Raw genomic sequence first — 57,671 nt, forward strand, 5'->3', positions numbered from 1 at the left:
GACGAAGACGAGTTGAGTCTGGATATGTGGGAATGGCTATCACTGCTCCCGGATGAGGTGCGAGTCATGGGAAGCGGTCCTCGTCCCGGCGCTCTTCACGTCTCGAACCTGGCGAGTGGCGGTCACTCGGCAAGAAAATACCTTTTTCTCGTGGGTTTGGACGACAGCAGATTTCCGGGCCACGGATATCGCGACCCGGTGGTCCTGGACAGCGAGCGTGAGAGGATCTCCAGCAAATTGGAGACCGCTTCTCGTAGACAGAAGAGAAAACTTGCGGGGTTCGCCTGTTTGCTCGCTCGCCACCGCGGCTCGATTCTGCTTTCCTATTCGTGCAGGGATCTTTTGGACGATCGCGAGAAATTCCCCGGCACAGTGATTGTGTCTGCATTCAGAATCATATCCGGTCAACGGGAGGCAGATCAGAGAGATCTCCTCACCTGGTTGTCTCCGCCGGCTTCCTTTGCCCCTGATGTTCCGGACAAGAGCCTTAATGCATCCGACTGGTGGTTGTCCCGTATCTGCAGTGCACGTGAGATTGCCAACCCGGAGGAGTTGATCTCCCATTATTTTCCTCATTTATGGAGAGGCATAGAAGCCCGGAAGAACCGACTTTCGCCGGATTTCACAGTATTCGACGGCAAACTGGCGAGGCCCTTTGCTACTCTTGACCCTTCTCAAGCGGACGGGCCTGTTGTATCGGGAAGCATGCTCGAGACTGCGGGCAGATGTCCTCTCGCCTACTTTTTTCGGTATGTGCTCAGAGTGGAACCTCCGGAGGAGTTTGCGTTGGAGCCGGAAAAATGGCTCGACCCGCTTCGTTTCGGCAGTCTCCTGCATGAAGTTTTCTACACTTTTGTAACTGAGACGGCTTCGATTCAATGGCCGCCGGTCTTCGAGCGCGACTTGCCGAGAATGAAAGAGATATTGAATGCTCTTGCCTCCGATTATCGCAACATGTATCCCCCACCTTCCGAAGATGCCTTTCTGGAACAGCGAAGAGAATTGGAGCAGGCCGCCCAGATCTTTCTTCGAGAAGAGGAACGGCTTTCAGGCCGCGTTCCGCTCTACCTGGAGGTATCCATAGGCATGAAGCCGTACGGCAAAGGTTCAACATTGGACGTTGTTCGACCTGTTCGGATTAACCTGCCCAATGGAAAAACCATACGCGTCCGGGGCCGTATAGATCGAATTGATGAAGCTGAAGACGGTTTCTGCATTGTGGATTACAAATCCGGTAACCCGCAAAAATATGAAGATCCCGACCCGTTCCGAGATGGTCGAATACTTCAGCATGCCCTGTACATAGATATCTGCAGAGCTGTTTTACAGGAAAAGCACGGTCCCGCCTCTCGCGTGCTGAAATTCGAATATCTATTCCCCGGCAGAGCCGGCCAGGGATTGAGACTCTCTTATACGCCGGATGAGCTTTCAGAGTTCAAGACGCTCATGCAACACATGACGGGATGGATGGCCGCAGGCAGCTTCCTACCGACAGACCGACGTGACGACTGCAAATTCTGCGATTACGTTTCGGTATGTGGTGACACGGATTCCTCGACCGGAGCAAGTGCTCGGAAACTCGCAAACGAATCGAACGTGGATCTCAGATATTTTAGAGGATTAAGAAAAAGTGACTAGTCTGAAACCCCAGCCTCCGGACCAGAAGCAACGGGATCTCATAGTCTCAAGGCTGGACAAGTCAATGCTTGTAGAAGCAGCGGCTGGGACCGGGAAAACCACGAGCATGGTCCAACGTATGTCAGCGCTGCTTGATAGAGGTGAATGCCTGGCATCCAGACTGGCTGCTGTTACGTTCACACGGAAGAGCGCAGCGGAGTTGCGTTCGAGGTTTCAAATCGAACTGGAAACCCGAGTTCGGGACGAACGAAAAGGCTCGCGCGAAACAAATCTGCAGAGAGCGCTCGGTCAGATCGACCAGTGCTTCATCGGGACAATTCATTCCTTTTGTGCGCGACTTCTTCGAGAAAGGCCGGTTGAAGCAGGAGTTGACATCTCCTTCGAGGAAATCGACGAAGACATCGATTTTGCGCTCCGAAAACAGGCATGGGACGAATACCTGGCTCGGCTCCACGCGACAGGAGACCCTATCCTCAAGAACCTGGATGCCTTGGGCATTCGGATTACGGATCTTGCTTCTGCTTTTCACAACCATGCGGATTTTTCCGACGTGGAAATATGGCCTGCACAGGAGATGCCTCCGCCGGACTTGGCTCCTGCACGTGAGATTCTCCTTGAGATAGTCGAACATGTGGAACGCCTCAAAGAGTACTTTCCTCCCAATCATGCCGACTGCGACGAACTCATGAAGAAGTATGCCAAAGTCGTCCGTATGATCAGGCACCGGGATCTGAGCAATCCTGCGGATTTAGTTGCTGTGATGGAAGCGTTCACTTCCGTACGAATCACCCGTGATAGATGGATCGGATGCGCCAAAGATCTTCCGAAAGAAGAAGAAAAACGCTGGTCGCAGTACAAGAAGGATTTTGAACCTTTCTTAACAAGCTGGAAGAAATATTGCTACCCCATCTGTCTGGAAGCAGTGAGGCCGGCCCTGGAGATCTATGACAGGCTTCGGACACAATCAGGAAAACTTAACTATCAGGATCTTCTCACGAAAGCTGCTGAACTGCTCCGTGATAAACCACATATCAGAAAATACTTCAGGAATCGCATTACGCACTTACTCGTTGATGAGTTTCAAGACACAGACCCGCTCCAAGCGCAAGTAATGATGTTCCTTACTGCTGACGATCCTGATGAAACCGATTGGCAAAAGTGCCGCCCGTTCCCGGGCTCACTTTTCGTTGTTGGTGACCCGAAACAGTCTATTTATCGATTCCGGCGAGCAGATATCGTCACGTATAACAAGGTACGCGATATTATAATTGAGAGCGGAGGACTGCTGATAACGCTCCAGGCCAATTTCCGCACAACCGCACCCCTGATAGCGTGGATAAACGATTCTTTTACGAACCATTTTCCGACGTTGGCCAGCCCGCAATCGCCCGTTTACGTCCCGCTTCTCCCTGGAACACCCGGAATTTCGGGAAACGGCGAACACCTGAGCTGTCTGAAACTCAGCGGTTCTCCTGATTCTCGCGAGCACGAGATCGAATGTATCGTTCGGACTATCTACCGAACGGTGACGGAAGGTAGAGTCATTGTTAAATCGTCGGGAGAAGAGCGTCCAGCAAGATACGGCGATTTTCTCATTGTCACTCGTTACAAGAAGAACCTGGGACTCTTCTCTGCCAAACTGCAGGAATACGGAATTCCCCATCAGGTGGTGGGCGGGAATTCCATGAACCAGTCGAGAGAACTGGCGCTGCTCCACACGTTGCTATACGCAGTGGTCAGGCCGTACGATCCGGTTGCTCTCGTGGCTGCGCTCAGGAGCGAACTTTTTGGTGTGAGCGATTCTGCATTGTACGATTTCAAACAGCAGAATGGAGAATTCTCGTACTATGCGGAAATTCCTGAAGGACTTGAGACTGAAGACACACGCGCTTTATCGGAGGCATTCTCGTGGTTGCGTACATGCTCGAGTTTGCTGAGAAGACTTCCCATTCCTGCAGCAGTGGAGAAGATTGCAGCAGACATCGGTCTCAACGTTAAAGCAGCTCTCGGGCAAGGCGGAAACGTGCAGGCGGGCAGTTTGGCCAAGGCAATTGAATTGCTCAGAAATCTTCGTTCGGAAATGTGGAGCGCTTCACAAACTGTGGAATACATCGGACAACTGGTTCGATCGCAGGAAGAGCATGACGGTATACCCGCCCTGCCCCATCCTGACGAAGCCGTGCGCGTCATGAATCTTCATAAGGTGAAAGGCCTGGAGGCTCCTGTTGTATTTCTGGCAGATCCTTCAGGAGAGGGTCGACCAAACAAGATCGATCTGAACATCGATCGATCCGGCGAACAGGTGAAGGGTTACATGGCCATCAGAGGCCCCAGGATCAATTTTTATCAACGAACTATTGCTCTGCCGTCTGACTGGGAATCGAGAGAAAACGCCGAACGTGAGTTCGAAGAAGCCGAAACAAAGAGACTTCTCTATGTTGCAGCCACTCGAGCCGGTTCGCATCTGATTATTACGCAGAAAGACAAATACAATAATCAAAATCCCTGGCGCTTCTTCGAACCTTACCTAAAAAAATCAAAACCTATAGAGCTCTTGCCTGAAGTCGTTACTGCGAAAGAATCGCCACAATCAATCTCCATTGCCGAATCTTCCGAATCACTGGCGCAAATCCCCGGTTCCTGGTCCCGAATACTCTCGCCGACGTATCAGGTGACCAGTGCAAAAGTGATTTCCCACGATATGCAGCGACCCGCCCAAAGAATGGGCGAGCACGGCACCGAATGGGGTTCGGTAATTCATCGCATGCTCCAGGTGGCGCTGTTGGACGACAAGATCGATCTCACTACGCTTGCCGATTCGGCTCTTGCGGAGTACGGCATGGATTCAGATCTCAAGGGAGACGCAGTACAGACGGTTCTCTCGGTGCGGTCTTCAGCAATCTGGAAACGTGCCATGGATTCTCGCAGGAAATACGTGGAAATACCCTTTCAGAGACTGGTTCGGGACGAATCGCATAATTCGGTCGACATGATTCTTCGAGGAGTAATCGATCTGGTTTTCCTGGAAAACTCCGGGTGGGTAATAGTAGACTACAAAACCGACCGGTACGGAGCTTCTCCGGATCGGCTTGTGGAGCTTTACCGGTCTCAGATCGATAATTACGTGAATTCCTGGAAAGAAATGACGGGAGAAACGGTTACGGAAGCCGGGCTTTACTTTGTTTCTCAAGGAGAATATGTCCGGTGCTTCTCACCCCATACAGAACCTCATGAAACGCAACTCTCATTACGATTTTGACACCCCAGCACAGAGAATAGGAACCTCAAGCGACAAGTGGGCGATGTACGAACAACGCGGCATCCTCCCATTCTGGCTCGCGGATATGGATTTCAAATCGGCTCCGGAAATTGTGACGGCTCTACACGAGAGAATCGAACACGGCATATTCGGCTACACATCGGCTTCATCAGAGCTGGTACGCGTCATTCTGGAAATGCTGGACCGTTCCTATGGATGGAAAGTCGAGCCTGATTGGCTGGTGTGGCTTCCGGGTCTGGTGTCCGGTATTAATGTAGCTTGCCGCGCCGTAGGAGAAGACGGAGATGACGTGATCACCTTGATTCCCGTTTATCCGCCATTTCTCTCTGCTCCGCAAAGATCGCGACGAAATCTGATAAAGGTCCTATTAGTACACGAGGACAATAGATGGCAGATCGACTTCGATCTCCTGGAGCAGACTGTCTCGACCCGATCCAGACTGTTTCTGCTGTGCAATCCCCATAATCCGGTAGGTCGCTGCTATACCCGTGACGAGCTTCTGACTCTGGCTGAATTCTGTATGCGGCATGGAATGATCATTTGTTCCGACGAGATTCACTGCGGTCTCGTTCTGGATAAGGACAAACACCACATACCAACGGCAACACTGAGTCCGGAAATAGCAGACCGAACGATAACGCTCATGGCCGCAAGCAAGACTTTCAATATTCCTGGCCTGGGTTGCGGTTTCGCAATCATCCCCAATGACAAGCTTCGGCGGGCATTCCGTGCTGCTATGGCAGGCATTGTGCCTCCGGTCAATCTCCTGGGATACACGGCAACTCTGGCTGCGTACCGGGATGCAGCGGACTGGCATGCGGCACTGCTCGACTATTTAAGGAGCAACCGAGAATTGGTCGAACGCAGGATACAGGAGATTCACGGATTATCGATGTCCCATGTAGAAGCCACATACCTGGCCTGGGTCGACACGCGCGGCACAGGGATCAAGAACGCTGTGAAATTCTTCGAAAAAGCCAATGTGGGGCTTGGCAATGGAGCAGGATTCGGATACCCGGGTTTTCTGAGAATGACCTTCGGGTGTCCGCGTGCAATGCTCGAAGAGGGACTCACCCGTATGCAAAAAGCGTTGGAAGAAGCGGAGAAACCCTTCTGGTAAGAGATCTGTCCCCACATCTTACGGTTTTGAACCCTCATCAGCATTAGTCGCTTCCGGGTTCCACCTGATATCCCTCTTCATTTAAGAGCCGAACGATTCCGGGAATGTGGGGAATGCCGACGAAAGCGGCAGTCTTGCCTTTTTCCAGGTACGGTTGCATGCGCTCGAAGAGTATGTGATCCCTGCGATCGATCACATACGGGCTTCTGGTGGGAAATCCGTAACGATTTGAATATATCTGCTTCAAATTTCCTTCCAGGTACCATCTGGTGAAATCGCGAGTGTAATTGTCCCACTGCTCGATTCGCGAGAGGAAGTCCACAATATTATCGATGGATAACGATTCAAGAACCTCTATTTGCTCGGGCATGGTTTCGAGAAACGCTATTGGTTTATTCAACTCCTGCGCCAAAGTGTATGCTTCCATATCCACAGAAAACTTCCAGCCTTTTCTCCTCAAGAACGACGTATAGATGGTGAAAAAGGCCATCCAGGGCTTCATTTTGCGCAGCATGTCGAATATCGCCGTGTCAGGACTGGTCTGCACGAAATTCATGAAAGAAGCGTGTCTCGTACCGGAAGGAAGGAACACATTGAGAATCTCTTTGAGAGCACTATCCCCTAATGCACCGAACAAATCCATGTCTGAGGTTTCCACAACTCCGGAATCCGCAGCTTGCTCCATGTGCATCTGATCCAATGGCCCTTCGAACAACGCATAATCGGCGTCTGCAAGGATCTCCTTCAATGAAGACCTGAAACTGTAAGGGAAAAAATGAGCAGTTCCGACAAGACAAGACGTGTGCTTGGTGTTCGAAACGCTCCAGGCAGTCTTCAGTTTTCTTTCTTTGAGTCTTCTGAAAAACATAGGGTCCTCGGAATGAGAGCAACATGCAAAACCGGTCGACCAGGGCGAATCAAGAATGCATATCGCTCTATTGAGGGATAATTCGATTCAAGTAAGACATGAGCGATTCTGCAATACGCGGCTGCCTCACAGCAAGCTCGCACAGCTCGTATTTTCGTGAGGGGACGCCTCCCCATTTTCGTTTGAACCTGCGAATTCCTTCATTTACTCCCAGTCCCAGGTGGATGTACGTTTTACCTTTCGCTCGACTGAGCTTTATCATTTCCAGAAAGAGGAGATCTGACACATAAGGAACATATGGTTCTTTCGAATAACAGCCGATCACATAGGTGGCGAATTCGGCCGGCCAAAGGTCAAGAACGTAAAACGCAGCGAGTTCTCCTTCGGCGGTCCATGCATTCAATAGGAAAGCATCGTTTGCAGACGCAAGATAGTGTTCCATACGGTCCATGAGAGCACGAATACGTGGAGGCGGGGAAACCCGTTCAATGAATTCCATGCCCAGTTCTTTGTGATACTGCGTAAACGCTTTGCCGACTTCGACGGAGACCTGACGACCGGCTTTCTCTGCCACCGTTTTGAGACGGCCGGGAATTTCTTGTTCAAGCTGCAAAGTCAAATACTCATCGCTTTCATGTTCGGAACAGGCAAACCACCCGGATGGTAGTTCCGGCGCGATGAAGGCAATATGTATGGGATCGTATTTGCTTTTCACCATCTCGATGGTATTCCTGAAATCGTCAGCATCGAAATCTCTACCGATTGGATAGCCTATCAGGATAATTCTATTTGCGACACGACAGAAAAAATACCCATTGATGAGATACGGCTCCCCTCCCGATATCCCTACCATCAGCGGTATACTGTGCTCAGGGATATAAGCTCCATGAAGGATTAGTTTCTCTTCGGGGTCAGGAATCATGCGTATCGATAAACACCCGAGGGCAAATGGGAAATCCAAAGCCTGCCTGCACGATCAATTCCGTTGACACTATTATTCCGATGACTATGATCCAAGATAGCTCACGAGATACTTTTTTCAAGTGATTATTGGATCGGACAGGATTGGTGCTCACTGCAGCGGAAAAATACTTGATCTATCGTCATGCCTGCGTTCCCGAACAGGTTCCTGCGTACGTTCAGGCTGTTTCGGGTTTCGATCCGTTTCTTGGTGACAATTACGTGTATTTTGTGCGTGGCGGACATCTCCTTTTTGTAGGATATCCGCTTGCACCATCAGATAATGCCGATATGGTAACTGTTTTCGAGACGACGTACAACATGGTGAAACCGCATTCTGCGACTATACTGACTTCCCGCAACATGGAGATAAAGGGCTCCAAGCATCTGGCAGAATCAGATGATTGGTACTTTCGCCTCGATCTTCCGGTGGAGAAGATTTCTGCTGAAAATGCGTATATGGTTCGGAGAGCGGCACGAGAACTCACCGTGTGCACCGGCACATTCGGCTCCGAGCATGAAGGGATTGTGACTGAATTCTGCTCTCAGCGGGCCCTTTCAGAGGAGCACACAGCCATTTTCGAGAAAATTCAGCGTTATGTTTCCTCATCTCCCGGGAGCGTGATTCTTGAAGCGAGAAAAGGAGCCCAATTAGCTGCGTTCAACATTGTGGAAACGGGTTCACAGGATTTTCTCTATTATTTGTTCAATTTTCGCTCCCTGACTGATTCTGTGCCCGGATCATCAGACTTGCTGTTTCTCGAGATGATTCGTTTTGCCGAAGCTTCCGGCAAAAAAGCGATTAACCTGGGGCTCGGGCTCGGACCGGGTGTGAGACGCTTCAAAGAAAAATGGGGAGCATTTCCCTTTCTGAAACACAGCATTTTTACATTTCGCAGACACCACGGAATATGGCATTCCCTCACCGAATTCCTCCGTAATCTGACCTGATTCGCTCTGTTTGGCACAGAGGAGGCGGAACGGCCTCCATACATGGGAATTGAATATGGAAAAAGATCTAAAAACAACTCATGACGTCCCCAAGAAAGGACTCTCGGGTCTAGTCAAGAAGATAGCGTCGTGGTTTTCCGGACCGGCACCAGAGCACGTACCTCGTTCAGCTCAGGACACAACTCATTCCCAGGAGTCCCACAGGCCCTGGAGGCTCTTGCAGGTCGAGACGGCCCTGGCCTGTAACCTCCGGTGCGTCATGTGTCCATGGAAAGATTATCGGCAAAGAGCTGTTCACGGAGGCGTCATGTCCCCCGAGATCTGGGAGGCAGTGAGGCCCCATTTGAAAAAAGCGCAGACAGTAGACTTTACCGGCGGTGGAGAACCGCTGTTGCAGCCGAATCTGGCTCATTGGATCAGGGAAGCGAAATCCGAAGGTTGCATGGCCGGTATTCTCACCAATGCTGTTCTCCTGAACGACAGGACTGCACGGGATCTGCTCGATACAGGCCTCGATTGGATATGTATATCCATTGACGGTTCAAGCAAGGAAGAATACGAAACCATTCGAGTCGGAGCAAATTTCGATCAGGTGCGGCAGAATGTGGAGCATTTTTCCAAATTGCGGACCGGCAAATTTCCTAAGATGATGATTAATCACGTAATGATGCGGGCCAATGTCAATCAGCTCGAACAAATGGTAAGACTCTGTGCCGACCTGGGAATCGATCAGATCAATTTCAAACAATGTGAGGTCATTCGCGACACTCATGGAAAAGGACTCGGTCTGTTCGGGAGAACGGAAACACGCGAGATAAAACAGTTTCAACGAGCAGTAGCAGCGGCACGGAAGCTCGCTCAAAAATTCGGCATGGAGACCACAGCCTCTTCCTTTCTCCCCGAAGAACGGCCGGTGTGCGAACAAGACCCGAGAAATTCCATGTTCATCAGGTACGACGGCCTGGTTGCTCCATGCATCAATCTGGCAAATAGCGGACCGACTGTTTTTCTCGGGCAAGAAGTTGTATTGCCCGATGTCCATTACGGAACACTACCTGAATGTGACCTTCAGGACCTTTGGCAAAGCGAATTGTGCGGATTTTACCGTCGAACCTTTGAAGCGCGTACAAGAGAATACGACAACGTGTTCATGGAAGGACTGATGGCAGACTCGAGGCGCACGCCGGAGCGTATGCTGGAAATGGCTATCAAACGTATGCCCAAGCCGCCAAAAGGATGTGAGATCTGTCACTATTTATATGGAATCTGATGTTTATCACCGCAAAGGATCGCCCCGCTCTGCTTTTTGCGGTTGCTGCTCCCGAGCAGGCTCCCGCAATCGCACCATAAGCCATTTCTCAGTCTTGTTCCGGCCGAAGTGAACGAGCGCTTCTGTCTGATCCTGGGTCAAATTGTATAGTCCAGTTTCCATAATCAGATCGGTGTTCTTTCCGTCTGCAAAGCCCCACGCAACCCTCTGGGTGTCTTTGTCAACCATTCCCTTGATCGGTCTGGCCGTATTCGTACGGGTGTCAAAATATGTGCCTTTGATTACACCGTCTTTGCTCACCATTAATTGGAGCACCGTGCCGGAATCGGTAGCCTGACCGTGACTCAGAGCGAACACACCAAGCGGGAGCCAATCTTCGGCTGCAGTTTCGGCAGTGGATGGAACTCCACCTGCAAGATTGCTCGCTTGCTGATAGTATTCATCTGCGGTTGCTACTTGCCGGTCTCCCATGTAAACGATATCGTTCTGATAATAAATGTAGGTTCCATAGTCGTAGTAGATAGGTTCAGAGTACACGCCGCCATAAGCCGAACCGGCCAGCCAGCCGATAGCCAATCCCCAGGTTGCTGGACGCCACCAGTGATTCCAGGCCCACTGGTATTTTCCTGTTTCATTCCAATATTTCTTCGCAAGTTGCGGGTGATCTCGCCACCATTGGGGTGTGAAAAGGTCATCATATCTGTTGTAGAGATTGCCGCGAATCTGGTCGGCCTGCAACTTTTGAGCCGCGGTTTTTTGGACTGGAGGAGACGTATCTTTGGCAACCTCCCCCGAGCCATATCTATCGAGAAGACCTCTCCCTTCTGCGGATACAGGCCTGTCACCTGTGCCCAATCGATCTCCCGGTCTGATTCCTTCCCCGCGGTTCTGATGCTGGCCTTCCAGCAATCTGCGGGCACCTTCAATACCTAGAGCTCCGGCGGCCGCTCCCGTTCCGTACTTGAGCACATCGGAACCGATTCCCGATCCCTGCTTGCCTTGCATGTTCAGGAAATTTTGAACTTGTCCCTGAGTAGGTTTTGAATAATTTCCGGAGCCTGAAGGCTTGAATAGCTTTGAGTTTGGATTTGTTCCCAGCCGCTGACTGGTAGATCCGATTCCTCGCTGTGATTGTATCGAGCCGGATCGATTCATGCCCTGCCCGGCCCACGAGCCCCTGTATTGAGTTCCGTTTTGCCGAGTAACGTTACCACGAAACTCGCCCCGTCCCACGTTTGCGCCTCCAAAGCCTCCTTCCATCCTACCGCCCGGACCGAAACGCCTGGCGAGAGCCTCACCAGCGAAAAAGGAGAATGTGAAGATAAGTGCGAATAGCACAGATCCAAATCGTTTCATGGCGCACCTCTTTCGTAGTCTACATGACACGGATTCATTTCTGCCGGGCAATTGAGACGTTCTCATTCAGCAGCGATTTCCCTGTGCACACAGCCCCATTTTGGACATTTCCATCCCGGATCGAGATCTCTTCTGAAGGTTAAGGCTTCAAGGTGCTACAGCCCTTCACGCGTTCACATTCATAGTGTCCGCTCAATGAGAAAGGTTACGGTTCAAACCAACATAAAATATCATTCCCGCGGTCAATTAGCACAAGTGTTTTTTCATCTCTTACATTCGCGTACATCATGTTCGGGATGACATTTCGTCTCACCAGGCACGCGCACTATTCATGTGAGACGTCTCACATGAATGTCTTGTAGCACACGTTGAAACCTACCATTTCGTGTACCTACTCTGACTTTCATACATGAATGAACGATTATTCCATGGTGCAAAAAGAGCCTTAAGATCGCCGACTCTGCACTGGGAGACCTTTCAGAGAATTGGGAACATTGAGGCACGTTTATTGATTCGGACTTTCCACGTGTACCGGCTCTTACTCGCCACAAGCAGAGAAAACCACGGACACAATGCACACGCCGACACTAAGTATGCACAGGTGAAAAGGACTGCCTTTTCACATCACAACGTTTCGGCCATAGACTTTGGAGGTATGAATGAAATCAACCGGGAATCAGGAACCTCGAGACGACAACGAAGGTTTCGATCGACGAACAGTTCTTAAATACGGGGCAGCTTTTGCAGGGACGATGGTCTTGAACCAGCTCGCCGCCAGCAACTCTAACGCAATGAATCTTAAACGTTTGGACGCTACCGGCAAATACCACATTTTGGGATGCAATGCCATGACGTCCACCGAAGGATATTGGGACAACTCAACGAAACCGGTTCTGACCATGAATTCCGGTGATATTGTCGAAATCGAGACAAACACCCATTTGAAAGGAAAGATGATCCCCGGGGCGGAGATCGAAGACTGGATGGGCTGGTACAAAGAAGTCATTGCCAAGACTCCGGATACAAGCTTTTACCCGGATGAAAAAACCGGTGTGCAAGCTGCCAAGAAAGGTGCGGGTCACCACACCCTTACAGGACCCATTTCCATACAGGGAGCCGAACCGGGAGACATGCTCCAGATTGAAATTCTCGATATTGTCCCCGGAAACTATGGCTTTAATCTCAATCCGGAGACTTCGTTCGTGAAGCTTGGCCTCCTTCCCGAGGATTTTCCCAAAGGACGACTTACATGGTACAGGGTAGACACAAAGAAGATGAAATTCGAGTTCCTGCCCGGAATCGAAATACCGGTTCGACCGTTTCCTGGCATCATTGGCGTAGAACTCCCGGATAAAGGAATGTGGAGCAATGTTCCTCCAGGAAAGCACGGGGGCAACATGGATAACAAGGAACTTGTCGCCGGCAGCGTGCTCTATCTGCCGGTACACGTTCCCGGCGCGGGTCTGAAAACCGGTGATGCCCACTATGCACAGGGCGACGGCGAGGTGAACCTCAATGCGCTCGAGGGCATGTTCAAGAGCATGACCCTTCGAATTACTGTGCGCAAAGACCTGAAAGGGCTGGTTCAGGAGCCTTTTGCTTCCACACCGACACATTGGATTGCCATGGGGTTTCACACGGACATGCTTGAATCCACCAAAATGGCAGTACGCAATGCTATAAAATTCTTAAACAAACGATACGGTATGAATGACCTTGATTGCTATGCTTTCTGCAGCATGGCGGTCGATCTGCGGGTAACGCAAGTGGTCGATCTAGCGAAAGGTATTCACGCTATGATTCCCAAAGAATACTTCGTTGGGGAGCAGTTTGCCAAGAAGACCACTCTGCTACTGTAGTCCTGGGACATGTAGCAGTTGACGTAATTGACTTTTGAACACCCTACCTTTTCGAGGAACGGTAGGGCCGGCCCGCCGTCTCAGCCGGGCATAACTGGACGATTTGCTTTGAAAAACGTGCCGGCATGGAGGCCGCCCGCTACTGACTGACGGATGCGGCCTTCCCTGGCAATCAAGTCCTTTCAAGCCCATCTTTGTACACCGTGCAAAGATAGCTCTTGAGGGGCTCTGCTCCCGTATCCGGATCGAAACTATCATCTCCGTACAGCAGGTTGGCACAGGATTCTTTCCATCTGTAATCCGGAGGCGAGGCTTCAGGATACCACCATGCATGCTCTGCATTGACAACGTCTGTTGCAATGCCCTCGGAAAACCGGGCTTGCAGTCTTGCACGGCCGTAAGGCGATTCCACATATACCCAATCCCCATCAGAAATACCGCAGCGTTCCGCAGCCGCGGGATGGATCTCAACAATAGGATTGGGATGCATTTTGCGTAATAATCGAATCTGATGCATTTCGGAATGGAAGAATTCCAGCTTCTTGGTTCCGCTCATGAGAATGAAGGGATATTTCTCAGAGAGCTCAGGGCTCGATAGCGGGGACAGAGGTGGTTCGAGGTAAACGGGCATGGGCGGCCTGCCTTCGTGCTCCATCACATTCGAATAGAATTCGAACTTCCCGGAGGGGGTGTGAAAGCGGTCAGTCTCGTACTTCCTGTACCGCATCTCACTCATGAGGATATTCTTTTCCTTGAACTGATCGAAGCTCATGCCTGTCTCTTCCAGAAGCCAGTCGAGATACGTATGTCGATCCGGCCATGGAAACGCTTCGTGAAGTCCCAACCTATGCGCTACATCGAAGATCACATCCCGGTCGTCTCGTGTTTCACCTATCTGTGCAAGCTTCTTGCGTGATAAGACGCACCAGATCTTGTGCATGTACACGACATCGTCCTGCTCCAACCAATGTGCAGCAGGAAGGACCAGGTCGGCAAGCTGGGCTGTGGGCGTCATGAACAGGTCCGACACCACCGTGTATTCCATGTGGTCTCGAAGAGCCTTTTCGATTGTCAACCCCTGGGTTGCGGTAAGAAGCGGATTAGAGCCCACGATCCAGATCCCCCGGACCCTGTATGGATCTCCTGTTATGACTGATTTCCAGAATGTGGGAGGATGACAATTGGGAGCGAAGGGGTATTTGCCTTTGGTAAGAATAAGGGCTTTCTTTTCCGGAGGCATAAACTGCACTCCTGCGACGCTCATATCAATCAGCGGCGATTTGGGCCTGATTTTCGATGGAGGTACCCAGATAACATTGCCGCCGGGAACATCGATATTACCCGTCAGTCCCATGAGAATCAGGAGCGCTCTGCCCGTTTGAAAGCCGTTCACACTGGTATCGATTCCATTCCCCCATTGGATGCTTGCCGGTTTCGTCGTGGCGTAGGTCCGTGCCACTGTCCGGATCTGGTCGGATGGAATACGAGTTATGGGCTCTGCCCATTCGGGTGTGAAAGACCGGACGTGCTCGGCCAGGCGGTCGAATCCGAATGAGTGGTCATGAACGAAAGCCTGATCGAAGAGGCCTTCGGATATGATTGTCTGAATCATGGCCAGAGCCAGAGCGCAATCAGTTCCCGGACGAATTTGCAGCGTGTGGTCTGCTTCCTCGGCAAGCCCAATTCGCCTCGGATCGATAACAATCAATTTCTCTGCTTTTTTAGCAGCCTTTTTGAATATAGAGCCGCACATGCCGTCTGAAGCTCCGGTCTCGACGTGATTGCAACCCCAATTAATGATGCAGGCAGGGCTCTTTCCACCGAATTCGTAGATGTCGCTCACTGGCAGTGCGCCCATGGTGATGGCGCTTGCAATGACCCTGGGCAGATAACACAAATGGCCGGGATTGACGAAGTTGGGAGTGCCAAGAGCATTTGCAAAACGAATAGTGAACTCAGTGTACGGCCTACCGGTACCCTGGGCTACGGCGAGATATTCGGACCCGGATTCCCTACGGATAGTATCGAATCGGTCAACCATCTCACTGATTGCAGCGTCCCAGGATATCCTTTCCCACTCGTTCGCTCCACGGGGCCCGATCCGACGCATTGGGAATTTGAGTCGATCAGGATGATAAAGCATGTCAGGAGCGGCAATACCTTTGGGGCAGATGAATCCGCGACTTGTGGGACTATCAGGGTCTCCTGAAACACGGACGATCTTGTCTCCGTCCAAATGAACCAGGACCTGACAGACTCCGTGGCAGCCGCGGCAAGACGATTTGACGATGCGAGAGGAAGATTTCATGTGGTGTCCACCCCTTAGGGCTCTTGTCGTGCTTGGAATTCGTAAAGTGTTTTCATAATCGGCAATGGTGCTCAAGACATTGAGTATATAATAGGCTACAAATCCTGCGAGATCGAGTCAATGAGATAGATCCGGATTTGAACAAGATAGCATCTTTCCTAGTCCCTTGGACTAGTGAACAATTTAGAGGAAACCAACCATTCGTCACGTGAGCGTTCGAAACCACCACAACCTCTCACAGAGCAGTAACCTTACGGTTCCATTACAAGAGACGATAAAAAACTTATTGTTGAATTCTTCTTGCTGACGAGATTGAATTATGATCAAGTTCCGATTATCCCCAAATTATTACATCTTTATTTTCAAGTACAAACAGCTCATTACCTTTTGTGAACTTAAGGTCCGCGCGCAATCCGGCGTCGGTAACATCAGAATCGGGCTCGATACTGTCTACGCCAACATCGGAAACTTGTATCTCCAGTATCTGCCCCCAGCTATCTACTCGACCTCCTGAGACCTTAATAATCGGTTGTCCTCGGAAAATCCTACAAGGAGGCTTGCGTACAACAACAACTGATCCCCCCTTGAAAGGACCTTCTAGAGGATGACCTATACTGATGGCCAAGCCAGACCTAATGTAATAGCGGTCAAGATAAGCGCTAATAATAACATCAAATAGCGAGCGGGCATAAGCCTCGAGGAAATCCAACCGTACTTGCATCTCATTAGTGTCAAGTGATTCACTCAGATCGCGACCGGCACCGGCATGCGCAATTTGATTTCTGCGATCCACCAGATCGTTCAGCCGCAGGTCAACGACTTTTGGTGAAATCGGTTGTATCGAAGACGACTCAATACCCTCTGAGGTACAGAACCAATCGATCATCGTTTTGACGCCAGACGCAAGCTTATTAATATTCTCGATGCCGAGAGAACCAAATACGTCCTGCACCACTTGGCTCCGCAAATTATAATCATGGTGAACAACTGCGTGTCTATTCAATTTGTATGGATTCTTTCCTGAGAGACAAGCATGAAGATTCTCTACAACATCTGTTGCCGAGAGACCTGTATATCTGCCTTCGCCCAGGCGACGTCGTCTGAGAAGAGCAGCAGATTGCTGCAGATGCTTCAAGCGAAGTTTGTCGCACAAGTCAGAATACTGGTTCCGAGACGACTCAAGTTCAGTGTATGACCATGCAAGATCATCCACAAACTTCTCTAGCGCCGTATATAGAGCGATTATAAAGGCTGTGTAATCGAGCCGTCGACGAATGTTGAGACATGCGCGTATCATGGCATCTTCGTGCTGAGCAAGAGTTCGGTAGACTCCACTAATAGATCTAACAAAGAGTTGTAACTCTTTAATATCAGCCCAAAAAGCATCTAACGTGGACCGCATATAATTGCCTCACGTCGTGAGTTTTTCGAGTGTATTTGTAAAGACTTGTTCTACCTCTTTGTTGCGTTGCTGTGTGTCAGCAACGTTGGTTCGTCGCCCAGCAAAGAGCCAACCACATTCTTTATACATTTTGCCGAACTCGTCCAGCAAGACGTTCTTGTTCTTAAGGAGAGTTGCACGATCAGCCCCGTGGCTGTAATGACTGCAAACGTACATCAATGGATCGTAAACAATCTTGGTAGGACGCCCTAATGCCTTTCCCTCGCGATTCATTTTACAAAAGGCATTTCGTCCTATCGATTGAAAGATGAATGAAATAGTGTTTTGAAATATGTCCTTGTATGCTAACAAGATTTCCGATCCAAACCTGTTTCCTTCGATCAGAAAACGGTCAAGTAATGCAGATATTCTGTTCAGCCCACCCGGAAAGGAATGAATCTGACGATAAGCAAAAAAACGAAGAACGAGCTCGACATCTTCCATTTTCTCGTACATACTTCGCCCCATATTGGATGTTTTATCTTCGAATTCATCGTCATCCTCTGATTCGGGCAGTGGTTTATTCGGAATTCGCCACATCGACCGAAATTCTTGGTTCTTGGAGAGTTCCAAGCAAAGCTGATTCAGCGGTCCGTCATAGACCGCGTTTCGCGTTTCCTGGTTACTCAGGGCAACTCCCCCCGAATTGAGCCGCTCGAACACCATCTTTTTCAATTGCGCAGCCTGTTCTTCATTTGAAGCGGTTTCTGTCAGAAGAATAATTGAAGAAATATACCTCCGATCAATTCCGTCTCGCACCTTGCTCGGCAGCGTCGAATAAGTTCTTCCATGGAGTTCGGTCCAGTACTGAAGTCCTTTCAATTCAAATTTGTCGTCATAGAATTCGCTGAGAGCGGTCAGGCGCTGACGGCCATCCATGACTTCATAGCGGGCGAGATCCCTTTCATATAAGAAAACAGGAGGAACAGGAACATTCATCAGGAATGATTCAATGAGTCTTGATTTACGTTCGACACTCCATCTGTGGCGCCTTTGGTACTCGGGATCAAGCATGTAGCGCAGCTCAGGTTCATTTTTTTTGTCCGTTCTTACAGTCTCCCGAAGCATTGACAATATTCCAGCCAAAGAGTACCGCGCTGTCTCTGTGACAATGCGTATGTCTCCTTTTACATATCGTTTGTTAAGCTCTTCGTCCGTCGCCTGATGTTTGGATCCTGTGTCCTCAAATGTGATCCTCTCTCCCGGCAAAAGCTCGATTTTGCGCCTATTAAATCCCTTCAGTGTGGTATCATTTTCCACTCTATCCCTCCACTCGCACATGGAAGTCAAACTCCTCAATGGGCGTCTGCAAAGTCCTCTTGAATTGTTCGGCTTGTCGCTTTCCAACGGACGACAGCCCGGCTGAACGCACCGTGAGCAGACGGAGTTGACACTTCGCCTCGCGTAATGATGAAAGCATTATTTCCTTTGGATTAGCCTTCCTGTCGTGGATGCCTCCGAACCGAATCATGAATTTCGCTCCCGGTAAACAAGCACCGGCTACATTTCTCCAGATACAAGCTAGTTGTTCTGCAAATTCATAAGCTGACGAATGCGCTATCTGGTCAGGATGCCGATAGACGACTGTCTCCGGGCCTCCAAGGAACCACCATCGGAGCCACTGGTCTGGAACATAGGTGCGCATTCCAAAATAGGGAGGAGAGGTTACGATTCGGGAAAATCTGGCCCCCAGTTTGGAAAAATCGAGGACTCTGCTGTCAGCACATATTATCCTGAAAGGGACCTTTGGTGGCGTGGATGCAAAATAATATTGCGCTTTCCGACTCACGACATTGGCGACTTCGACCGGTGCGGGGCAGAGCTGTCTTTCGGTCCAGAAACGCACTGCGTAATCCGGTTTTGCAGCATATGTCCTCGGCATCTGATTAGATAAATAACTGGGAACCCCTTTGTTCCTCGGCCCATGCAAAATCCCAAGCAACAGTGAGCGAAGCGCTTTGCGTTCGGGAGAGCTGCAATCCTGCAATAAGGCTTTTCTCAACAGAACTATAGCCTTCAGTGTACTCGGATGATAACACAATCCCCAAAACTCACCTTCGGGCAAGTCGACGTCGTCATTATTTGCAAGAATTTCCAAACAAGCATTCTCAATGGCTTCAGGCGAGGTGTCTACCATTTTCCCTTCAGCTATCGCTGCCGCAATTGGGCTACTGTCGATACCCACTGAAGGTATCCCGATGAGACGCGCCGCATAGTTTGTCGTACCACGGCCACAAAAAGGATCTAACACCCATTCACTCGACCCCACTCCTCTGAGTTGCTTAGACGGAACCGACAACGGAAACATGGTAAAGTAAGGGCAGATCGCGTTTCGAGCATCAGGCTTCGATAGAGTTTTCCGAGGCTTCGATCTCAAGGCACCACCATGTCATTTTCTGCGGACGATTTGGCATGAGCATTCGAGGCCTTTCATGCAATCCGGCATGAGAAGTCTTATTCGACAGAATGCTCGTCGATGAGAATCACTCTGGAGCAAAGAAAGCCTAGCCTTAGCACGGAAACAGTGGCCCTCATGCTAGACATGAAATAAGCTATGGCCCTCATTATGGTCAAGCGAATTCAGCAGCAATCTCATACTGAAAGACAACTGTGAATGAGTTTTATAATCAGGTCAATTTGGAAGAATTGGCGGAGAGAGAGGGATTTGAACCCCCGGTACCGCAAGCGGTACAGCTGATTTCGAGTCAGCCCCCTTCGGCCTCTCGGGCATCTCTCCGCTGAGGGGTACTTCATGTGCTATCGGGCCGGATATTCGGAAAGCGAGTTGCTGTCCTGCGAACCACCCGTCCGGATCTCCCTGAAGAAGCTCTGGAGGAGTGCCACCGATTCCCGCTCCATGATCCCGGATATCACTTCCAGTTCGTGATTGATCCTTGGATCGTGTGAGAAATCAAACAGGCTTCCCAGCCCGCCCCATCTCAGGTCACGGGCACCAAATACAACCCGTTTCACTCGCGCGTGGATCAGGGCTCCCGCACACATGACGCACGGTTCCAATGTAACATACATGGTGGCGCCCGGCAATCTCCAATCGCTCGTGGATTTTGCCGCATCACGGATCGCCAGGATCTCTGCATGGGCTGTAGGGTCTCCCAGGCGCTCCATGCTGTTGAATCCCATGCCGAGGACAGCCCCATCCGACACGATAACGGCCCCAACAGGGCTGTCGCCGTTCTGCGCAGCAACAGCAGCCAGTTCCAGAGCCAGTTTCATGTAGTGTTCTTCTTTGTCCTCGATCCGCTTCATGTTAAACGAATTTGCTCTTATATACTAATTGGGGCGGCACGGAGGCCGCCCGCTACCGGCGTACGGTGGGATGCGGCATCTCTCGCCACTTGGATTTGCTCATTATTGCCGAAATGGTTTATCCGGCGCTTTTCTTGTCAATAGTGATCGCTCCCTGAGCGGCAGAGGTCACCTGCGCTGCATATCGGGCAAGGTACCCGCTGGTGATCCGCGGCTCTGGAGGATTCCATGCCGTCTTTCTTCGGGCAAGCTCTTCATCTGAAATCAAGAGATCCATCCTCTTTTCCGGGATGTTTATTTCGATCTCGTCACCGTCTTTGACGAACGCAATCAATCCTCCGTGAGCAGCCTCAGGGGAAACATGCCCGATGGCAGCCCCACGGGTGCCGCCACTGAACCGCCCATCCGTGATAAGAGCCACCTGCCGATCCAGCCCCATTCCCGCGAGTGCGCTGGTAGGATTGAGCATTTCACGCATGCCGGGTCCTCCACGAGGCCCTTCATACCTGATGACGACGATATTACCCGGTTTGATCCTGCCATCGAGAATTGCTTCGATTGCCGTTTCCTCCGAGTCAAACACTCTGGCAATCCCTTTATTCTTGAGCATCGATGGATCTACAGCGGACTGTTTCACCACTGCTCCATCCGGGGCCAGGTTGCCGCGAATAATCGCAATCCCGCCAAAGGGGCTGTGAGGGTTGATGAGCGGCCGAATCACGCCAGAATCAGTGATAACTGCATCTTCCAGGTTTTTCTCAAGCTTCTCGCCGGTCACGGTCAGAACTTCGGGGTTTGCAAGACCTCCTTCGACCAACTGCTTGAGCACGGCCTGAACTCCACCCGCTGCATCGAGATCTTCAAGATGATTCGGTCCTGCGGGCGAAAGCGAGCAGATGTGCGGCGTCCGGGCGCTGATCTCATCGAAGAGATTGAGATCCACCTGTAATCCGGCTTCCCGAGCAATTGCCGGAACGTGCAAGACGGTATTCGTGGAACATCCCAGAGCCATGTCGACTGCAATGGCATTCTTGAATGCTTCCAGCGTCGCGATATCACGTGGAGTGATGTTTCGGGACACCAGATCCATAACCTTCATTCCTGCTTTCTTGGCGAGCCGGATACGAGCCGCTTCCACCGCAGGGATCGTCCCGTTTCCCGGCAATCCCAGCCCAAGAGCTTCGGTAAGGCAATTCATGGAATTTGCTGTGAACATTCCCGCACACGATCCACATCCGGGACAGGACTTTTCTTCCAGGACTGCCAATTCTTCCAGGCTCATATCGTCAGCCTTGACCTTGCCTACCGCTTCGAAAACGGTTATGAGGTCAGCTTTCTTGCCTTTGAACCGGCCTGTCATCATGGGGCCGCCACTGATTACTACTGCAGGAATGTTGAGCCGCAAGGCTGCCATGAGCATTCCGGGCACAATCTTGTCGCAGTTGGGCACCAGTACCAGGCCGTCAAATGGATGCGCCATCGCCATGATTTCGACCGAATCGGCGATAAGCTCTCGGCTTGCGAGTGAGTACTTCATCCCGGCGTGCCCCATGGCGAGGCCATCGCACACGCCGATTGTGGAAAACTCGAGGGGTGTCCCCCCCGCCATGCGAATGCCGGCTTTCACCGCTTCAACGATTTTGTCCAAGTGCACGTGTCCTGGCACGAGTTCGTTTGCCGAATTGGCTATGCCGATAAGCGGCCGTTCGATTTCTTCATTCGTGATTCCCATAGCTTTGAGAAGGGCTCTGGAAGGAGCTCTTCCCAATCCTGTTTTCATGATATCGCTTCTCAAAATGTCCTCCGGACTATTGATTAAAATCTTTCCTCTGGAATCGGAATTACAACCCTTTTCATTCGGTTTTTCGCCCAAGACGTTCTGCTTCCATGCGCAGTGCCTTTTGTACCACCTCTCTCGTAATGGAGGGAAGATGGAATTCTTCCAGCGCCAATTCATTACTCCACGCGATTTCGTCCGCATCCGATCCTGCTACAGGCTCGCCGCCCAAAACTGTACATGCGTAATCGGCAATAACATAATGATACCGCACCCGGCCGTCTTCGTCGCGGAAAATGCGCTCGATCAGTTCAACCAGGTACCGAGGTTGTACGATGAGTCCAGTCTCCTCAACTGCTTCTCGTATGACCGCATCGAAGAGACTTTCACCAACATGCACCAATCCGCCGGGGACACTCCACTCACCCTTTGCCGGGGGATTCCCGCGACGAGCCAGCAAGATATTCCCGTTATCCATGATGAGCGCCCCAACTCCTACAAGGGGGGCAGCAGGGTATTCCCTTTGTATCAATATTTCTTCGGAGACAGAAGACACGTGCGTAGTCCCATTTCACAAAAAAGCCGGGCATAGCCCGGCGTGAGATTCGAAGTTCAGGATGTAAGTCGGGGAACTCTTCTCAAAAAAGGTTCCCCCAGTCTTGTGGCAAAGAGTGAATGCTAGACTGTTACACCTCTGAGAAGAAGTATGTTTTGAGGCACTGCGTGCGCTCGACATAGTTGGTCGGATCCAGGAACCACGTTACCGCGCTGAAGGAACTCAACAGTGAGTTCCCGTCCTGCGGAGTGAAACAGAATCCGACTACTTCGTGGCCTTTGCGAACTTCCAGCGAAGGTACCACGATAACCGTTTGATTGAGAATCCTGCCAAAATATCCATGATCCCGGCCGAACGAGAAGACTTCGCATGCGGACTGTTTCTGTGTCAGGCTGATTCGGTCGTCGGCTCTGAAACGCGCAATAACTTCGTCCTTGGTGACCGCCCGTTTTAGATTGAGCGTGAAATATATGCAGTGCATATACTGAGTATTCAGCTTCAATGCCGATGACCAGAGATTCAGATCCAGTCCCTTTGTTCTGAAGAGATGATATGCGTCTCGAGCGTGGTGCGTGCCGAACACGGGGTCTCCATGCTTGCCCACATCCGGAGACGGAACGAAGCCCTTTGTTTGGCTGATATCGTTTGCTCGCCTGATGCAGAGGAATCGCGCTTCTTCGAGATTGTCGTCTCCATCCGTCAACGCTACGGTATTGATGAGCGCACATAAGTTATGGGTATTACAACTCACGACCTGAACAAAACGGTCGTTTCCCACTTCTAAAGCATCATCATTGATGCCTCTGGCATACATTTTTCCGAAACCGAATTCACTGCCCTGGGCTATGAATCCCTTTGTTGTGGCCAGGTATTTTTCATAAAACTCGTGTTTATTCGAAATGCCGACCCCAGACGGAGTACAATCGACTACGACATCGGCTTTGGCCAAAGCTTCTTCATGCAGCATGACAGGTTTTAACCCGAGCGTCTCGAAATCGTTAATTTTATCTTCATCAACAGAGAGCTTGGCTCCTCGAGCCACTAAAGCTTTAATTTTCGGAACGTCTCTCGGCAAAGGAGATCTCTTGTGGAAAGTCACTTCCGAAAAACCAGCTTGATCCTTAAACGAACACAACAAACCTATGAGGGGCTCTCCTATGGTCCCTGTACCCACGACATGGATTACACCCTTTTCTTTGGCCATCAGCGCCTACTCCTTTCCGGGGCTGTCTACTAAGCAGTTGATCAATTTACGCTCTTTCAAAGAGCTACTTCTTCCATTCCCAAATTGAGCGTCAGGAAAACGGCAGATAGCTCTGCAACAGAGATTTGCGAGTCTTTCTGTCTTTTCTGGCTTTTTTTCCGGAATCCGATGCTTGGGAACCATCATCGGAATCAGAATCGGACTCCTGTTCCGTAGAAATATGTTCAGATAAAACGCTTTCCTCTGCGACGGTCGCAGGAGCTTCGTCCTGCAAGTCTGCGACGACAAGCTGCGACTCTTCGACGCTCGGCGCTGACATTACGATCTCGACAGTTTCTTCGAGGCTCGAAATCGACGACATGACCTCCACTGATTCTTCGGAGTCCTGGACTGATGACACAACCTCGACCGGTTCTTCAGCAATTACTGGTTCCGGTGTTTCTTCCGGCTGTTCCTTCTCAGGTTTTACGATGAAATCGAGATCTTCTTTTTCCACATGCAGATCGACGGTGATGTCTGCCTCTTCCCCATTATCCGATGCGGATAACGCCGCTTCTTCCGCAGCAGGTTCGGACACAGGTTCGGCCTCTTCGATCTGTGTTTCCTGAGCCGCAACCGTCTTTTTTCTGGTTCTTCTTTTTCTCTTCGGTTTTGCCGGTTGTTTCTCTTCGGCCGGCTCGGCCACTGTGGTAGCTGGCTTCTCTTCTTCCGTCGGCTCAGGTATTATTTCAGCTTGCTCTTCTTCGATAAAGACAGCAAGCTCCGACGCTTGCGCAGTGAGCGCAGGCTCAAAGGAAGGCGCTTCCCCTATTTCTTCTTTCTGTTCTTTCACCGCTTCTACGAGTATCTCTTTTTCCGGGAGGTTTTCTTTCACAGTGACAAGGACGCGCGCATTGTACTGCGATTCCATCTCTACGAGCTGAGCCCTCATCTTGTTCAAAAGGTACTCACCCACTTTCAGAGGAACTGTTGCTCGAACTTCCGAAACTGTGGACTTGATCAGCAGCGATTTTATCTTCCTGAAAACTGAAAGGGCTGCCATTTCAGGCGATTTCATCCTGCCATGTCCGTCGCACAAGGGGCAGTCCATGTACTCGCCTGTCCCGAGAGATGATTTGAGGCGCTGTCGAGAGAGTTCCAGTAAACCGAGAGCCGAAATCCGGAGAATCTTGGTTTTGGCCCGATCCGTCTTGAGTACCGCTTTAACTGCTTTTTCGACTTCTTGATTATGTTTCTTGTGCACCATATCAATGAAATCGATGACTATGATTCCGCCCAAGTCCCGCAGCCTTAACTGGCGGGCAATTTCTGGAGCAGCTTCCAGATTGACCCGAAAAGCGGTTTCCTCGATGCCTTTTTCTTTCGTTGCGCTCCCGGAGTTCACATCAACAGTAACCATCGCTTCCGTTTGTTCGATGATGATGTAACCACCGGATTTTAATTTTATTTTCTTGCGGTAGACCTGTTCCAACTGCTCTTCAAGCTGGTACTTGTTAAAGAGTGGGCGTTTTTCCTGGTACAGCTTCACGAGATTCTCGTACTTGGGCATCACCTGATGAAAGAAGTCTCTCACCCGCTTGTACGTATCCTTTTCATCCACGAGAATTTCCGAGATGTCCGGGGAGAAATGTTCTCGTATAGTTCTGATCACCAGATCATGCTCTCTGTACAGAAGTGTCGGTGCCTCCGATTCTGCCACATGGGTTTCGATGACTTCCCAGAGCTTCATCAAATAGTTCAGGTCACGAGCCAATTCGGTTTTAGTCCGACCCATGCCTGCCGTTCGAATGATGAATCCCATATTGTCGGGCAGTTTCAGTTGCTTAACAATTTCCTTCAACTTCTTCCGTTCTTTTTCGTCCTCGATTTTCCGGGAAACACCATACAGGCTGGTTCCCGGCATAAGCACCAGATAACGCCCCGCCAATGAGATGTTCGTAGTGAGGCAGGCTCCTTTGGTGTTCCGTTCTTCCTTGTTCACCTGTACGAGAACATGATCTTCCTTCTTGAAAACCTCTTGGATTCTCGGACGTCTCCGATTAGCCTCAAAAGATTCCGGGAAGTAGGATGGATGAACGTCATTTATTGACAGGAAACCGTTTCTATCACACCCATAATCGACAAATACCGCTTGGAGAGAAGGCTCGACACGAGTGACCACTCCCTTGTAAATATTACCGAGAGTTGCTTCTCGCGTTTTGACTTGAACGTCCAGTTCTTCGAGTAGTCCGTCACATACAACTGCAACGCGACATTCCTCAGGTTGACTGGCATTTATGAGCATTTTTTTGAGCATATGAGTCTTCTCTTGATTCTTTATAATATCGTTTTTTCCGGTCTAGGCCTCGCATCTCCCGCGAGGCATCTACTCTATAATTTTTTTGATCTCTTTCCACAATTCATTTTTTCCCAGTCCGTTCAAGGCTGAGAAGAAAACTATCGGAACATCCATTTGAATGGCCGATCGTATGGTTCGCTTCTGTTCGGCCATCTGATTACGGGTCAATTTGTCCGCCTTAGTAGCTGCAACTATAAGAGGTTTGTCATACGCCTGCAAGAACTCGATAAGGCTCATGTCCGATTCGGTAGGAGGACGTCTTGCGTCCACGATTACCACAACCCCCGCTAGTTGCCTTCGCCCTGTGAGGTACGTTTCCACCATGGGTCGCCATTTTTCCCTGACCTCGAGAGGCACTTTGGCGAATCCATATCCTGGCAAATCTACGAAATAGAGGCGGCCGTTTATAAGATAAAAATTGAGCTTTCGCGTATGCCCCGGCGTCTTGGAAGTACGAACAAGATTGCGTCTCCCCAGAAGCGTATTTATCATTGAGGACTTCCCCACATTGGAACGTCCTGCAAACGCCAATTCCGAATATTCGCCCGGAGGATAATCCTTTTTCTCTTCAGCAGCCCGAAAAAATTCCGCGGTAGATACCTTCATGTTAAAGCCGCCCAGTCAATTCGATCAAACCTGCGGCAATTGCAATCCGACTTCTCCGGCCAACATGCTCTCGTTTTCCGAGAAACGAAACAGAAATCATTCTGAATATATTCTTCGTAATTTTTGACCCAGCTACCGATTTCGACCGAAAGTTTCTTCTCAGTATTTTAGCTCCATTCTGTTAGAAAAGAAAGACTTGCCGGAAGCAATTAACATGTTTCTGGACGATCTTTATCCTTGAAGCGCTTCGCGATAGATCGGTTCTCCTTCTGTGGGGGCAGATTACGATGAATTCTGAAGCGACAAAGCCCATTTGGAAGGGATGATTCCCGGATTCGGCATACTCGAATCGCATTATATTCATGAGCCATGAGGACAAGAATTATGACGAAAAGAACAGTGAGCGCGCCGGCAGCAGGTACTCCGGTAGGTCCATATTCACAAGCTGTGATCGCGGGCAACTGGATTTTTGTATCCGCAGAAAAAGGCATCGATCCCCGAACGGGCAGTATTCCCGACGGTGGTGTTCGAGGGGAGACATCTCAGGTGCTCAACAACATAAAAGCAATCCTGGAGGCCGCAGGCGCATCGATGCAGCATGTGGTGCGCTGCGTGGTGTACCTGAAAAACATGGACGATTTTGCAGCCATGAATGAAGCGTATGCTGCAGTATTCTCCGAGAATCCACCGGCTCGGACTACCGTTGGAGTGGCTGCATTGCCTCTGGGCCTCAATGTTATGATAGAAGCAACCGCCTTCAAAATAGATGCGGCTTAAACTCGATCACCAGAACTCTATCTTGGCAGGAGGTCTCCATGAACGATGCAGTTCAGCACCAAATTCCGGGGCTTGACGTTTATGGGCTAAAAAAAGCTCTTCTGTTGCAGGTCTACGATACGTATAACTCGATAGTCTCCGAATTTGAATCCGCTTGCAGAGATTCATGCGCAACCTGCTGCACCCAAAACGTGCTTGCCACAACCCTGGAGTCCTCTGTTCTATTGGAATACTGCGAAGATGAACGTTTCGATAAGCTTCATGAGAAGATTGTCCCGAATCGAATGCGGCCGTTGGTTACGGTCAACACCTTCGCTGATCAGTGCATGCATTCACAGGATCCTCCACTATCACTCCAGGCAGACGACAAAACCGCGTGCCCTTTGCTGGAACAATCCAGGTGCACGGTGTATCAAGGCAGACCGTTTGCATGCAGATCCATGTGGTCCCGAACTCAATGCCGGGCCCATGGCATCGCAATTATGGACCCGCTCCTCGTAAGTATAAATAGTGTCTTCCAACAGATAATTGAGGATATAGATGCGGGAGGGCTCTACGGCAATCTCCTCGATATCATGCTTCACTTCGGAACTGCTGAAATGAGAAAGTCCTACGTTCTCGGGCAACGCGTTACTGCCGGGGAAGGATTGATCTTCAATGTCCCCAACCCAGGGTTCCTGGTTTTACCCGGGCACAGGACTTATATAGGACGTTCTTTGGCTCCGCTGTGGAACCAGACCTTTTCAGGCCTACTTTTCAAAGAGGCGGTCTCATGCGTGAGAGAGTACTATCGTGAACAAGCGATGGCTACCGGGTAAGAGAAGCTTTCGAGGTATTATTGGGAATTATGGTTTGGGGAGAATGTCGGGAATGGCGGAGGTGCATGGGAATCGAACCCACCCAGAACGGTACTAGCGCCCTGCTTACGGTTTTGAAGACCGCGGAGCCCACCAGGACTCTACCACCTCCAATTTCGGATCGTTCCTAAGCCTTTGAGTATACATTAATCCGTTTCCCCGGAAAAGGACCGTGCATAGGAATTGCCAAAAAAAACTTTCATTCCCGCAATGATGGATTCCAAATTGCCTCTGAAAGCCAGCGTCATCTCGTTATGAGCTGCAAATCCGCACATGGAGCATTCCGAAGGGCCGCGATTCTTCAAATAGCACCCATGAAGTACTGTGCCATCCGGTTCCGCGTTCGCGAGCAATCCTGCTTCGCAACTCCATGTTTCTCTTTTCAGTTCTTCAAGACTTGCGAACGAATTCATGATGGGATATCCGAGCCGTTTCATCATCATGAGTTGGTCCAATAGCATCGCCCGTTCCGCATGGGGCAGGAACAGCGAGTCAGGTAGGCCATCGTACGGATAATAAAACTGAAGTGTTATGCCGTCGACTACACCCAGCAAGAGCCCCACCAGTTTTGGGATACTATCGGCATTTTCCGTACTGATGGTCGTGCTGACATACGGACGTGATTTTGGAGCTTGCTGCAGATTCCTCATCACTCGGGAGTACGTTCCTTTGCCTCTCACCCTATCGTGAATGTAAGGTGGCCCGTCGAGACTGACCCACAGCCGGTCCAATGGGAGCCCCTGCCATGAGAGTGTCCCGTTCGTTGTTAGGCAGACGCATGGAAATAATTCACGTGCCGCCCACACTACATCTTTAATTCCTCGATTACCGTCTCGCCAGAGGAGCGGTTCTCCACCTTCAAAGATGATTATTCGCGCCCCCATTGATCTGAGACGGTGCATAGTGTCCAAGACTTCTTCAAAAGTGGGTTCAGGTCCGGACCGGAGCCAGTATGGACAGTGAGTACATCGAAGATTGCACCGGTGGGTGATTTTGTACCCCGCGAGAACCGGGACAGTCTTGCCGAAAAGACGATAGGACAGAAAAGGTCCGGCAAATTGCAGAACCTTTGCCACTGAAGCAGCTTTTTGACGGAGTATATTTTTCTTGTTACCATTCATGAGATCAGCATACCCCATGAGAACCGGATGTACGCTCAATTTTTTTTGGAAAGGAAAAATGAACTCTGAATCCAGTGCAGAAAAAGCGCGTTCGGCAGAAATAGTCATCCATCATTTTTTTTCCGACCTGGTGGGATGGCTTGAATTGCAGGCATCGAAAGACGGTGTCCGCTCGATTTCCTTTGTAGAAGCTCCAGAATCCCTCAGCGCGGCGTCCGATGACCCCGTCATATCTGAGTTGCTCATGCAATTGGATGCCTATTTTGCCGGAGAGCTTACGGAATTTTCCATACCGCTTGCACCACCAGGAGGAACCCTGTTTCAAAGGCGAGTCTGGGACAGACTCATGGCAATTCCCTACGGCGAAACGAGATCATATGGCGAAATTGCAGTTGAAGTGGGGGTCCCGAAAGGCGCTCGAGCTGTAGGGCTCGCAAATAAAAAGAACTTTTTGCCTATCGTGATTCCCTGCCATAGAGTAATCCGAAGTAACGGCGATCTGGGAGGATATGATTCCGGAGTGGCAATCAAGCAGAAATTGCTGCAATTCGAGTCTCGGAAGAATCGGCATTAGAATGCAACGTTCCTACATAGGTTCCCATTTTTCTTCCAGAGCCTGCCGGTTCATCATACCCCTGATCGAAGTAATGTCCTGCAAGAATTCGAATTCTCTTGCCGGCTGATTCTCGAAAACATTTCCTGCGTAATACGGGCGTTTCTGAAGAAGCCCCGAGACAATTCCCGCAAGAGGATTTCCGAGATTTTCTACCCCACCCTCGTAGTTTCTGATGAATTGACGCACTTCTTTTCTCAGATCCAAGATGAGGCTGAATCCGCGCCGGAACAGAAGTTCCATGTGATTCGTCTGGAGTATCTTCGCAGCGTTCGTCACATCTTCATCACAGATTTCTTCAAGCGCGATGTTGATGTATGCAGCGACCTTGTTCAGACTGGCTCGAATTTCTTCCAGCGATCCCGGGTCCTTGCCGTCTGCGATAATCACCTTATTGGCAAGATGCGCGAGTTCTCTGGACATCCTGTCCCGCTCGTCCAGAAGAGCAGTCTTTGCAAGACTTCTCCGGAACAGATTATTCGATTCGAGAACCTTAAGCGGGAATTCCATTAAGGGTTCGGGGGTGTCGCCCTCTTCATGCGCCGGCAACGTGTCATCTCCAGGATAGTGAATCCCATTTTTGTGAAGGTACTGATATATCTCCAGGACTTCGTCGAACTCCGGAAATCCTTTTTCTGAAAGTCGCGCTGCACGCCACTTTCGCGCAAGCTCCTCATTCTCCATTTGATTGTCCCAGGTCAAATGTTCCATCAAATGCAAATAGAAAATATTATTCCAGCGAAAAATGGACTCCAAGATCCGCTTCAAAGCATCTTCCGTATCCGCAGATGTGAACTCGATGAAGAACACGTCATCGAGTGTGAACGCAGGAAGCGAGTCCAACTGCTCAGTCAGATCGGAATTCTCATCCCTGGATGTTATTTTAAGGAATTTCCCGAGAAGAGTAATCAGTAACTCCGTATCCGTGATCTGCACAAACTGCAGAATCTTCTCTTCTCCAGTTGCGGCAATAATATTGAGCCATCGACTTGCGGCATTGAGATCGAGCATATCTTTCTTCCATAAATCCACATCCATGATGTATTGGAGTTGTTTCCCCGTGGTCATGGCAATAATCGACGGGGCATCGCTTTCGCCGAGTTGCTTGATTGTATAAAAGACCTCTTCTTCCGAGACCCTTCTCATTATTTCAGTCGGCCTCCGAGAAGCAGCCAGGAGATTTTCCCGCGATAGAGCCGTGAGCCCCCTGAAAATGTCGAGTCTTTTCTCAAGAGGAAGACGGTCAAAGGCGCTTATTATCTCTATGGCTTCTTCTTCGGTCGGGTTGTATTCTTTCATGAGCCCAGTTTATTCATCGACGATGGGGAAATCAACATAAGCAGCATTGACGACAGCCGATCATATCGACTAACTTGATCTTAGTTCCTCTGCTTTCATCACGTGCAACCGGGACACCCGTCTGTTCCATGCAAGACCCGTACAGCAATGGGAAGACAAAGACGAAATAATCGCCCGGTCCAGAGAAATGAAGGAGTCGTGCACATGGAAAAATTAACCGGCAAAGCCATTATAGCAATGGGCGGCGGCCCCACCGCAGTCATCAACCAGTCACTGGTGGGAGCTGTGCTACAGGCCCGCCAGTATTCCCATATCACCCAATTTTACGGAGCGTTTCGTGGTGTCGAGGGCCTGGTTGAAGAACAGATGGTCAATCTCTCTGAAGCGACAAGCCACAATCTTGAAATGGTAGGAAAAACACCGGGTGCCGGAATCCGGAGCACGCGTCTGAAGCCGGATGAGGAATTCTGCAGCCGCATTTTCAAGGTATGCAAAGCGCACGGTATCCATTATTTCTTCTATATTGGCGGCAACGACTCTGCGGAAACCTGCCGCATCGTGAACACCTTCGCCCGCGAAGAAGGTTACGAGATGCGTGTATTGCACATTCCGAAGACAATCGATAACGATCTTCGGGTGACCGATCATTGTCCGGGATATGGATCTGCAGCGAAATTCGTTGCCCAGGCCTTTATGGGTGTCAACCTTGACAACCGATCTTTGCCCGGTGTGTACGTAGGTGTCGTTATGGGACGGCATGCAGGATTTCTTACGGCAGCATCGGTTTTCGCCCGCAAATACGACGATGACGGCCCCCATTTGATTTACGTTCCGGAAAAGCCGTTCAGTTCGGATGAATTCCTGGCCAGTGTCGATGAAATGTATACCAAGTACGGACGAGCAATAATAGCCGTGTCGGAAGGAATTCAAGACGAGCATGGCAAACCGGTAATTGCAGGCCTTGTGAAGGAAATCGAGCGGGATGCTCACGGGAATATTCAGTTGTCCGGAAGCACTTCTTTGGGAGATGCCTTGACCGGACTGGTCCGTGAAAAACTGAAAATCAAACGTGTGCGTTCGGACACATTCGGCTATCTGCAAAGATCTTTCCTGGGTTGTGTCAGCGAAGTCGATGCGCATGAGGCCCGAGAAGTAGGCGAACGGGCCGTCCAGATTGCTGCATGGCATAGCGCCGACGGCTCCATTACCATCGAACGAGTCGGCGATTACGGGGTAAGGTATAATTTGACCCCGCTGCAGGAAGTGGCAAAAGAAACCAAGTCAATGCCCGATGAATTTATCCAAGGAGCAAACAACGTAACGACCGAATTCAAGAATTACGCGAGACCTCTCCTGGGAGAGATTCCCGTATACGACAGAATACACGCCCCACGAGTCGAGAAAATCTTGAATCCTTGATCGATTATGTACAGATTATTGACAGATTCTGTTGACCTGCATTCAGGTGAGAGAAGATTACGCGTTGAAAAACGCAGAAGCACTGCAAGAACACGGGTGCGCGAGATTACGTCATGAATCAGGAACAAATCGAACTTGAGCTGTTCTGAGCAAATTCCTGAGGGAAGCGTCTAGGGTGAACCATGAAACGGGAGTCATCCCTCAACTCACTTTCTGAAATGATTGCGCTTTCGGCGTACGGCAATACGAAAAACCTGATTATTACAGGCGTGGACATAACAGGGAATATCGATAAGGAAGCCGTCATGATGGCGACACAGATGGCGGCATCCAAATACCCGCAATTCGCTGCCCGTTTGAAGGAGGAACGTCGAAATCTTCAGCATCGTCTTGTTTGGGATACGCATGAGAATTTTCCGGTTCCAGTCTTTTTCTCCGAAATGAACGGGTCATCCGAAAATGGCGTCCTCGAGGGTTTTCTCGATCATCTGAGTCCTCGCCTCAACAGGAACTGGGACCTCTTCAAAGAATGCCCAGCGGAGGTTCACCTGGTGCGCGTTGCCAAGAACCATTTTATCTGGGCTCCGATTGTTCATCATGCTGTCGCCGATGGGGCAACAGCTTCCGAATTCGGCAGACAACTGCTTGCTGAGTACCAGCAGATTACAAAAGGGCATGAACCGAATTGGGCGCATCAGACACACGCCATGTCGACAACGAAGAAAAGGCAGGTCGAACCCAAGAAAAAGAGCTTCCGAGATTTCATCCAATCCCTGAAAGACGCAGTTTCGAATACAGCACAAAAACCAATACTTCCTGTGGGTCAAGGCATTGCCGGCGACCTCCGACAGTTTCACATCAAACGAATTTTGTCTGCCGAGGATACTTCCCGCGTAATTGTCGGGGCTATAAAACGGGGGGTTTCACCGGTCGATCTGCTTGCAGCGTCTATGGGTGTCTCTATTGACCGATGGAACAACTCGAGGGGAATTTCGCCCGGCACCATAACTACCTCCATGTCTGTGAATATGAAGGGAAGATTCGGCGAACTTGAAGGAGGAAACACAAGTGGCTTGATCTTCTTCACCTCTCAACCGGAACAACGGAGGGACATGAAATCGTTCGCGCGATCCATTGCAGTGCAAAGGATAAGACGTTTTCGCAATCAGAAGGATTTCACTTTTTTTAGAAATGTTTCAGGCATGACCAGCCTGGTGAACCTGCTTCCGTTCAGGGCACGACAACGGATAGTAAGTCTTGTCATGAATTTGCATCGTTTTTCTGCCGCGGTGACTTTTTTGGGAACGATCTGGCCGGTCTCCAAGAATGGCAAGCTAACGTTGGAATCAAACCCCACTCAGGTTGCCGATTTAACGATAAATGAGGTACACGGCCTGGGATACAAACTCCTGTCGGAAACCAAACTCCTGCTCATTGCCTATACGTTTCGAGAAAAACTGAACCTCGTGCTGGCCGTGTCCGGATCGCTGTTCAACCGAAATGAAGCGGAATCTTTTGCCGACATGCTTGTATCTACTGTACAAGAGTTTACGTAAGGGCACACAGAACACTTTCTAAATTGCAGCGGACGGGTGGTTGGTGAAGGATTACTTACAGATAAGCAGGAAATCACCGGTATCGATTCTTCTCAGTGTACACGATAAGAGTTTCTCCGGTCGCAAAGGATCGGGTATTTCACATGATTTCGTGTTCTCGGAACACGAATCCCAACCTCTTAGCACCTCAACAATCTTCTTCGACGGAACGCTATGCTTTTCTGTTGCCCTTTGCAGAGCGAATGTCTCTCTGAATTGCGTGTTCATGTGTAATATGTGAGCTTCACCTGTAACAATCGCACAAGCATCGGGAAGCATTTGCATGACGATTGCCAAACGTTCTCCCTCCAGATCGAATTCTTTGTTTATGCGAGAATATTCACGCTCTTCCTTGCGCAACCTTTCTTCCGTTTTTGTTGCCTTTTTCTCCAGATCTGTCAATAACTGTGATACACGCTGCAGTTCCCGTCGAGTAACCAGCAATTTGGTCTTCTCGTTAGTCAGGTCCTCAATCATGACTAATACGTAACGTTCCGAGCCTATTCTGACAGAACAAAAGTAGAGTCTCCCCCATATTTTGCGAGCTTCGAGTTCCAGAATACCTTCGGCAACCTGCGGTCGTCTCGATCTGAATACTTTTCTGATTAGTGTTTGTGCTTTTTCCGCATTGGCTGAACGAGGAACGAGAGAATGAAACGGAACCCCCTCGATGCTCTTGATGTCATTCATGATGCGAGCGCATGACTTATTTGCAAACACAACTGAATATGTCCAATCCACCAACAATGTCGGAATGGCAAGCACATCCAACAGCTTGCAGAACGATGCCGCCGCCATGATACCAAGATCGAAACTTCCTGAGGAAGTCACGTTAGTATCGAACCACGCGGAAAAATCAATCGTCTGTGCTGCGAATTCGGAAGAATAATTCGATAGCGAAGTCTCAGCCGTCGTTTCATTTACAACGGCCGGTTGCTTTTGCTCCATACAGCACTCCTGGATTTGCTCCGGTCCTGTTGAACCTCCCGAAAACCACCGGGCCGGCGGCGAATATCTTGGTGAACAAAAATTACCGGGACAAATCATTTCTGCCGCGATCGCCCTGGTGGGAATTCTAACTTTTATTCTTGTTTCAGTCAATCTGGAATTCTTACTTCCAAATGTGCATAATCGAAGTATAGACAGAAATACTTCTTTGGGAGCAACAACCAATGATGGGAATTATCGTTCAATGGATCATAACAACAGTGGCGATTCTCGTTGTGGCATACATTATGCCCGGGGTGCGGGTCGCGGGAATCGGCGGAGCGCTCGTTGCCGCTGCAATCCTCGGGATTCTGAATGCCATCGTACGGCCTATACTCGTTATTCTCACCTTGCCGATCACTATCCTAACGTTGGGGCTGTTTCTGTTTATCATAAATGCGTTCGTGTTCTGGATTGTCGGCTCGATCTACAGCGGCTTGAGAGTGGATTCCTTCGGAACAGCGCTGATCGCTTCGATTATAGTAAGTATCGTTTCATTTCTCCTTAATTTTCTATTCTGGTGAAATCGGAACATTTGCATGCAACATTGAAGATTCCTGTTCGTGGGGCTTGTTGGAATTTGGTATACAATGCGTTGATAGTTTGTTACAGTTAAAGAAACGGCTTGCGTGTGGTCTTGTTGCTCCTCAGGGCCTAGAGAGGGAGTCATATGGTAAACCATATCCAAGCTGGTACGCTTATCAGGACTCTGCTCAGCAGAGCTGATACCCTTGACCCGAGAGACCTCACCCTTTTTTACGGATGGGTATACTCATCCTATCTGGCACTGGAACCTTTTCCCAACGAACATAAGAAGTTCTGCAGGCGGTGTCTTGATTCTTTCGACTCTCCAAATCGAAAATTGAAAGTGGGATGTGTTCTCCTTCAATCTGCGCTTTGGAAATCCGAGCACAATATTCCTATCAAACAGAATGTCTCAGAGGATTACAGAAAACTGCTCCAGCGATCCATGCAATACTCTTATTCAGAAACCGCCGAATCGAATTTGGAATGAATGCGTCTTCCCGGAATTTGACAAAGTCGTTGCACTATGAATGCGATCAAATTCTCTGAAAATCGTCCGCAAGGCGTTCAATATCATCTTCACCGAAATACGTGCCCATCTGAACTTCAATGAACACCAGCGGTTGATCGAGTGGATTGTGGATCCTGTGAATGGCACCTGTGGGAATATCCACAGATTGTCCTGGACCGAGAGAGATGGTGTCCGAGTTCAGGGTAACCAACGCCTGACCGCTAACTATTACCCAGTGTTCGGATCTCAATGTATGACGTTGAAGGCTGAGCCGTTTGCCCGGATAGATGACGATTCGTTTCACCTTGTGATCCGGGAGATCGGAAAGGACTTTGTAGTATCCCCACGGTCTGAGATTCTCGCGTTTCTGCTGTTCGAGAATCGATGCGTACGCATCCAGGTATCGATCTACCATGCGCATGCAGGAGAATTCTCTTTCGACAAAATTTCGACAATTTTCTCTGGAGATCGAGTCTATTTGCTTCATAGCATGTTCCGCATCCCCGACTCCCGTGACAATGAAACCGTTTAGCCCCGGGGAAACCAGGTCGGATGCAAATCCTTCGGCAAAAACCAGCACAGGAGTCCCGAATGCATTGGCTTCCAAGAGGACCACATCAGAACTGGGCGCGAGAAGGCAACAAGCTTTGCTAATTATGGCAGATTTCTTCTGGGCATCGCATTCCCCTATGTAGCGAACGTTGCTTGAAGGGTTTTTCGGGGCGCTCGATCCGATAACGATCGATTCCATCCTCGCGCGTGCCGCTATTTCGAGTGCTTTTTCCGCTTCACCTGCTCTCAAGTCGTCCGACACCAGGACCAGGTATCGTTCGGGAGTTGCCTGGAACGGAAACTCGGACAATTCGATGCCATGATAAATCGTGCAGTCGTAATCGATTCCCTGAATTCTGCCGGAATCAGTGGTGGAGACATAATGAGTTCGTTCGTTGAACAGCCTGTAAATGGGAAGCAAAGATGGAGAAAAAAGAGTTGGAATCGTAGTCAGGACCGGGACATCTATGCATTCGGAGTAGATGACAGGTATGTAATGGCCGAAATTGTGAATCAGATCGAATTCGCCCGCTGCTTCCAGAAAATCCGGAACACTGGCGTGACTGCCGATACAAAAATCGAGATCTCCGATATCAGAGATCTTCTCAGATTTTCCATTCCATTCCGAAGCAGTTGCAGCCGTGTCAAACACCGCGACATTCAGGCCTTTGTTCACAAGGCCTCGGGCAAGCGGTTTCACACGCTGCCAGACTTCATGATAATTGCGAGCCTCAATATCAGAGGGAGCATAGAACGCTACGCGCATAAATTTCGAACTCCCTGTTCGGGCGATCTGAATCGCAAAGTTCTTCGCTGCATGTCCAGCCTGCATAATGATAACAGGAAAAGTGATGAACCACTATACACAGACTTTGCTTTCATCAGCTTACACGCCGGCTTCACCCTTTGTCAAATCCAAACGCCGAGCGATTTCCGAAGCGTCCTCAGTGTTTTACAGGCTGTAAGATTTATTGACAGAAGGATCATCACAAAAGACTTTTCAGGACGGTTCGAATGGTTGTGTTCCCATTTTCAAGAAGAAGTATACCTGGCACGCCGATTGCTAACATATTCCGCAGTGGACGGAAACCCTGTTTACATTGCTCGAATAGCGCGAAGCATACGACTTGACAGTCCTATTTTGAGGAAAACATACGCGTATTGCATTAAGTCGTCGCCAGAAGTCGGTCGATTCCGTTACTCACTGCGAGTGTACAATGAAGCCCTTCAAGATACTCATAACAGACCGAAATCGATATGTTCGGGAACTCTTGAGGAGGGAGTTCAGGGAAACGGGCTTCAGAGTCCAAACTGCCAAGAATTGCAGCGAAGTCCTCAGCATGGTCGACGCAAACGATCCGCCGGATCTGTTGATCCTCGATCTTGAGATACCTTTCGGGAACGGTTTGCAGATCCTCGAACGGATGCAGGCCCGGGTGCCTCCTCTCCCGGTGGTGGTGCACGCGTTCCTTGCCGAATACGTGAATCAGCCTGCGCTTCGTCTCGCAGCGGCTCTGGTGGAAAAACGCGGTGACATCCACATCTTGAAATCGGCAGTTGTGGAAGCTCTGGAACGAATCTATCCGGAAAACCGTTGACGAGAGGAAATGGAAGACTTCAAAGGTTTTGAACCGGCCAATCATAAATGCACGCATGCGCCTGAAAGAAGTTCCCTCGACAGACGGATTGTTGCTTGTTCGAAAACGGAAAAAATGTTTCAATCATGTACACCATTCCTTTCGACAGCGAGCACACGGGCCGGACTGAAAACTCTCATCCTTTGCCGTACTCCAGGAGGTTGTAATGGCGTCGAAGCACTACAAGACCCTTCGACTTAAAATTATCGTCATGACACTGTTTTTTTCGTTTATCCCTCTTCTTGCCCTGGGCTTGACGATCTTTTATCTCTTCGATTCCGGGTACAACAATAAGAATAAGGAAGCCCTGCGAATCCTGAGCCAATCCAGAAGGTCGGCCATCGAGTTATTTTTCGACGAGAGAATCGCACAACTGATAACGATCGCTCACACACACTCTCTCGATCAGGTTAAAGATGAAAAGTATCTGAAACAAGTTTTCGATACTATCCAGTCCCGATCGAAATCTTTCATAGATGTAAGCGTCATAGATGAACTAGGAGCCCATCTTGCATACGTGGGTCCTTATTACGACAAACTCAAGGCGGTCAATTATGCCCACGAAGAGTGGTTCCAAGCCGTTATGTCATCGAGGGTGTATGTCAGCGACATCTTTATGGGCTTCAGGAGAATCCCTCATTTTATCATAGCTGTGACCCGGTACGAGGATAATAGGACCTGGATATTAAGAGCTACAATCAACTCCGAGATCATCGAGAACATTGTTCGGGAGGGAATGGTCGGCAAAAAGGGAGACGCTTTCATCGTTAACCGACAAAATATTCTCCAGACGTCTCCTCGCTTCAGTGGTAAAATTCTGTCTCACCCGAACACGCCGGATTTTTCTTCCGTAATGGGAATGCAGCTCGAAGAGCACAATTCCAACGGAGATAAGGACCTGTTCGCCGCGTCTTCCATCCCCAATCCCCGTTGGGTACTCGTGCTACGGGAAGATCTTCGCGAGCAGATGGGACCCTTGCTGCAGGCACAGTATGCAGGCGGACTGGTTCTGATGGCAGGTCTGCTGATTATACTTACCGGTACAATCTTGACCAGTCGTTCAATGACCAACGAGTTGATACGAGTAGAGTTGGAGAAAGCCAAGAGCGACGACCTGGTCGTACAATCCAGCAAAATGGCAGCATTGGGAAAGATGGCGGCAGGAATAGCGCACGAAATAAACAATCCGCTGGCTATCATCGGCGAAAAAGCAGGATGGATGAAAGATCTTCTCGACAAAGAGGAAATACAGAAGAGCGAAAACTGGGAAGAATTTGAGGATTGCATTCGCAAGATCGAGCGTCAGGTAGAACGGACCAGGACCATAACTCATCGCCTTTTAAGATTCGGCCGAAGAATGGAGCCGACTCAAGAGATGGTGGATGTCAACAATATCTTATCCGAGACATTGACGTTTCTTGAGGCAGAAGCTCTTAACCGGGATATAAAAATCGTCTCGGAATTGGGGAGCCAATTACCGAGAATTACGACTGATTCTGCTCAACTACAGCAGGTATTCCTCAATATCGTTGACAATGCGATCGATGCAGTGGGAAAAGGAGGATTGATTAACATCAAGACAGGATACGATCAATCCAAGAACGGCGACATATTCGTCGAGATTCAAGACAACGGTCCCGGAATACCCAAGGAAGCTTTATCCAAAATTTTCGATCCTTTCTTCACGACCAAAGCTCCCGCTGAAGGGACTGGACTCGGACTCTCCATCAGTTACAGCATAGTCGAAAAATTAGGCGGCAAAATTACCGTACAAAGTGAGGAAGGAAAAGGCACCACTTTTGTTATATATGTACCTGTCCGTTAGATGCGGGGGACGAATCGCTGACGATCGAAGCAGGACCCGAAGCACTGAGGAGGCAAATATATGGAAAAATTTAGAGTTTTGATCGTCGATGACGAAATCGATTTTGTTGAGACCATCGTGAAAAGACTAAAAGACAGGGGCCTTGACGCGGTCGGGGCAACGGGCGGTAAAGAAGCACTCGAATTGATGGAGCAGAAAGATTTCGACGTCGCTGTCTTGGATGTGAAGATGCCGGGAATGGACGGGATAGAGACGCTTCGGGAAATGAAGAAACGAAAGCCGTTTATGGAAGTGATTATGCTGACCGGCCACGGATCGGTAGAATCCGGCATTCAGGGTCTCCAATTGGGAGCCTACAACTATGTCATGAAACCTGTTCCTCTCAACGATCTCCTCAAGCAAATGACTCAGGCGTATGAGCGAAAGCTTATCGAAGAAGGGCGGAGTCGCTGATGGTGAGAGATTGAGCCCGGTACACGGTATCGTACGATGGTGAACCGGCTGAATAGAAGATTTTTCCCCTATATCCCGAGCGTACTGGTTCTCGCAAGCGCAGTTTTCACGGGAGTATTCAGCGAACCATGGCAAGCTGCAGTCCTTCTCGTGATTGCAGGCATAGCCTACGCAAACGCGAAAGGAACTGTGGAGAGGATCGACAAAGCTGAGGACGCCTGCCGTACGCTCCACGAGCAACTTTGTCGAGCGGAAAAGCTGTCCACTGTGGATGAATTGTCGGCCGGAATAGCGCACGAGATCAACAATCCACTCGGAATCATAGCTCAGGAGACACAGTGGATAAAACATGTGTTTAAGAGCAAAACGCTTCACAAACTCAAGGAAATTGAAGATTGTACAGATTCACTGAACCAGATTTGTATGCAGGTGGACCGCTGCAAAGAGATCGTTCACAAGTTGTTAAGCCTGGCGCGAGAATTGGAGCCGGTAATTCAATGTCTCGACCTGAATGAACTCGTTTCCGATATGACGAAAATTGTAAAAAAAGAAATGGAAGAGCGGAACATTAAAATACTCTTGAATCTTGAAACGACTCTTCCTCTCGTGTATAGCGATCCTCCGCTGCTTCGGCAGGTAGTCTTGAACCTTTTGATAAACGCCTCTCATGCCATAGAACGAGATGGAGAGATCCGCGTTTCCACCATGGCTGCCTCGCCTCAATCGGTAAAAGTCATCGTAATGGATACCGGTTGCGGCATACCGAAAGAGCAGGTCGATAAAATCTTCACTCCTTTCTTTTCCACAAAGAAACAAGGAAAAGGAACGGGACTTGGGCTGGCCATTTGCAGAGGTATTATCGAAAGATTGGGAGGGAACATCTCAGTGGTCAGCGAATTCGGCAAGAGTACCACATTTACCATTCACCTCCCAATTAACAGAATTCCACAAGGAGATATCCTTCATGGCTCCTAAACCGAAAATTCTGATCGTTGACGATGAGGAACGGTTTCGAAACACCATGCGGAAGCTTCTGAGTATAGAAAACTACGAGGCATCCGTTGCAGGAAGCGGATCCGAAGCTCTCGATGAATTGCGCAAGAACAACTATGATCTCGTTATCTTAGACGTCAGGATGCCTGAAGTGAGCGGTGTGCAGGTGTTGTCGGAAATTAAGAAACTTGATCCAACGATAGAAGTCATAATTATGACAGGCTACGCATCAGTGGACACTGCAAAGGAGATTATGAAGCTGGGTGCATACGACTATCTCTTGAAACCATATGCTATCTCCGAACTCCTGGAGAAGATAGATGCTGCTTACGAGAGAAAACTCGGACGTCGGCAGCTTACGGAACCCTGAAAGAATATCTCCACTTCAAGAGCCCGGCCCGGCGAATAGACACCGCTTCGGGTCAGGGTCATGGAAAGGAATATGATATGAACCGTTCCGAAGTGCTTAAAGCTCTCGAATGGGTCGATCAGACCGCACGGGAGGGCGACGCCCTGAGGCTGTCAAAAGCGAAGCTCGCCCTCGAAGAATTGTTGGCATCTCCAAAGAACGTATCAGGTCCGGAAGAAGGATACCGAACCGCAGTCGCCAGTTTTACCAGAAAGCACGGTCGCGAGCCGATGGAGGACATCACTGAAGAAGAATGAGCAGAATTAGTTTTTTCCCAGCCGCATCTCCGGGAAAGACATGTGGAATGCAGCCCCTCTGCTGCCGTTCACGACCATGCTCCCATTCAACTGCTTCATAAGAGACTGCACTAAACGAAAACCAAACGAATGAGTCTCCTCGATATCGAATCCGGCAGGAAGTCCTATTCCATTATCGCAGACTGATAGATCAAAACTGAACGGACTGGTTTTTCTGAGCGCGATGTGTACAACTCCTCTTCTGTTTTCCGGAAAGGCATGCCGGAAACAATTCGATACCAGTTCGTTCGCAATCAAACCACATGGGATAGCAGTATCGATTTCCAATTCAACTCTGTCCATCTCTTTTTCCACTCGCACCCGAGCCGTGACTCCGTGTCCGCCCATAAGTCTGTAAACCATATCGTTAATGTATTTTGCGAAATCGATACGGGTGAGATCGTGAGACCTGTACAATGTATCGTGGAGCCATGCCATAGACTCCAGCCTTTGTTCCATGTCCCGCAAAGCCGTCCTCAAGACTATATTGGATGCAAATCTCGATTGAAGCCTGAGGAGGCTCGACATTATTTGGAGGTTGTTCTTTACTCTGTGATGAATTTCGCGAAGCAAGACCTCTTTTTCATGCAGTCCTGCAATGAGCTTTTCCTCGGCCAACCTGACTTCAGTTCTGTCGCGCACCATAGAAAGCTCTATCGGTTGGCCCTGATACAGGATTTCTACTGCAGCCCACTCCACGTACATAGTACGTCCGTCTCTGGCAATCAACTTTATCAATCTAAAATCATCAAGTTTTTCCCCACGTTCTGCACCTTCCATCAATTGTGTACACAAATCCTGCTGTCTGGGATCCAGAAAGGAATAGATGTTCTTGTTCTCCATCTCTTTGGAATCTTCTAGTTGAAGAAGCGAAGAGGCTGCCGAATTGGCAAACAGAACGTGCGGTCCTTTGTGTACGATCATTGCCACAGGAGAAATCTCGAAAAGCTGTCGATATCTCAACTCGCTCTCAGTCAATGCTTCCTGCGCTTTCTTCTTGTCGGTTATGTCGCGCATGAACGAGAGACTCGTCTTGCCCCAAACAGGATCATCCATCACGACGGCATCCAGCACGGCGTCCATGACCGTACCGTCTTTTTTCACATACGAGTATTCAACGTCCGACACAGCGAGGAGATCCCAGAATTCCGGAAGTCTCCTGGAATGCATTACTCTTGATTCAGGGGTCATGAATTTCTGAATCGGCTCTCCCAGGACCTCCTCACGTTCAAATCCCATTGTACTGATCCATTTGGTATTGACGCTTCTGAGAATACCGTCAGTATCGATGGAATGCATCATGAATGGTGCGTTCTCAAATATTTTTGAGAACTTTTCTTCACTGGTACGGAGTGCTGCTTCAAGAGCTTCTCGTGCGAATTGTATGCCGCTTTTCGTTTCATTTTTTGTCGGCGGGAATTGCTCTGATGAATGGCCGAATTCTCTGAAATTATCTCTTATGCTTCCGGATTTCTTCTTCAACTCATCTAATTGCAATTCCAAGTCATGAACCCGTTGGCGCAGGAAATGCATTTCGTCAAAGTATTGTCCTGCCGGGTTACTCCTGATCTCCATAGCAAAACCCCCCGTACAACAATTATGAAAAGCAAAGACATGAAAAGCGGACCGGTAGAGTTGCTCCTCGGATGATACCGAACGGAACAGCAACCCGTCAATCAAAAAACTCCGGATCGTGGGTAAGCGTTCAGTTGTTCGGGGAAATGGTCTATCTGGTGTGGCGTCCCTGAGTCAATGCCCCCGGCAAAGCCGGAGGCTCACCAGTTTTGCTGTTATATCAGTTGCCAAAATTAGTGACCGATTGAAGATTAGGAAGATTGGTGGGTGCCGTGCCTCCGTGCCGGCACATCTTAAATATGATCAATGATATCGATAGAATGGACCGGCAGCGACTGTGTTTCTTGTCAAGGAAAAACTACCTGGAAAGGCTGTTTTTTCTTGAGCATTGCGTTTAGGATGACGATCATCTTACGCATACAAGCCGTGATGGCAACCTTGAAAGGTTTTCCAGCCTCAATGAGGCGTTGATAGAAAGGCTTGATGACTACATTGGACGTTATGGCCGCGACTGCAGCCATATACAGGGTTGAGCGTACATCCGCCCGTCCACCCGAAATCTCGCGCTTGCCTTTCTTCTTTCCGCTGTCTTTGTTGAGAGGCGCCAGGCCGACGAGGCGACTGATTTCATGACGGCTGACATGTCCCAGTTCGGGCAGTTTTGCCATGAGCACTCTGGCAGTTATGGGGCCCACGCCTTTGAAGGTTCGGAGGAGTTCCTCTGTTTCACGCCACAGAGGCGATTTCCTGATAAGGTCATCGACATCTTTATCGATGTCTTCGATTTCCTTATCTAGGGCTGCTATGACCGTTTGAATGCTGCGCTGCACGCGATTGGAACGGGCTCGATGGAGGCGATTCTTTTCTGATGCACGCAAATCAACAAGCTGCTTTCGACGTGTTACGAGTTCCTTGATTTGCTTTTCGTCCTCCGTTGGCAGCGGCTTCGGTATGGGCCTAACCGTTTGGGCAAAGCGTGCCAGCACATAAGCATCGATGGCGTCTGTCTTGGCGAGTTTTCCGATGCCTTTAGCAAAGTCCCGCACCTGACCAGGGTTGACGACAGCGATCGGCAGGCCGGCGAGACCTAACTGGGCCGCAACGGTTATCTCGTAGCCTCCGGTGGCTTCCATCACGATTACCATGGGGGTCTCTGCGTGGAGGATCTCAATCAGCGAGTCGATGCCTTGAGTGTCATTCTTGACGGTGGTGTGCATGCCTTTTGGCAGCACATGCGCATCCAACTGATCTTTAGAGATATCTATGCCAACAAAAACTTCTTCATGCATGTGTAACATCCCACCCTTGTGGATACGGACTTCTCAACGAGTCCAGGCGACTGTTCGGGCTTTTTACACGAAGGCCTCCGGTGATCCAGCTGCCGGGCAGTCTCAGAGGACCAAGGGACGAACGATCTACCGGTGCCTCTGCCCGACTCCTGCAGAGAGTCTGACAGACGTGCATCCCCCCTCTATCAGGACTCTTATATCTTGGCAACCAAGAGTCCTATTTTTTGAAGTACCTCGTATCATTGATCCAGTATCAGCCCCTCCCCTCAGCTCGGTACCGGTTCCAGAGATTCAGTACTTCATGGACAGAAACATACAAGGGACGCCGGTCCCTACCAATATCCAGTAATTCACACGAGGGATAAACGACAGAATTTTTGGCACTGACTATAGCTCGCAATTCGCAGCTTTGGTGTTGCCAAGAAACCTGCAGAATCCTTTCTCAAAGAAAGCCTTTTGGCTTCATACCGACTTCCTGCAAAGCACCAAATACCCTCTTCGCATGGCGAGATCCTGCAAAGAGTAATCCTGGAACTTGGTGTCTAATCGAAGAGTAGCGACAGCATTTAACTCATCTTCAGTCACGTCGCGCGCATTGTCTTGCAGTATTTCGAATCCGGTGCTCTTGAGAAGAGACAGATGGTCCGCATATCTGAGCCGATTCTGACCGAATGATGGTGGATTGTAGAATCGCCAGGCAAAATCGGAATATTGAAGAAAATTGTAGACCGATATCGAGGAATCTACATACGCATAGATATCATCACAGTTAATGGTCAGCCCTACAATACCTTTCGGCTGCAGAATCCTGTGACACTCGCTGAAAATTTCCAAGAGGTCTGCTTGAGGAACAAACTGCACCGTTTCGCTGGAAACAATGAAATCCACCGAACTGTGAACCAATCCCGTTCTCCGAGCATCAAAAGGAGCACGATAGTCTATTCCGTAGAATTCTTTGAGTTCCTCTACCAACCTATCCTCATGCATGAGCTTTTCCGGAATTCGTCTTACCGAATCGAGTTCCATCTGCCCGATTTTTTTGATAGAATCGTTGACGAGTTCAGCTTTCAACCATCTGTACAAGTCCACTGTTATCTGGTGATTTACTCCAAAGGAGTACAGCAACAACTGTACAAACATGTCCCATCCCGCCCCAAACTCGAAAAGAGATGCTTCGCCAATATCTCTATCACCATATTGTCTAAATGCTTTCACGTGGTTCGTGGCGTGCATCAACGCATTCTGAATTCTGTATTCGGGCCGGGGCAGACTTCTTGAAACGTTCTTCTGCATCCAATAGTGAATTCTGTCTCCAGATGGAGTGTACGCCAATATCCAACCCAGCAATGCTTTTGCTTTCCAATGCATGGTATTCGCCTCGAGCCAAATAAATGGTTGGGTATGGGTCGACGTCAAACCCATTCAGAAAGGGAAAATTGAAGCAGCTTCAATGACAAAGAGATGCCTGCAGAATTCTAACGTCCGGCACAAATTTCACCTTCATTCGACGTCGGATCGAATCCGGATTCGTCGACGATCAGCGACATGTGGCCGTCTATCAAGACATGCGGGAGGACAATTGCGTCTGCTGAATTCCGCGGTTTTTGGCTCTCACCGCGCCTAGTGCTTGTTTGATTATGGTACCCCAGGGTTTCTACGACAGAGGTTAACCCAGAAACGGGAACTGGGTCGCTTCGAGACTAATTCTTTCTTCCAATGGCTCTAGCACAAATTATTAATGTTTCCATAAAGTTGGATGGCATTAACTCGCCCCCCCCCGGCATGGTCATTGATCGGATATTAATAAGCAATAAACGTGCCGCTTACCTCATGTAAGGTATAATTCAGTTCTTCGGCTCCTAGAGCCAGGCATTTAGCCAGTTTGGGCATAAAACCCACATTTTTGATCCAAATGCAGAGTCTTTTTTGCTCAACGAGCGATCTTTCTCGAAGGAAAGGCGCATTTTTACTATCTATTACTCATGTCGTCAATTCCACATTGTTCCTTTAGGCGCAGTACTGTGCCTATACTGACACGTTCTGCCAGCAGATTAAAGTGAGTAGTTGCTCGTTCAAACAAGATATTTTCTTAATATCGCGTCTGCAAAATCAAGTTTTACAACTTTCATCATGGGATTAGCTGTGGCTTTATTTAGTAAGTTAACCGAATTCATCTTTCTCTTTGTATATAGAACATACTTTTCCTTCTCTAATTGCTCATATATGCTCAATCGGATGGGTTCTATAACGGTAAGTTGTTACATCAGCTATCCGGTATCACCTGCTCGATAGCTCTTCTTTTAGTAATGACTAGACTTTAGCAAACAAAACGAGTGGTTGCGGCTACCTGAACCTGAAGACTGAGGATTCCAGAGTTCATCTGTCAACGCGACCTATGACTTGCCTGGAATTCCGTTTCGGGCAAAGGGGTCGTAATCCGGATCGAAATGCTCCATTATCGCATTACTGGTCTTTTCCATTAAATCCGGAACATCCGCCTCAGTCAGACCTGCTGTGGGAATGGGAGCACCGATTGTAAAACTGATGTGGCCCGGCCGGAGCCAAATCGTCTTCTTCGGAAGGATTTTGAAAGCACCATTGCAGGTAACGGGAAGAATCGGAATGCCTGTATGCACAGCCATCATGAATCCCCCCTTCTTGAAGGACTGGATATTACCATCAGACGTTCTGGTTCCTTCCGGATAAATGAGTATCGACCAGCCATCCTTCAGCTTCGACTCTCCCTGCTGAAGTTTCGAAACTGCCTGAGTGCGATCGGATCTGTCCAAAGCAATGGCTCCGGTCCGGCTCAAAGCGTGGCCGAACAGGGGCACTCTAAGAAGTTCTTTCTTTATGACCCACCGAAATTTGACCGGCAATTTACTGAGTAAACCGAGAATGTCCGCGTTACTCTGGTGGTTAGGAGTGACGATGTACGAAGTGCCCGGTGTGATGTTCTCGGTTCCATGAAAGGAGAAGGTGATTCCCATTCCTTTGGCAACGATTGTAGCCCACAACCGGGCAAGCCGGAAAGCAGGCTCCTCCGAAAAAAGCAAACTGGCAATAATTACAAGGGGAGATAAAATCAAAGTGGCGAGAAAGAGGGTTGCAGCGGCAAAAGCTAACCTTGGTAGAGAAATGATAGAAAACGCCAATTCCTTGCTCCTCTATGATATCGTATCCGAGCGGTCACAGGTTGAGCTTCATTGACTTTTATATCACGAGGTGACATTTTTTTCGAGGTTATGTATTCCATAAGAAGCTCGATGGAATAAAAGAGGAACAGCAAGGCAAAGTTGCGGTTGATCTTCTTCATAGTCTATCAGTGAGAGGCACCAACATTTGGTCTGTTCATTCAATGGAAAACAGTGATTTATCAAAACTTAGAATAGAGGCGGATAAGCGAGGTTCAGCGAGCGGGAGTAGACCGAAAAAACGGCGACTTTGGCTGCTCGTTGCGGTCGTGCTCGGTGTTGTTGCATTCGTGTATCTGGCGCGAATGGGATTCTTAATTCCTGCTGCTGAAGTTCAGACCGTCAAAGTGGCTTTAATCTACCCTTCCCGGGCTCTCACTATTCTGAATGCAAGCGGTTACGTAGTGGCGCAAAGAAAGGCGGCGGTTTCTTCAAAAGCAACCGGAAGGCTTGAAAAACTTAACGTGGAGGAAGGGAAACAAGTTCGGGAAGGCGACATTCTGGCGGTTCTGGAAAATCAGGATCTGAAAGCCACTCTCGAGGAAGCTCAGGCCGCACAAAAAGTTGCCCAGGCCGCCTTGAGAAATGCCGAAGCTGAATTAACCGACGCAACCCTGAATTATCAGAGAAATACCGCTTTGCGGCAATCGGGAGCCGTATCGGTACAAGCCTTCGACGCAGCCGAAGCCAGATACAAAAAAGCTGTGGCATCGGAAAGATCCGCCAGATTCGGTGTCGATCGAGCTGAAGCATCGCTGAAAGTCGCTGAAGTCAATCTGGAATACTCGTACATTCGTGCCCCGTTTCCGGGTGTGATACTCACTAAGAATGCTGATGTCGGAGAAGTGGTTGCTCCATTCGGCGCTTCGTCACTGGCCAAAGCAGCGGTCGTTACCATGGCTGACATGGATTCCCTCATGGTGGAAGTGGACGTCGCTGAATCGAGCCTGGAGAAAGTCAAAGTCGGCGGCGCGGCAGAAATTCGTCTGGATGCTTATCCTCATGACCGTTTTCCCGGGACCGTCCACATGATTGTGCCGACAGCAGATCGATCCAAAGCCACTGTTATGACGAAAGTGAAATTTGACAAGCTAGACCCCAAAGTGCTTCCTGAAATGAGTGCAAAAGTGGCTTTTCTGTCTCGCCCGTTGAAAGAAGATGAGCATACACCTTTTCTCGGTGTCCCTGCTGCCGCAATAAAAGCGAGAGAAAAAACAAAAGTTGTGTTTCGGGTCGCGAGCGACCGCATGCAATCGATCCCGGTCAAGACCGGCAGGACCTGGAACGATGTTGTGGAAATTCTTGACGGCTTGTCGGAAGGAGATCTTGTAATTCTCAGCTCGGATAAGCCCCTTCAAGACGGTCGCAGGATACGAGTAAAGGAATGACGCCGGAAACAGCGGAACCCAACAAGATAGTCGTTATAGAGCATCTCAGCAAATCCTATATGCGCGGCGATCAAGAAATCCCTGTTCTTAGAGATATTTCCCTGACTGTCGATGAAGGCGAGTTTCTAGCTCTTATGGGACCTTCCGGTTCCGGAAAAACAACCCTGCTCAACTTGATTGCCGGGATCGATACCCCGGATGAAGGCATGCTGCGGATTGGAGGAGAGAATATTGCCGAGTTGGACGAGTCGAAATTGAGTCAATGGAGAGCACGACACGTCGGATTCATCTTTCAGTTCTACAATTTGATTCCCGTGCTCAACGCCTTTGAAAATGTACAATTGCCCCTTCTTCTGACCTCTCTTTCTCGCGAGATCAGGAGAGAGCACGCCGAGGTAGCACTAAAAGCAGTCGGGCTTGCAGACCGGATGGATCATTATCCCTCGCAACTTTCGGGAGGGCAGCAACAAAGGGTAGCCATTGCCCGTGCTCTCGTCACAGACCCTTTGCTGATAGTCGCAGACGAGCCGACGGGCGACCTGGACAAAAGATCCGCCGGCGAAGTCTTGAATCTTCTTACCCAATTGAATGATGACTTTGAAAAGACCATCATCATGGTGACTCACGATGCCCGTGCAGCCAAAAGATCTAAGAAAATACTGTACCTGGATAAAGGGGTGCTTGCAGAATCGCTGGTGGACGACACACTGTAATCACGATATTTCTTTGTGACGGGCAAGGTTCTTGAAATATTCATCCTGATTGAGGGCGAGCAGATCCTCCAGCAGACTGGTCTCACCGGTAATACTCTCGATTTCGCCGGCAAAAAATTGTCTTAAGACTCTGTTCTGCCCTAACGGCCTGCGGTCTCTGTTCTTGTAGAAGGCCTTCAGATAGATGTGCATTCGCGCGTAGCAGTTTTCCAGCTGATCCAAATCTTCCCGGACCATTTGCTCGTACATTTCGTCTTTGGGCATGTCAGGGTTTTGTTCAATTATTTCGCGCTTTTCTCGAATTCTGTCGCTTTTTGCAATGATATGGCCAACATATTGGTTTATTTCATCAAAAGTCCCGTCATCCGCCATCACAACGAGAAGGTTGTCTTGAGAGCCCGGTCGATTTCCCTGTGGCGCGCCTGAAACCTGAGGCGCTCCGGAGGAACCATCCTGCCAGAGTTCTGCGTCTTCGCTGCTCTTGGCCACAGCCAGCTTCTCGATCTTCTGGCGGATTCCGTCCCTGAGGAAATCGGGCACCTTATTCTTCAATCGTTTCAGTTGGTTGCCGTACAATGTGGTGAGGATACGATATCCCACTTCCATTGAGCTGTTCAGCATTGAAAAGATGGCGATTGTTCGCCGATCTTCCAGACTTATAAGCTGAAGCATGATTTCCTGAACAGCAGGGGTGAGATAAAACTTGAATTGCCGGTTATCGTCGGACAGCTTCTTGGTGTACATACGGAAATTGTCTTCGACTGTGTCAGGGCGCACCTCGAACTGAAATCCGACCACAAGGCGACCCTTTAACTCGAGAATCTTTCTCGCTTTGCTTCGGTCGAAATTGCTCTTTTCAAGGAGAAACAACTCTCCAATACGATCGTTTTGAAGAGCTTTCTCAGTAAAAGAGTTAATTCGACTCAGCGACTGTTCGAGAATCGTCGCGTATTTAGAGTCTATGGTCAGATCCGGTATGATTTGAATAGCATAGTTGCTGGAATTCAATGCCTGACCGCCGGTTTTGAATCAGTGGAGCCTCTACATTAAATGTCGGGATCTTTGCTGTGATCCCGTTTCACAAAATCATCCAACCGGATGATCTTCTCATTGCCTTTTACATGGTTGCGAGGGTTCTTCGGCCCGCCGATGGACTCTACGAATTGTTTAAGATTCGGATCCTTTGCGAGCGCCTCGTTTATTTTTCGGTCCAGTTCCTGCGATTTCTGATCGAGGACTTCAGTTGAGCACCTCAGACCGACGAGCCTGTTCAGTATTCCGATGATTCGGGCAACGACACGAGGGCTTTTCTCCAGATAAGCGGGAACATGCCCCCAGAGACTTGTGGCATCTATCCCTACCTCCGAAAAAGTCTTGACCAGGTGAGAATGAATACTTACCGGCCCATAATACTCTGATGGACGCACCCCGTACCCGAGTTGCGTCATCTCGTCCAAGACCGAGTTGCTCGACCCCACTACCGTGATGAGGGCTGACGATGTATGGGACACCGTGTCCTGGACTCCACCTATAGTAAAAACTTTCCTTACACGGAGCCGGTGTATCACGTCAACAAAAATGGTTGCGTATACATTCCATCTGAAGCTCGGTTCCTTGCCGAGAAAGAGTAATAGGTCGTGTTCTCCACCGGAATTTTCCCAATAGGTCAGTTCTGATACGCTTGCATCCAGTTCATGGATGATCCCGTCCTCAATTTGAGCGATAGGCCTATCTGATGTGTAATTTGTAAAGGTTTCTTCGTCCAGCCGAGCCGCCAGTCTAGGTCTCAATGCCTGAGTCAAATAATAAAGCGTATCGGACGAGACACTCCCTGCGTTCGGCCACCCGTGAAATCCCATCACCAGAATGGGGGCACGGAGTTGTTCCGGTATTTGCATCCAGCTAAGATAAGGAGAAGAATGAACTGAATCGGCCATATGTGCTGCTCTTTTCCGGCAGGATCATTTTACCCCGAATGGAGCCCCGAGATCAACCGCAAGATCTCTCGCTATTCCATATTATAAGCCTTCAGGCGTGAAGAAAGTATGCAAGAGGATTCAGTCCTCCGGAGACCCGGTTCCCTGAATCCAGCCCCCCCCGACTACCTCGTCCTCCAAATAGAGCACCGCAGCCTGTCCGGGAGCAATTCCAGATTGCGGGCAATCAAGCGTCAGCTCAATCCTATCCTGACGAATATCCGAAACAGAGCACCAGGCAGCTCTGGAAGTCGAACGCACTTTTACCTGGAATCTGTCACCGCGGGAAACGCTGTGCAGAGGAAATACATTCAAATTCCGTATCCATAGCTTCTGCTGGAGTGTTTCTTCCTTGAATCCGACGATCACGGAATTCGCTGCCGGATCGATTCGCACGACATACAAAGGCCTTGGCGCACAAATGCCTAATCCTCTGCGCTGGCCTACCGTAAAGTGCGCAATCCCGGAGTGTCGGCCCAAATATTCCCCTCTGATATTCAATATGCTGCCCGGTTTTTCAGGGATTCCCTTTTCCCGAAGAAAGAGCCGATAATCTCCTCCCGGGATGAAACACAGTTCCTGCGATTCTTCCGAATGAGCTGCAGCTATTCCTTCTCTGCGAAGCATGTCGCGGATATCTGCTTTCGCATAGTCTCCGAGAGGAAAGAGAACACTGCCGAGCGCCGTTGCAGGGAGGTTGAACAGAAAGTACGACTGATCTTTGGAAGTGTCGATTCCCTTTAATAATCTGCCCGAGAGGGCGATTCGCGCGTAGTGACCGGTTGCCAACACGTCGCAACCCAAAGATCGAGCGCGTTCGCGAAGAAGCCCGAACTTGATTCGTCTGTTGCACTGGGGACAGGGCGAAGGGGTCAGTCCCCTTAAATACTGATCGAGAAAAGGCTCGACTACGTACTTGCAGAATTCCAGGGATAAATCAACGGCACGAATGGTGATTCCGAGCTGCTCCGCGGCGTGCCTGGCCTGCAGCCAGGAAGAGTCCGAAGCCGAATGCAGTCGCATATGCAATCCTAGAAGCTCGTGGCCCTCATTCTTCAGTAAGAAAGCCGCGGCGGTACTGTCCATTCCGCCACTCATTGCGACTGCGATGCGCATATTATCCTTCTGATCGGGTAAGCTTTTGTAGACAAATTATAGCAGAATTTCCGGAAGTTTCGTTTTCATTGAGGATTGCTTACCGGAGACCTTGGTGCCGGAGTAAAAGGCTGATATGTCGGATACGAACGCGGTCCTGCACTGGTTCGAGAATCGTCCGGTCTCCTCTGTGGAGGCAGGTTTGGATTCGCCTGGGTGGGCGGCATACTCTCCTGCTGTCGCTGAGGTAACACAGACTGAGCCGGTGGTGCAGTCGGTCGTACAGGCTGATACGGATTCCCTGGGGGAGCCTGGAATCCGGGATTGGGAGCAGGTGGCGCAGGCCTGGAGCCTTCCGGAAACAAATTTCTGCCGTCCATCGGATGCAGAGGAGTAGCCCCGGTTGGTTGAGTCTGCTGCACCCCCGGCGGTAGCATTTGCAGGTACGCTCCCTGGCCGTATTGCCCCGGAATCACGATTCCCCTGTATTCGGCCAATCTCTCTGGAGGATCGAGTGGACTGGTCACGAGAGTCAGATCCGAAAACGGCGAATACACAGGTTCTCTTACCACCTTAGGTGTGAAGCCTTCGCTGACGTTGCCCGTAAAAGTCAGCATTTCCTTGAACGTAATGTCCGGAGGAACCGGAAATTCTCTTTCCGGCCTATTCTCCAGGACTTTACGCATGAAATACCCCCAGATGGGCAGTGCAGCGCGGGCCCCCTCTTCCCGATTTCCGACCGGACGCTTCTCATCGAACCCGACCCAAACGCCGGTGGTATAATCGGGATTGAACCCTATGAACCATGTGTCCTCCGCATTGTTCGTGGTTCCTGTTTTTCCTGCCAGGTCTTTGCGCTTGACGTAATTACTTATCCTTGCACCGGTCCCGTGCCGTACACCTCCCTGCAAAAGCGAAGTCATTACGTACGCCGTTTGCGGTGATAATGCAGCTACAACTTTGCGACCTCCAGAGTTTCTGACGGTATCCTCTTCCTTGATCTCCCCTGCAGCAGGTTGTTTTCCACCAACGCCGGGTCCTGTAATTTGGGAAGGTCGAGAGTCAAATCTCGAATCCAAGAGAGCGGCCTGTTCTCTAAATTCTTCCCGCGGCACCGGCCGAGGAATAGCGGACTCGTCCAGCAGCGGAACTTCCGAATTCTCCTCGAGCACATTTCCGAATCTGTCTTCTATGCGTTTTACCAGCACAGGTTCGAGGTGTACGCCACTATTAGGAAAGACGGTGTACGCAGAAGTCAGCTCGAAAAGACTTACTTCCGAAGTTCCCAGACTCAACGACAGGTTGCGGCCCAGATCCGCGGTAATCCCCATTCTTCGGGCAAGATCTATGACCGGATCGAGCCCCACATCGAACAGGATCTTGGCTGTGCAGATGTTGCGCGAGAGCTCCAGTGCTCGACGCAGACTTAACGGCCCGAGAAAATCACCGCCTGCGTTTCTCGGCTCCCATTCCTCGCCCGGATTCTCCAACTCGAATTCTGTGGGTTCATCGATAATGATTGTCGCGGGGCTGTAGCTCTTCTCCTCTATAGCTGCGGAATAGATAAGAGGCTTGAAAGAGCTTCCCGGCTGGCGTTTGGCCTGCGTGGCCCTGTTGAACTTGAACTGCTCCATTGACGCTCCGCCAACAAGCGCCCTCACGAATCCGGTCTTATTTTCTATACAAACAAGCGCGCCCTGCAGTTTCGGATCGTTATCCAGTAAAAAGAGAGGCACGTCATCCGCAAATTTATCAAACTTGAGAGCCAGGACTTGTCCGACTTTGAATGCCTGGTTTACGTGATCGAGCCGAACCATTCCCCTGAGTTTCTTGCTCAACCACACTTCGAGATCCATATTCTTCGTCTTGTGGACAATGACCCTGGTCACGACTCCCTGGTAAACATTTCCTTCGTGAAGTTCGGGCGTACTTCGTCGCTGCAAGAGTTCGGATATTTGTTCTTTCGGGATAGTACGCACAATGGCGAGATTCTTCTGTCTTCCCCTGATTTCCTGCAACCCTTTTTCCAAAGCCTCAAATGCCTGTTTCTGATAATCCACACGGCAGGTAGTGAAGACCTTGAGACCTTCATTGTAGAGTCTTTCTTCTCCATATTTCCTTACTATGTAGCGCCTGACAGCCTCTGCGAAATCGGGAACAACATCGAACGGCCGCACCACTTCTTTTCTGAATTTCAACGGTTCTTCAAGTGCTTTCTTTCGTTGCTCTTCAGTCAAAAATCCGAATTTCGCCATTCGTCCGAGCACTGTGGCCTGTCGCTGTCTCGCCAGTTCTTCGCTCTTGAAGGGATTGTAGCGTGAAGGACTTGCGACGAGTCCCGCGATCAAGGCAGCTTCGGAAACAGTCAAATGCTCCACAGGTTTGTCGAAATATCCCCGAGCCGCAGCTTCCACCCCGTGACAGCCTTCCCCGAGATAAATCTCATTCAGATACACGTACAGAATCTTCTTTTTTCCCCACGCAGCCTCAAGTTGCGGAGCGAGGATGAATTCCCTTATTTTGCGGGAGAAGGTGCGCTCTCTGGAAAGGAGAAAATTCCGGGTCACCTGCATAGTTATGGTGCTCCCGCCCTGTGTTATCCTCCCTGCACTGATATTCCGAACGATTGCTCGGCCCACAGAGTACCAATCAATGCCCGAGTGTTCATAAAATCTTGAATCTTCAGCCGCGAGGAATGCCAGAATCACGTGAGGAGGAATTTGCTCGAGTTCCACCACAAACCGTTTCTGCTTGTAGAAGATACCGATAACCGTTCCATCATCCGCATAGAAAGTTGAGACAGTCCGCGGCTCGTATGATTGCAACGTGGGAATGTCGGGCAAATTCTGAGAAAACACGAGATATGTTCCCAGTGCTGCCCCGGCAGCAAATATGGGAATCTGGATCGCAACAACCAGAGGAATGAGAAAGAATACCGTGAATACGAATTTTGCAGCTCTGTTTTTTCCTAACAGTTTCATGATTTCTCAGGGAATAGGATGTGCCGATTTTCGGGGCGTTTTTACAATCAGTCCGGAGGCGTTACGTTCTGCATCGAGAGAAACGGTTCCACTGCCGAGAATAGTAACTTTCATGCAATGATCCATAATCTCGTCCAGTCAAGTGGTTATAGATGTATCAGTATTTGCCAAAAAAGACAACAACGTGAACTTGTTTGAACAACGCGTTGAGATTCTGAGTCTTTCGCTGTTCCGCTAGCGTTTGGACGAAAGGAGCGAATCTCCCGAACATCACCTTCGGAATTGTAGGATTGTAAGATGGTCATCTCCTTTCTCCAGAAAGGCCGCCAATTCTTGCCCACCCGGCTGGAATCCACAAATTTAGAAATGAATATTTTTAGGAAGTTGACATAAATGTATGCTTTTATTCCCCGATAAAACAATCTTTTTAGCTTGACAGGAGGAATTCATAAAAGTATGATCGGTTTACATTTGATAAAAGTATGAATGCGTCAAGAATCATGTTGCTTCCTTTCTGAGGGGGAACATGATGGCATGGTTTTAATCTAATTTGACGGGGTATCCCGTCTTCGTTGAAGGAGGAATACATGCATTTCAATAGGGTTTGGTTGATAGCCATCGCCCTGCTAATGGGCATTTCCATGTCGGTAGCGCCGGCATCGGCATGGGAATTCAGAATGGACGGCTCTTACGTTTGGCAATACGAATACAGGTCCCAGCTTGGAAATTCCCAGTTTTTCGGTCCTGAGGACGTTGATCTCGGCGCTATCGGAGCTTCTAATTCCATGAACG

General features: G+C 49.6%; 47 protein-coding genes and 2 tRNA genes (2 of these 49 only partly in view). 22 read left to right on the top strand and 27 right to left on the bottom strand.

The genetic code is table 11. The annotated features are described in order from the left end of the window. The 3 genes in view from DESTI_RS13310 to DESTI_RS13320 are tightly spaced (each overlapping or abutting the next) and all read left to right on the top strand, a layout consistent with a single transcriptional unit that may run on beyond the window. Positions 1-1,638, top strand: partial view of a PD-(D/E)XK nuclease family protein gene (locus tag DESTI_RS13310; RefSeq protein WP_014810497.1) — the 3' portion only. Its footprint begins 1,497 nt before the window's first position; only the last 1,638 of its 3,135 coding nucleotides appear in the window; its start codon lies off the left edge, out of view; the stop codon is at positions 1,636-1,638. Further along, positions 1,631-4,897 (top strand): UvrD-helicase domain-containing protein, encoded by a 3,267-nt coding sequence (locus DESTI_RS13315; RefSeq protein ID WP_014810498.1) that lies wholly within the window; start codon positions 1,631-1,633, stop codon positions 4,895-4,897. The genes DESTI_RS13310 and DESTI_RS13315 overlap by 8 nt, the downstream gene beginning before the upstream one ends. Continuing rightward, complete coding sequence (locus DESTI_RS13320) at positions 4,836-6,038, top strand: MalY/PatB family protein (RefSeq protein ID WP_014810499.1); 1,203 nt, start codon at positions 4,836-4,838, stop codon at positions 6,036-6,038. Before DESTI_RS13315 ends, DESTI_RS13320 begins: the two co-directional genes overlap by 62 nt. Positions 6,039-6,081: 43 nt before the next feature. Here the strand turns inward: DESTI_RS13320 and DESTI_RS13325 are convergent, their stop codons facing one another. Together DESTI_RS13325 and DESTI_RS13330 are read right to left on the bottom strand one after the other, a co-directional pair. Then, positions 6,082-6,906, bottom strand: coding sequence for a TraB/GumN family protein (locus tag DESTI_RS13325; RefSeq protein ID WP_014810500.1), 825 nt, complete (start codon positions 6,904-6,906; stop codon positions 6,082-6,084). Positions 6,907-6,973: 67 nt separating this feature from the next. Then, on the bottom strand, positions 6,974-7,828 hold the full coding sequence (locus tag DESTI_RS13330) for a GNAT family N-acetyltransferase (protein ID WP_157212162.1): 855 nt from the start codon (positions 7,826-7,828) through the stop codon (positions 6,974-6,976). Positions 7,829-7,974: 146 nt separating this feature from the next. On the opposite strand from DESTI_RS13330, the gene DESTI_RS13335 reads away from it, so the two are divergent. Then, a complete protein-coding gene (locus DESTI_RS13335; protein ID WP_014810502.1) occupies positions 7,975-8,817 on the top strand; it encodes a GNAT family N-acetyltransferase in 843 nt (280 codons plus the stop codon). Between the two features lie 55 nt (positions 8,818-8,872). Continuing rightward, positions 8,873-10,087: a radical SAM/SPASM domain-containing protein gene (locus DESTI_RS13340; RefSeq protein ID WP_041286202.1), complete on the top strand. Its 1,215-nt coding sequence runs from the start codon at positions 8,873-8,875 to the stop codon at positions 10,085-10,087. A 6-nt stretch (positions 10,088-10,093) separates the two neighbouring features. Here the strand turns inward: DESTI_RS13340 and DESTI_RS28885 are convergent, their stop codons facing one another. After that, positions 10,094-11,443 (bottom strand): hypothetical protein, encoded by a 1,350-nt coding sequence (locus DESTI_RS28885; RefSeq protein WP_014810504.1) that lies wholly within the window; start codon positions 11,441-11,443, stop codon positions 10,094-10,096. 659 nt (positions 11,444-12,102) lie between these two features. Between DESTI_RS28885 and DESTI_RS13350 the strand changes: the two genes are divergently transcribed. Continuing rightward, positions 12,103-13,302 (top strand): acetamidase/formamidase family protein, encoded by a 1,200-nt coding sequence (locus tag DESTI_RS13350; RefSeq protein WP_014810505.1) that lies wholly within the window; start codon positions 12,103-12,105, stop codon positions 13,300-13,302. A gap of 172 nt (positions 13,303-13,474) precedes the next feature. Here DESTI_RS13350 and DESTI_RS13355 read toward each other — a convergent pair whose 3' ends face one another. The 11 genes from DESTI_RS13355 to yihA all read right to left on the bottom strand — a co-directional run bounded on the left by DESTI_RS13355 (position 13,475) and on the right by yihA (position 26,799). Then, positions 13,475-15,610 carry a molybdopterin-containing oxidoreductase family protein gene (locus tag DESTI_RS13355; RefSeq protein WP_014810506.1) on the bottom strand — a complete coding sequence of 712 codons (2,136 nt, stop codon included), beginning with the start codon at positions 15,608-15,610 and terminating at the stop codon, positions 13,475-13,477. Between the two features lie 334 nt (positions 15,611-15,944). Then, positions 15,945-17,012, bottom strand: coding sequence for an MAE_28990/MAE_18760 family HEPN-like nuclease (locus tag DESTI_RS13360; protein ID WP_014810507.1), 1,068 nt, complete (start codon positions 17,010-17,012; stop codon positions 15,945-15,947). Between the two features lie 9 nt (positions 17,013-17,021). Continuing rightward, positions 17,022-18,311, bottom strand: a complete 1,290-nt coding sequence (locus tag DESTI_RS13365) for a DUF262 domain-containing protein (RefSeq protein WP_211213788.1) — start codon at positions 18,309-18,311, stop codon at positions 17,022-17,024. Between the two features lies 1 nt (position 18,312). After that, positions 18,313-19,428, bottom strand: coding sequence for a TRM11 family methyltransferase (locus DESTI_RS13370; protein ID WP_014810509.1), 1,116 nt, complete (start codon positions 19,426-19,428; stop codon positions 18,313-18,315). A 270-nt stretch (positions 19,429-19,698) separates the two neighbouring features. Further along, a tRNA-Ser gene (locus DESTI_RS13375) sits at positions 19,699-19,788 on the bottom strand. A 20-nt stretch (positions 19,789-19,808) separates the two neighbouring features. Further along, positions 19,809-20,318, bottom strand: a complete 510-nt coding sequence (gene tadA / locus DESTI_RS13380) for a tRNA adenosine(34) deaminase TadA (RefSeq protein ID WP_014810510.1) — start codon at positions 20,316-20,318, stop codon at positions 19,809-19,811. A gap of 118 nt (positions 20,319-20,436) precedes the next feature. Continuing rightward, positions 20,437-22,113 (bottom strand): dihydroxy-acid dehydratase, encoded by a 1,677-nt coding sequence (gene ilvD, locus DESTI_RS13385; protein WP_014810511.1) that lies wholly within the window; start codon positions 22,111-22,113, stop codon positions 20,437-20,439. Between the two features lie 58 nt (positions 22,114-22,171). Further along, the gene (locus DESTI_RS13390) at positions 22,172-22,651 is read right to left on the bottom strand and encodes an NUDIX hydrolase (RefSeq protein WP_014810512.1); all 480 of its coding nucleotides are present in this window, start codon (positions 22,649-22,651) and stop codon (positions 22,172-22,174) included. A gap of 130 nt (positions 22,652-22,781) precedes the next feature. Then, positions 22,782-23,855 carry a hypothetical protein gene (locus DESTI_RS13395; protein WP_014810513.1) on the bottom strand — a complete coding sequence of 358 codons (1,074 nt, stop codon included), beginning with the start codon at positions 23,853-23,855 and terminating at the stop codon, positions 22,782-22,784. A 91-nt stretch (positions 23,856-23,946) separates the two neighbouring features. Further along, on the bottom strand, positions 23,947-26,151 hold the full coding sequence (locus tag DESTI_RS13400; RefSeq protein ID WP_014810514.1) for an Rne/Rng family ribonuclease: 2,205 nt from the start codon (positions 26,149-26,151) through the stop codon (positions 23,947-23,949). A gap of 69 nt (positions 26,152-26,220) precedes the next feature. Continuing rightward, positions 26,221-26,799 (bottom strand): ribosome biogenesis GTP-binding protein YihA/YsxC, encoded by a 579-nt coding sequence (yihA, locus tag DESTI_RS13405; RefSeq protein WP_014810515.1) that lies wholly within the window; start codon positions 26,797-26,799, stop codon positions 26,221-26,223. Between the two features lie 384 nt (positions 26,800-27,183). On the opposite strand from yihA, the gene DESTI_RS13410 reads away from it, so the two are divergent. Together DESTI_RS13410 and DESTI_RS13415 are read left to right on the top strand one after the other, a co-directional pair. Continuing rightward, on the top strand, positions 27,184-27,576 hold the full coding sequence (locus tag DESTI_RS13410) for a RidA family protein (RefSeq protein ID WP_014810516.1): 393 nt from the start codon (positions 27,184-27,186) through the stop codon (positions 27,574-27,576). Between the two features lie 38 nt (positions 27,577-27,614). Continuing rightward, positions 27,615-28,394, top strand: coding sequence for a YkgJ family cysteine cluster protein (locus DESTI_RS13415; RefSeq protein ID WP_014810517.1), 780 nt, complete (start codon positions 27,615-27,617; stop codon positions 28,392-28,394). A 53-nt stretch (positions 28,395-28,447) separates the two neighbouring features. On the opposite strand, the gene DESTI_RS13420 is transcribed toward DESTI_RS13415, so the two are convergent. Together DESTI_RS13420 and DESTI_RS13425 are read right to left on the bottom strand one after the other, a co-directional pair. Beyond that, positions 28,448-28,545: transfer RNA gene (locus DESTI_RS13420), tRNA-Sec, on the bottom strand. A gap of 34 nt (positions 28,546-28,579) precedes the next feature. Continuing rightward, positions 28,580-29,554 (bottom strand): radical SAM protein, encoded by a 975-nt coding sequence (locus DESTI_RS13425; RefSeq protein WP_157212163.1) that lies wholly within the window; start codon positions 29,552-29,554, stop codon positions 28,580-28,582. A 58-nt stretch (positions 29,555-29,612) separates the two neighbouring features. On the opposite strand from DESTI_RS13425, the gene DESTI_RS13430 reads away from it, so the two are divergent. Then, complete coding sequence (locus DESTI_RS13430; RefSeq protein ID WP_014810519.1) at positions 29,613-30,128, top strand: methylated-DNA--[protein]-cysteine S-methyltransferase; 516 nt, start codon at positions 29,613-29,615, stop codon at positions 30,126-30,128. A 12-nt stretch (positions 30,129-30,140) separates the two neighbouring features. On the opposite strand, the gene DESTI_RS13435 is transcribed toward DESTI_RS13430, so the two are convergent. Next, positions 30,141-31,466: a DUF6178 family protein gene (locus DESTI_RS13435; RefSeq protein ID WP_014810520.1), complete on the bottom strand. Its 1,326-nt coding sequence runs from the start codon at positions 31,464-31,466 to the stop codon at positions 30,141-30,143. Positions 31,467-31,670: 204 nt separating this feature from the next. On the opposite strand from DESTI_RS13435, the gene DESTI_RS13440 reads away from it, so the two are divergent. Both DESTI_RS13440 and DESTI_RS13445 read left to right on the top strand, forming a co-directional pair. After that, complete coding sequence (locus DESTI_RS13440; protein WP_014810521.1) at positions 31,671-32,885, top strand: 6-phosphofructokinase; 1,215 nt, start codon at positions 31,671-31,673, stop codon at positions 32,883-32,885. 182 nt (positions 32,886-33,067) lie between these two features. Beyond that, complete coding sequence (locus DESTI_RS13445) at positions 33,068-34,441, top strand: condensation domain-containing protein (protein WP_014810522.1); 1,374 nt, start codon at positions 33,068-33,070, stop codon at positions 34,439-34,441. A gap of 51 nt (positions 34,442-34,492) precedes the next feature. Here DESTI_RS13445 and DESTI_RS13450 read toward each other — a convergent pair whose 3' ends face one another. Then, positions 34,493-35,428 carry a nitrogen regulation protein NR(II) gene (locus tag DESTI_RS13450; protein WP_014810523.1) on the bottom strand — a complete coding sequence of 312 codons (936 nt, stop codon included), beginning with the start codon at positions 35,426-35,428 and terminating at the stop codon, positions 34,493-34,495. Between the two features lie 227 nt (positions 35,429-35,655). Here DESTI_RS13450 and DESTI_RS13455 point away from each other — a divergent pair, with 227 nt between their 5' ends. Then, the gene (locus tag DESTI_RS13455) at positions 35,656-35,991 is read left to right on the top strand and encodes a phage holin family protein (protein ID WP_041287124.1); all 336 of its coding nucleotides are present in this window, start codon (positions 35,656-35,658) and stop codon (positions 35,989-35,991) included. A gap of 146 nt (positions 35,992-36,137) precedes the next feature. Beyond that, positions 36,138-36,482, top strand: coding sequence for a hypothetical protein (locus DESTI_RS13460; RefSeq protein WP_014810525.1), 345 nt, complete (start codon positions 36,138-36,140; stop codon positions 36,480-36,482). 46 nt (positions 36,483-36,528) lie between these two features. Here DESTI_RS13460 and DESTI_RS13465 read toward each other — a convergent pair whose 3' ends face one another. Beyond that, a complete protein-coding gene (locus DESTI_RS13465; RefSeq protein ID WP_014810526.1) occupies positions 36,529-37,821 on the bottom strand; it encodes a cupin domain-containing protein in 1,293 nt (430 codons plus the stop codon). A 451-nt stretch (positions 37,822-38,272) separates the two neighbouring features. On the opposite strand from DESTI_RS13465, the gene DESTI_RS13470 reads away from it, so the two are divergent. From DESTI_RS13470 to DESTI_RS13495, 6 genes are all read left to right on the top strand, one after another. Next, the gene (locus DESTI_RS13470; RefSeq protein ID WP_014810527.1) at positions 38,273-38,653 is read left to right on the top strand and encodes a response regulator; all 381 of its coding nucleotides are present in this window, start codon (positions 38,273-38,275) and stop codon (positions 38,651-38,653) included. 205 nt (positions 38,654-38,858) lie between these two features. Next, a complete protein-coding gene (locus tag DESTI_RS13475; protein WP_014810528.1) occupies positions 38,859-40,517 on the top strand; it encodes a sensor histidine kinase in 1,659 nt (552 codons plus the stop codon). A gap of 60 nt (positions 40,518-40,577) precedes the next feature. Next, positions 40,578-40,970 (top strand): response regulator, encoded by a 393-nt coding sequence (locus tag DESTI_RS13480; protein ID WP_014810529.1) that lies wholly within the window; start codon positions 40,578-40,580, stop codon positions 40,968-40,970. 36 nt (positions 40,971-41,006) lie between these two features. Next, positions 41,007-41,945: a sensor histidine kinase gene (locus tag DESTI_RS13485; protein WP_014810530.1), complete on the top strand. Its 939-nt coding sequence runs from the start codon at positions 41,007-41,009 to the stop codon at positions 41,943-41,945. Continuing rightward, entirely contained in the window at positions 41,935-42,333 is a 399-nt protein-coding gene (locus DESTI_RS13490) for a sigma-54-dependent transcriptional regulator (RefSeq protein ID WP_014810531.1), read from the top strand. The genes DESTI_RS13485 and DESTI_RS13490 overlap by 11 nt, the downstream gene beginning before the upstream one ends. 77 nt (positions 42,334-42,410) lie before the next feature. Continuing rightward, positions 42,411-42,629: a hypothetical protein gene (locus tag DESTI_RS13495; RefSeq protein ID WP_014810532.1), complete on the top strand. Its 219-nt coding sequence runs from the start codon at positions 42,411-42,413 to the stop codon at positions 42,627-42,629. A gap of 6 nt (positions 42,630-42,635) precedes the next feature. On the opposite strand, the gene DESTI_RS13500 is transcribed toward DESTI_RS13495, so the two are convergent. From DESTI_RS13500 to DESTI_RS13515, 4 genes are all read right to left on the bottom strand, one after another. Beyond that, positions 42,636-44,243, bottom strand: a complete 1,608-nt coding sequence (locus DESTI_RS13500; RefSeq protein WP_014810533.1) for a sensor histidine kinase — start codon at positions 44,241-44,243, stop codon at positions 42,636-42,638. A 347-nt stretch (positions 44,244-44,590) separates the two neighbouring features. Continuing rightward, a complete protein-coding gene (locus DESTI_RS13505) occupies positions 44,591-45,532 on the bottom strand; it encodes an IS110 family RNA-guided transposase (RefSeq protein ID WP_014809154.1) in 942 nt (313 codons plus the stop codon). Positions 45,533-45,994: 462 nt separating this feature from the next. Next, a complete protein-coding gene (locus DESTI_RS13510) occupies positions 45,995-46,900 on the bottom strand; it encodes a class I SAM-dependent methyltransferase (RefSeq protein WP_014810534.1) in 906 nt (301 codons plus the stop codon). A gap of 1,025 nt (positions 46,901-47,925) precedes the next feature. After that, on the bottom strand, positions 47,926-48,687 hold the full coding sequence (locus DESTI_RS13515; RefSeq protein WP_014810535.1) for a lysophospholipid acyltransferase family protein: 762 nt from the start codon (positions 48,685-48,687) through the stop codon (positions 47,926-47,928). A 203-nt stretch (positions 48,688-48,890) separates the two neighbouring features. On the opposite strand from DESTI_RS13515, the gene DESTI_RS13520 reads away from it, so the two are divergent. Next, on the top strand, positions 48,891-50,114 hold the full coding sequence (locus tag DESTI_RS13520) for an efflux RND transporter periplasmic adaptor subunit (RefSeq protein WP_014810536.1): 1,224 nt from the start codon (positions 48,891-48,893) through the stop codon (positions 50,112-50,114). After that, the gene (locus DESTI_RS13525) at positions 50,111-50,827 is read left to right on the top strand and encodes an ABC transporter ATP-binding protein (protein WP_014810537.1); all 717 of its coding nucleotides are present in this window, start codon (positions 50,111-50,113) and stop codon (positions 50,825-50,827) included. The genes DESTI_RS13520 and DESTI_RS13525 overlap by 4 nt, the downstream gene beginning before the upstream one ends. Here DESTI_RS13525 and DESTI_RS13530 read toward each other — a convergent pair whose 3' ends face one another. The 4 genes from DESTI_RS13530 to DESTI_RS28890 all read right to left on the bottom strand — a co-directional run bounded on the left by DESTI_RS13530 (position 50,828) and on the right by DESTI_RS28890 (position 56,879). Next, a complete protein-coding gene (locus tag DESTI_RS13530; protein ID WP_014810538.1) occupies positions 50,828-51,835 on the bottom strand; it encodes a hypothetical protein in 1,008 nt (335 codons plus the stop codon). A 38-nt stretch (positions 51,836-51,873) separates the two neighbouring features. Next, positions 51,874-52,764 (bottom strand): PAC2 family protein, encoded by an 891-nt coding sequence (locus DESTI_RS13535; protein ID WP_014810539.1) that lies wholly within the window; start codon positions 52,762-52,764, stop codon positions 51,874-51,876. A gap of 120 nt (positions 52,765-52,884) precedes the next feature. After that, on the bottom strand, positions 52,885-53,919 hold the full coding sequence (gene mnmA, locus DESTI_RS13540; protein WP_014810540.1) for a tRNA 2-thiouridine(34) synthase MnmA: 1,035 nt from the start codon (positions 53,917-53,919) through the stop codon (positions 52,885-52,887). A 65-nt stretch (positions 53,920-53,984) separates the two neighbouring features. Next, complete coding sequence (locus tag DESTI_RS28890; protein ID WP_014810541.1) at positions 53,985-56,879, bottom strand: penicillin-binding protein 1A; 2,895 nt, start codon at positions 56,877-56,879, stop codon at positions 53,985-53,987. A gap of 587 nt (positions 56,880-57,466) precedes the next feature. Here DESTI_RS28890 and DESTI_RS13550 point away from each other — a divergent pair. Then, positions 57,467-57,671, top strand: the beginning of a protein-coding gene (locus DESTI_RS13550; protein ID WP_014810542.1) for a hypothetical protein. Its footprint extends 1,493 nt past the window's final position; only the first 205 of its 1,698 coding nucleotides appear in the window; it begins with the start codon at positions 57,467-57,469; its stop codon lies beyond the right edge, outside the window.

It is taken from the genome of Desulfomonile tiedjei DSM 6799 (assembly GCF_000266945.1).
Classification (GTDB): Bacteria; Desulfobacterota; Desulfomonilia; order Desulfomonilales; family Desulfomonilaceae; genus Desulfomonile; species Desulfomonile tiedjei.

What these genes read in the sequence shown, in the direction of transcription:
- DESTI_RS13505 (WP_014809154.1), bottom strand. Translation starts at nt 45,532, where the DNA reads ATGCATGAAGAAGTTTTTGTTGGCATAGATATCTCTAAAGATCAGTTG.
- DESTI_RS13330 (WP_157212162.1), bottom strand. Translation starts at nt 7,828, where the DNA reads ATGATTCCTGACCCCGAAGAGAAACTAATCCTTCATGGAGCTTATATC.
- DESTI_RS13470 (WP_014810527.1), top strand. Translation starts at nt 38,273, where the DNA reads ATGAAGCCCTTCAAGATACTCATAACAGACCGAAATCGATATGTTCGG.
- DESTI_RS13440 (WP_014810521.1), top strand. Translation starts at nt 31,671, where the DNA reads ATGGAAAAATTAACCGGCAAAGCCATTATAGCAATGGGCGGCGGCCCC.
- DESTI_RS13415 (WP_014810517.1), top strand. Translation starts at nt 27,615, where the DNA reads ATGAACGATGCAGTTCAGCACCAAATTCCGGGGCTTGACGTTTATGGG.
- DESTI_RS13320 (WP_014810499.1), top strand. Translation starts at nt 4,836, where the DNA reads ATGTCCGGTGCTTCTCACCCCATACAGAACCTCATGAAACGCAACTCT.
- DESTI_RS13395 (WP_014810513.1), bottom strand. Translation starts at nt 23,855, where the DNA reads ATGGCCAAAGAAAAGGGTGTAATCCATGTCGTGGGTACAGGGACCATA.
- DESTI_RS13500 (WP_014810533.1), bottom strand. Translation starts at nt 44,243, where the DNA reads ATGGAGATCAGGAGTAACCCGGCAGGACAATACTTTGACGAAATGCAT.
- DESTI_RS13410 (WP_014810516.1), top strand. Translation starts at nt 27,184, where the DNA reads ATGACGAAAAGAACAGTGAGCGCGCCGGCAGCAGGTACTCCGGTAGGT.
- DESTI_RS13475 (WP_014810528.1), top strand. Translation starts at nt 38,859, where the DNA reads ATGGCGTCGAAGCACTACAAGACCCTTCGACTTAAAATTATCGTCATG.
- DESTI_RS13435 (WP_014810520.1), bottom strand. Translation starts at nt 31,466, where the DNA reads ATGAAAGAATACAACCCGACCGAAGAAGAAGCCATAGAGATAATAAGC.
- DESTI_RS13430 (WP_014810519.1), top strand. Translation starts at nt 29,613, where the DNA reads ATGAACTCTGAATCCAGTGCAGAAAAAGCGCGTTCGGCAGAAATAGTC.
- DESTI_RS13490 (WP_014810531.1), top strand. Translation starts at nt 41,935, where the DNA reads ATGGCTCCTAAACCGAAAATTCTGATCGTTGACGATGAGGAACGGTTT.
- DESTI_RS28890 (WP_014810541.1), bottom strand. Translation starts at nt 56,879, where the DNA reads ATGAAACTGTTAGGAAAAAACAGAGCTGCAAAATTCGTATTCACGGTA.
- DESTI_RS13480 (WP_014810529.1), top strand. Translation starts at nt 40,578, where the DNA reads ATGGAAAAATTTAGAGTTTTGATCGTCGATGACGAAATCGATTTTGTT.
- tadA (WP_014810510.1), bottom strand. Translation starts at nt 20,318, where the DNA reads ATGAAGCGGATCGAGGACAAAGAAGAACACTACATGAAACTGGCTCTG.
- DESTI_RS13445 (WP_014810522.1), top strand. Translation starts at nt 33,068, where the DNA reads ATGAAACGGGAGTCATCCCTCAACTCACTTTCTGAAATGATTGCGCTT.
- DESTI_RS13455 (WP_041287124.1), top strand. Translation starts at nt 35,656, where the DNA reads ATGGGAATTATCGTTCAATGGATCATAACAACAGTGGCGATTCTCGTT.
- yihA (WP_014810515.1), bottom strand. Translation starts at nt 26,799, where the DNA reads ATGAAGGTATCTACCGCGGAATTTTTTCGGGCTGCTGAAGAGAAAAAG.
- DESTI_RS13425 (WP_157212163.1), bottom strand. Translation starts at nt 29,554, where the DNA reads ATGAATGGTAACAAGAAAAATATACTCCGTCAAAAAGCTGCTTCAGTG.
- DESTI_RS13510 (WP_014810534.1), bottom strand. Translation starts at nt 46,900, where the DNA reads ATGCATTGGAAAGCAAAAGCATTGCTGGGTTGGATATTGGCGTACACT.
- DESTI_RS13400 (WP_014810514.1), bottom strand. Translation starts at nt 26,151, where the DNA reads ATGCTCAAAAAAATGCTCATAAATGCCAGTCAACCTGAGGAATGTCGC.
- DESTI_RS13450 (WP_014810523.1), bottom strand. Translation starts at nt 35,428, where the DNA reads ATGGAGCAAAAGCAACCGGCCGTTGTAAATGAAACGACGGCTGAGACT.
- DESTI_RS13535 (WP_014810539.1), bottom strand. Translation starts at nt 52,764, where the DNA reads ATGGCCGATTCAGTTCATTCTTCTCCTTATCTTAGCTGGATGCAAATA.
- DESTI_RS28885 (WP_014810504.1), bottom strand. Translation starts at nt 11,443, where the DNA reads ATGAAACGATTTGGATCTGTGCTATTCGCACTTATCTTCACATTCTCC.
- DESTI_RS13325 (WP_014810500.1), bottom strand. Translation starts at nt 6,906, where the DNA reads ATGTTTTTCAGAAGACTCAAAGAAAGAAAACTGAAGACTGCCTGGAGC.
- DESTI_RS13355 (WP_014810506.1), bottom strand. Translation starts at nt 15,610, where the DNA reads ATGAAATCTTCCTCTCGCATCGTCAAATCGTCTTGCCGCGGCTGCCAC.
- DESTI_RS13350 (WP_014810505.1), top strand. Translation starts at nt 12,103, where the DNA reads ATGAAATCAACCGGGAATCAGGAACCTCGAGACGACAACGAAGGTTTC.
- mnmA (WP_014810540.1), bottom strand. Translation starts at nt 53,919, where the DNA reads ATGCGCATCGCAGTCGCAATGAGTGGCGGAATGGACAGTACCGCCGCG.
- DESTI_RS13495 (WP_014810532.1), top strand. Translation starts at nt 42,411, where the DNA reads ATGAACCGTTCCGAAGTGCTTAAAGCTCTCGAATGGGTCGATCAGACC.
- DESTI_RS13465 (WP_014810526.1), bottom strand. Translation starts at nt 37,821, where the DNA reads ATGCGCGTAGCGTTCTATGCTCCCTCTGATATTGAGGCTCGCAATTAT.
- DESTI_RS13485 (WP_014810530.1), top strand. Translation starts at nt 41,007, where the DNA reads ATGGTGAACCGGCTGAATAGAAGATTTTTCCCCTATATCCCGAGCGTA.
- DESTI_RS13520 (WP_014810536.1), top strand. Translation starts at nt 48,891, where the DNA reads ATGGAAAACAGTGATTTATCAAAACTTAGAATAGAGGCGGATAAGCGA.
- DESTI_RS13525 (WP_014810537.1), top strand. Translation starts at nt 50,111, where the DNA reads ATGACGCCGGAAACAGCGGAACCCAACAAGATAGTCGTTATAGAGCAT.
- DESTI_RS13360 (WP_014810507.1), bottom strand. Translation starts at nt 17,012, where the DNA reads ATGCGGTCCACGTTAGATGCTTTTTGGGCTGATATTAAAGAGTTACAA.
- DESTI_RS13340 (WP_041286202.1), top strand. Translation starts at nt 8,873, where the DNA reads ATGGAAAAAGATCTAAAAACAACTCATGACGTCCCCAAGAAAGGACTC.
- DESTI_RS13460 (WP_014810525.1), top strand. Translation starts at nt 36,138, where the DNA reads ATGGTAAACCATATCCAAGCTGGTACGCTTATCAGGACTCTGCTCAGC.